Source organism: Rhizobium sp. 01N447_2 (assembly GCF_056399245.1).
In genome coordinates this window covers 1-48,696 of record NZ_JBFTQY010000048.1, presented here as the reverse complement: position 1 = coordinate 48,696, position 48,696 = coordinate 1, and the positions used below count along the sequence as shown (strand labels likewise).

At 61.0% G+C, this 48,696-nt stretch carries 42 protein-coding genes and 4 pseudogenes; 22 read left to right on the top strand and 24 right to left on the bottom strand.

The genetic code is table 11. The features are described 5' to 3' along the window. From AC1ECN_RS26305 to AC1ECN_RS26280, 6 genes are all read right to left on the bottom strand, one after another. Nucleotides 1–943 (bottom strand): DUF58 domain-containing protein (locus AC1ECN_RS26305; protein ID WP_477954551.1); only part of this gene is annotated, 943 nt, incomplete at its 3' end. Then, a complete protein-coding gene (locus tag AC1ECN_RS26300; protein ID WP_018071512.1) occupies nucleotides 944–1,900 on the bottom strand; it encodes an AAA family ATPase in 957 nt (318 codons plus the stop codon). Then, a complete protein-coding gene (locus AC1ECN_RS26295) occupies nucleotides 1,887–3,149 on the bottom strand; it encodes a hypothetical protein (protein WP_477954549.1) in 1,263 nt (420 codons plus the stop codon). The genes AC1ECN_RS26300 and AC1ECN_RS26295 overlap by 14 nt, the downstream gene beginning before the upstream one ends. Then, nucleotides 3,142–3,897, bottom strand: coding sequence for a hypothetical protein (locus tag AC1ECN_RS26290; protein WP_477954547.1), 756 nt, complete (start codon nucleotides 3,895–3,897; stop codon nucleotides 3,142–3,144). The genes AC1ECN_RS26295 and AC1ECN_RS26290 overlap by 8 nt, the downstream gene beginning before the upstream one ends. A gap of 3 nt (nucleotides 3,898–3,900) precedes the next feature. Further along, entirely contained in the window at nucleotides 3,901–4,347 is a 447-nt protein-coding gene (locus tag AC1ECN_RS26285; protein ID WP_047618252.1) for a DUF805 domain-containing protein, read from the bottom strand. A gap of 205 nt (nucleotides 4,348–4,552) precedes the next feature. After that, on the bottom strand, nucleotides 4,553–4,999 hold the full coding sequence (locus AC1ECN_RS26280; RefSeq protein ID WP_130657399.1) for a DUF805 domain-containing protein: 447 nt from the start codon (nucleotides 4,997–4,999) through the stop codon (nucleotides 4,553–4,555). A 291-nt stretch (nucleotides 5,000–5,290) separates the two neighbouring features. Between AC1ECN_RS26280 and AC1ECN_RS26275 the strand changes: the two genes are divergently transcribed. Both AC1ECN_RS26275 and AC1ECN_RS26270 read left to right on the top strand, forming a co-directional pair. Then, a complete protein-coding gene (locus AC1ECN_RS26275) occupies nucleotides 5,291–5,704 on the top strand; it encodes an MbcA/ParS/Xre antitoxin family protein (protein WP_018071517.1) in 414 nt (137 codons plus the stop codon). Next, nucleotides 5,698–6,396 carry an RES family NAD+ phosphorylase gene (locus tag AC1ECN_RS26270; RefSeq protein ID WP_477954546.1) on the top strand — a complete coding sequence of 233 codons (699 nt, stop codon included), beginning with the start codon at nucleotides 5,698–5,700 and terminating at the stop codon, nucleotides 6,394–6,396. Before AC1ECN_RS26275 ends, AC1ECN_RS26270 begins: the two co-directional genes overlap by 7 nt. A gap of 168 nt (nucleotides 6,397–6,564) precedes the next feature. On the opposite strand, the gene AC1ECN_RS26265 is transcribed toward AC1ECN_RS26270, so the two are convergent. Continuing rightward, nucleotides 6,565–7,479, bottom strand: coding sequence for an NAD(P)/FAD-dependent oxidoreductase (locus AC1ECN_RS26265; protein WP_477954544.1), 915 nt, complete (start codon nucleotides 7,477–7,479; stop codon nucleotides 6,565–6,567). Nucleotides 7,480–7,610: 131 nt separating this feature from the next. On the opposite strand from AC1ECN_RS26265, the gene AC1ECN_RS26260 reads away from it, so the two are divergent. Further along, entirely contained in the window at nucleotides 7,611–8,066 is a 456-nt protein-coding gene (locus AC1ECN_RS26260; RefSeq protein ID WP_018482609.1) for an Rrf2 family transcriptional regulator, read from the top strand. A 7-nt stretch (nucleotides 8,067–8,073) separates the two neighbouring features. On the opposite strand, the pseudogene AC1ECN_RS26255 reads toward AC1ECN_RS26260, so the two are convergent. Then, a pseudogene (locus tag AC1ECN_RS26255) lies at nucleotides 8,074–8,193 on the bottom strand (class I SAM-dependent methyltransferase); the annotation flags it as partial. Between the two features lie 350 nt (nucleotides 8,194–8,543). Between AC1ECN_RS26255 and AC1ECN_RS26250 the strand changes: the two are divergent. Continuing rightward, nucleotides 8,544–10,334 (top strand): ABC transporter ATP-binding protein, encoded by a 1,791-nt coding sequence (locus AC1ECN_RS26250; RefSeq protein WP_477954542.1) that lies wholly within the window; start codon nucleotides 8,544–8,546, stop codon nucleotides 10,332–10,334. A 98-nt stretch (nucleotides 10,335–10,432) separates the two neighbouring features. On the opposite strand, the gene AC1ECN_RS26245 is transcribed toward AC1ECN_RS26250, so the two are convergent. Continuing rightward, on the bottom strand, nucleotides 10,433–10,912 hold the full coding sequence (locus AC1ECN_RS26245; RefSeq protein ID WP_164582430.1) for a class I SAM-dependent methyltransferase: 480 nt from the start codon (nucleotides 10,910–10,912) through the stop codon (nucleotides 10,433–10,435). A 225-nt stretch (nucleotides 10,913–11,137) separates the two neighbouring features. On the opposite strand from AC1ECN_RS26245, the gene AC1ECN_RS26240 reads away from it, so the two are divergent. After that, nucleotides 11,138–12,313, top strand: coding sequence for a DUF3095 domain-containing protein (locus AC1ECN_RS26240; protein WP_024321664.1), 1,176 nt, complete (start codon nucleotides 11,138–11,140; stop codon nucleotides 12,311–12,313). 94 nt (nucleotides 12,314–12,407) lie between these two features. On the opposite strand, the pseudogene AC1ECN_RS26235 reads toward AC1ECN_RS26240, so the two are convergent. The 6 genes and pseudogenes from AC1ECN_RS26235 to AC1ECN_RS26210 form a co-directional block, all read right to left on the bottom strand. Continuing rightward, nucleotides 12,408–12,674: pseudogene (locus AC1ECN_RS26235) on the bottom strand (Tn3 family transposase); the annotation flags it as partial. Between the two features lie 168 nt (nucleotides 12,675–12,842). After that, a complete protein-coding gene (speB, locus tag AC1ECN_RS26230) occupies nucleotides 12,843–13,823 on the bottom strand; it encodes an agmatinase (protein ID WP_018071525.1) in 981 nt (326 codons plus the stop codon). Between the two features lie 19 nt (nucleotides 13,824–13,842). Then, on the bottom strand, nucleotides 13,843–14,625 hold the full coding sequence (locus AC1ECN_RS26225) for an amino acid ABC transporter ATP-binding protein (RefSeq protein WP_130673855.1): 783 nt from the start codon (nucleotides 14,623–14,625) through the stop codon (nucleotides 13,843–13,845). Between the two features lies 1 nt (nucleotide 14,626). Continuing rightward, entirely contained in the window at nucleotides 14,627–15,274 is a 648-nt protein-coding gene (locus tag AC1ECN_RS26220) for an amino acid ABC transporter permease (protein ID WP_174826353.1), read from the bottom strand. Continuing rightward, nucleotides 15,274–15,924 carry an amino acid ABC transporter permease gene (locus AC1ECN_RS26215; protein ID WP_130673856.1) on the bottom strand — a complete coding sequence of 217 codons (651 nt, stop codon included), beginning with the start codon at nucleotides 15,922–15,924 and terminating at the stop codon, nucleotides 15,274–15,276. Before AC1ECN_RS26215 ends, AC1ECN_RS26220 begins: the two co-directional genes overlap by 1 nt. A gap of 9 nt (nucleotides 15,925–15,933) precedes the next feature. Then, nucleotides 15,934–16,779, bottom strand: a complete 846-nt coding sequence (locus tag AC1ECN_RS26210) for a transporter substrate-binding domain-containing protein (RefSeq protein ID WP_075224644.1) — start codon at nucleotides 16,777–16,779, stop codon at nucleotides 15,934–15,936. Nucleotides 16,780–16,906: 127 nt separating this feature from the next. Here AC1ECN_RS26210 and AC1ECN_RS26205 point away from each other — a divergent pair, with 127 nt between their 5' ends. Next, nucleotides 16,907–17,848 carry a LysR family transcriptional regulator gene (locus tag AC1ECN_RS26205; protein ID WP_018071528.1) on the top strand — a complete coding sequence of 314 codons (942 nt, stop codon included), beginning with the start codon at nucleotides 16,907–16,909 and terminating at the stop codon, nucleotides 17,846–17,848. Nucleotides 17,849–17,920: 72 nt separating this feature from the next. Here the strand turns inward: AC1ECN_RS26205 and AC1ECN_RS26200 are convergent. The 3 genes and pseudogenes from AC1ECN_RS26200 to AC1ECN_RS26190 all read right to left on the bottom strand — a co-directional run. Then, nucleotides 17,921–18,133 (bottom strand): annotated as a pseudogene (locus AC1ECN_RS26200) (hypothetical protein); the annotation flags it as partial. A gap of 7 nt (nucleotides 18,134–18,140) precedes the next feature. Continuing rightward, nucleotides 18,141–18,802: pseudogene (locus tag AC1ECN_RS26195) on the bottom strand (GNAT family N-acetyltransferase). A gap of 213 nt (nucleotides 18,803–19,015) precedes the next feature. Beyond that, nucleotides 19,016–20,353: a nucleotide sugar dehydrogenase gene (locus AC1ECN_RS26190; protein ID WP_130673857.1), complete on the bottom strand. Its 1,338-nt coding sequence runs from the start codon at nucleotides 20,351–20,353 to the stop codon at nucleotides 19,016–19,018. A 508-nt stretch (nucleotides 20,354–20,861) separates the two neighbouring features. Here AC1ECN_RS26190 and AC1ECN_RS26185 point away from each other — a divergent pair. From AC1ECN_RS26185 to AC1ECN_RS26140, 10 genes are all read left to right on the top strand, one after another. Further along, entirely contained in the window at nucleotides 20,862–22,205 is a 1,344-nt protein-coding gene (locus tag AC1ECN_RS26185) for an adenylate/guanylate cyclase domain-containing protein (RefSeq protein WP_027690035.1), read from the top strand. 155 nt (nucleotides 22,206–22,360) lie between these two features. After that, the gene (locus AC1ECN_RS26180) at nucleotides 22,361–24,250 is read left to right on the top strand and encodes an ABC transporter ATP-binding protein (RefSeq protein WP_024321673.1); all 1,890 of its coding nucleotides are present in this window, start codon (nucleotides 22,361–22,363) and stop codon (nucleotides 24,248–24,250) included. Beyond that, a complete protein-coding gene (locus AC1ECN_RS26175) occupies nucleotides 24,250–26,157 on the top strand; it encodes an ABC transporter substrate-binding protein (protein ID WP_130673858.1) in 1,908 nt (635 codons plus the stop codon). Before AC1ECN_RS26180 ends, AC1ECN_RS26175 begins: the two co-directional genes overlap by 1 nt. Before the next feature lie 3 nt (nucleotides 26,158–26,160). Then, nucleotides 26,161–27,159: an ABC transporter permease gene (locus AC1ECN_RS26170; RefSeq protein ID WP_018071534.1), complete on the top strand. Its 999-nt coding sequence runs from the start codon at nucleotides 26,161–26,163 to the stop codon at nucleotides 27,157–27,159. Further along, nucleotides 27,159–28,331: an ABC transporter permease gene (locus tag AC1ECN_RS26165; protein ID WP_027690037.1), complete on the top strand. Its 1,173-nt coding sequence runs from the start codon at nucleotides 27,159–27,161 to the stop codon at nucleotides 28,329–28,331. Before AC1ECN_RS26170 ends, AC1ECN_RS26165 begins: the two co-directional genes overlap by 1 nt. A 96-nt stretch (nucleotides 28,332–28,427) precedes the next feature. Continuing rightward, nucleotides 28,428–29,636, top strand: a complete 1,209-nt coding sequence (locus tag AC1ECN_RS26160; RefSeq protein WP_018482599.1) for a glycosyltransferase family protein — start codon at nucleotides 28,428–28,430, stop codon at nucleotides 29,634–29,636. Nucleotides 29,637–29,645: 9 nt separating this feature from the next. Next, nucleotides 29,646–30,893, top strand: a complete 1,248-nt coding sequence (locus AC1ECN_RS26155) for a glycosyltransferase (protein ID WP_130673859.1) — start codon at nucleotides 29,646–29,648, stop codon at nucleotides 30,891–30,893. Further along, nucleotides 30,890–32,035, top strand: a complete 1,146-nt coding sequence (locus tag AC1ECN_RS26150; RefSeq protein ID WP_477954536.1) for a glycosyltransferase family protein — start codon at nucleotides 30,890–30,892, stop codon at nucleotides 32,033–32,035. The genes AC1ECN_RS26155 and AC1ECN_RS26150 overlap by 4 nt, the downstream gene beginning before the upstream one ends. 182 nt (nucleotides 32,036–32,217) lie before the next feature. Continuing rightward, the gene (locus AC1ECN_RS26145; protein WP_018071539.1) at nucleotides 32,218–34,932 is read left to right on the top strand and encodes an ABC transporter transmembrane domain-containing protein; all 2,715 of its coding nucleotides are present in this window, start codon (nucleotides 32,218–32,220) and stop codon (nucleotides 34,930–34,932) included. Between the two features lie 102 nt (nucleotides 34,933–35,034). Further along, nucleotides 35,035–35,502, top strand: coding sequence for a cyclic nucleotide-binding domain-containing protein (locus AC1ECN_RS26140; protein WP_018071540.1), 468 nt, complete (start codon nucleotides 35,035–35,037; stop codon nucleotides 35,500–35,502). Between the two features lie 30 nt (nucleotides 35,503–35,532). Here AC1ECN_RS26140 and AC1ECN_RS26135 read toward each other — a convergent pair whose 3' ends face one another. From AC1ECN_RS26135 to AC1ECN_RS26125, 3 genes are all read right to left on the bottom strand, one after another. After that, on the bottom strand, nucleotides 35,533–35,802 hold the full coding sequence (locus tag AC1ECN_RS26135; protein WP_130674120.1) for a type II toxin-antitoxin system RelE/ParE family toxin: 270 nt from the start codon (nucleotides 35,800–35,802) through the stop codon (nucleotides 35,533–35,535). After that, entirely contained in the window at nucleotides 35,799–36,257 is a 459-nt protein-coding gene (locus tag AC1ECN_RS26130) for a hypothetical protein (protein ID WP_130673861.1), read from the bottom strand. The genes AC1ECN_RS26135 and AC1ECN_RS26130 overlap by 4 nt, the downstream gene beginning before the upstream one ends. A gap of 127 nt (nucleotides 36,258–36,384) precedes the next feature. Continuing rightward, nucleotides 36,385–37,716, bottom strand: coding sequence for an MFS transporter (locus AC1ECN_RS26125; RefSeq protein ID WP_018071543.1), 1,332 nt, complete (start codon nucleotides 37,714–37,716; stop codon nucleotides 36,385–36,387). A 378-nt stretch (nucleotides 37,717–38,094) separates the two neighbouring features. Between AC1ECN_RS26125 and cyoA the strand changes: the two genes are divergently transcribed. From cyoA to AC1ECN_RS26100, 5 genes are read left to right on the top strand one after another with little or no spacing between them, the layout of a single operon-like run. Beyond that, entirely contained in the window at nucleotides 38,095–39,270 is a 1,176-nt protein-coding gene (gene cyoA / locus AC1ECN_RS26120) for a ubiquinol oxidase subunit II (RefSeq protein WP_130673862.1), read from the top strand. Between the two features lie 42 nt (nucleotides 39,271–39,312). After that, a complete protein-coding gene (gene cyoB, locus AC1ECN_RS26115) occupies nucleotides 39,313–41,316 on the top strand; it encodes a cytochrome o ubiquinol oxidase subunit I (RefSeq protein WP_477954532.1) in 2,004 nt (667 codons plus the stop codon). Nucleotides 41,317–41,321: 5 nt separating this feature from the next. Beyond that, a complete protein-coding gene (gene cyoC, locus AC1ECN_RS26110) occupies nucleotides 41,322–41,942 on the top strand; it encodes a cytochrome o ubiquinol oxidase subunit III (protein ID WP_018246251.1) in 621 nt (206 codons plus the stop codon). Further along, entirely contained in the window at nucleotides 41,939–42,340 is a 402-nt protein-coding gene (gene cyoD, locus AC1ECN_RS26105) for a cytochrome o ubiquinol oxidase subunit IV (RefSeq protein WP_018482589.1), read from the top strand. The genes cyoC and cyoD overlap by 4 nt, the downstream gene beginning before the upstream one ends. Next, nucleotides 42,337–43,188, top strand: a complete 852-nt coding sequence (locus tag AC1ECN_RS26100; protein WP_477954530.1) for an SURF1 family protein — start codon at nucleotides 42,337–42,339, stop codon at nucleotides 43,186–43,188. Before cyoD ends, AC1ECN_RS26100 begins: the two co-directional genes overlap by 4 nt. Here AC1ECN_RS26100 and AC1ECN_RS26095 read toward each other — a convergent pair. The 3 genes from AC1ECN_RS26095 to AC1ECN_RS26085 form a co-directional block, all read right to left on the bottom strand. Next, the gene (locus AC1ECN_RS26095; RefSeq protein WP_477954529.1) at nucleotides 43,169–45,097 is read right to left on the bottom strand and encodes a hybrid sensor histidine kinase/response regulator; all 1,929 of its coding nucleotides are present in this window, start codon (nucleotides 45,095–45,097) and stop codon (nucleotides 43,169–43,171) included. The two genes, AC1ECN_RS26100 and AC1ECN_RS26095, sit on opposite strands and share 20 nt — an antisense overlap. A 68-nt stretch (nucleotides 45,098–45,165) precedes the next feature. Beyond that, nucleotides 45,166–46,572 carry an FAD/NAD(P)-binding protein gene (locus AC1ECN_RS26090; protein WP_024321687.1) on the bottom strand — a complete coding sequence of 469 codons (1,407 nt, stop codon included), beginning with the start codon at nucleotides 46,570–46,572 and terminating at the stop codon, nucleotides 45,166–45,168. 351 nt (nucleotides 46,573–46,923) lie between these two features. Continuing rightward, complete coding sequence (locus AC1ECN_RS26085) at nucleotides 46,924–47,541, bottom strand: flavodoxin family protein (protein WP_130693244.1); 618 nt, start codon at nucleotides 47,539–47,541, stop codon at nucleotides 46,924–46,926. A gap of 112 nt (nucleotides 47,542–47,653) precedes the next feature. Here AC1ECN_RS26085 and AC1ECN_RS26080 point away from each other — a divergent pair. Next, on the top strand, nucleotides 47,654–48,696 hold a 1,043-nt coding region (locus tag AC1ECN_RS26080), incomplete at its 3' end, for an ABC transporter transmembrane domain-containing protein (protein ID WP_477954527.1).

The window sequence follows — 48,696 nt, the reverse complement described above, 5'->3', positions numbered from 1 at the left end:
CCTGGGTTTCGTAGCGCAGCCCGGCGCACACCGTCTGCAGCCGCGGAAAGGCCGCTCGTCCGGGCAAGGCCGGCACGAACAGACGCGGGCGGCTGTCGAAGCTGTAGAAGCCGACGAGATCGCCGGCAAGGCCTGCGCCCCAGCACATGGCGAGCGCCGCATTGATGGCGCGATCGAGCTTCGTGAAGCCGGCAAGCTGCTCGGCCATCAGCCGTCCGGAATCGACGCAGAGGATGATCTGGTGGTTTCGTTCGGCCCTCATCTCGCGCACGACGAGACTGCGCATGCGCGCCGAGCGTTTCCAATCGATGCTGCGCGGATCCATGCCGCTTACAAATTCACGCAGCTGGTGGAATTCCGATCCCTCGCCGCGCAACCGCAAATCCTTCTGGCCGGCCTCCAGCGGCAGGATCTGGGTCTTGATCGCTCCCGATAGCACCGGCGATATGTCGGGCTGGACAGCGATCTCTTGCCCGACGGGCATCTTCGCGATGATCTCGAGCAGCTTCAATCGCGATGGCCACTTCAGCCATAGCGCGTTGACCGCGTATCGTCCCCGCCGGGTCAGATGAAGGTCCAGAGAGGCCTTGACCTCTCCTTCTCCGGCACCCGATGCAGGGTTGAGCCATCGGATTTCGTCGACGACCAGCTCGGGAGCGAGATCGAGCCGGATTTCGATTTTCCGGGACAGCGCGCCCTTCTGCGACCGGATACCGACCGTAAACGCGGCGGTGTGGCCGACAAAGCCCTGCGGCGGCAGATCGAAATCGACCGTCATCCTGCCCGCCAGGTTGGAGATGACCAGATCGGCGACGGTCAGGGCTGCAAGCGCAAGCCACATGAGGAGCAAGAAGTAGCTCATGTCGCGCCACCACACGCTGGTGAAGACCGTCACCGCGGCTGATATCAGAACGAGCGCGATTAGAGTGGAGGATGGCCGCATTTAACGGGGCGCATCCACGCGGTTCATGATATTGCGCAGCACCTCGTCCGGCGTGCGCCCATCAATTTCCGCGGAGGGAGAAAGCACGATGCGATGGCGCAAGGCAGGCACCAGCAACGCCTGGACATCGTCCGGCAAGCCGTAATCCCTTCCCTCGAAAGCCGCGCGCACGCGCACTGCCGATGCAACAGCGTCGGCCGCGCGGGTGGATGCGCCATAGAGAATGTCGGGATCGGAGCGCGTGGCGCGCACCAGGTCGACGATGTAGGTCAGGATCGTGTTATCCAGACGGATCGCATCGATCAGCGCCCGCCCCTCGGCAAGTGCGGCACTTGTGACAAGCGGACGGATGCCGGCATTGCGCAGGTCTGATTTCAGTGCCTGCGTCGCGTGTTTGGAGAGGATGGCAATTTCCGTATCGCGGCTGGGAAAATCGACGACAAGCTTGAACAGGAAGCGATCGAGCTGTGCTTCGGGCAAAGGATAGGTGCCCTGCTGCTCGATCGGGTTTTGCGTGGCAAGCACGAAGAAGTCCGGCCCCAGGGAATAATCGGTTCCATCAAGCGTGACCATTCGCTCGTTCATCGCCTGCAGCAAAGCCGATTGCGTCTTCGGGGGGGCGCGATTGATCTCATCGGCCAGCAGAATGTCGGTAAAGACCGGGCCCTTGGTCAGGTGGAACTGATTGGTCTGGAAATTGAAGAGATTGACGCCCAGAACATCGCCGGGCATCAGGTCTGGCGTGAACTGGATGCGACGATATTGCAGCGCCATGGCGGCGGAGACCGACCGGGCAAGCAGGGTTTTGGCCGTGCCGGGCGGACCTTCGACCAGGCAATGCCCGCCGGCAAAGATCGAGATCAGGACGAGATCGATGATCGCATCCTGCCCCTGCACCGCTTTGCCGATTTCGCCACGAACCGCAGCGATAAGATTGCGAAATTCACCTAGATCCAAGGTCAGTGCTCCCCAGCGATTTTCTAAAAATTTCGAGATTGCGGTGCAGATCCGCCCGCGTCATCCGATGTCCACGATCGATCAGCGCCTGCGCTGACGAATGCAATGCCTTCGCCGCCGCCTGATCGCGGCGCGCCAGGCGTTGAAACAGCCGCTCTATGCCCGCCTCGTTTCCGGCTCCGGGGCCGAAGACCAGTTGCGCCTTGTCCGCAAGCAGATGGAGCACGAACTGTCCGGTCATCCGGCCATCATTGCCCGAAAGGCGCAGCAGACGCGCCGTCGCGTCGATCGCGGCGGTCTTCGACAGCTCGATGTTTCCGGATGTCTCCTTCAAGGCAGGCCCGAAGCGATAGGCGCCGCGCCAGAAACAAATCGCGGCGACGACAAACAGCACTCCCCAGATGACGGACAGCGGATAAGCGAAAAACCGCTTGAAATCGGAGGCAGAGCGCTCGTAGGTCCGGCCCTCATCCGCCGGTTTCTTGCTATCCAGGGGCAGGCCGGCCGTATCCAGATAGACCGGCCGCTTCTCGCCCGCGCCGCGCAGCAGCGTGACGAGCGACACGGCAAAGGAGGCGTTATCGGCCAGAGCCAGTCCGTGATTGTTCAACAGGTCCGGATCCGACAGCAGATAGACGTTGGGGTCGTCCGCGCCACGCAGGAGCAGCGCGCCCGACGGCGTGCCCGCGAGCTCCTCCCAACCGCTCGGGAGGCTGGACCGTTCGAAGGTTTGGGCCAGATAGAGGGCAATCTTGATTGGCTGGCCCGGTTTCAGCTTTGGCTGCGCCTCTTCAAAATCGGTGCTGCTGCGGGCGAAGCCAAAATCTGAATAACCGATCTTGTCGAGTTCGCCGCCGATATCGGAGAGATCGGCCAGTCCGGATTTGCCGGCAACACCATCCGTTGACACGCTGCCGCGCCATTTCGGCAAAACGATCAGTGTCGGCAGCGCATAGCGGTTTGACTCCCGGATCGGGCTATCCGGTCCTGCGTCATCCGCTTCCTCGTTTGCCTGAGGTGCGACAGCCTCGGCTTGGCGTATCGACAGGGGAATGATGCGCAGCGAGATTTCCGAACGCGCCCGAGCGACATGAGGGTCGGATCGTACGACAGGGATACCCTTGGCTTGCAGCCACGTTTCCAACCCCTTGTTGCCAAGCGGCGAGCGGTCGAAGTCGCTGCCGCGCGAAAGCGCAAAGACTGCCAGAAGCAACAGCCCCAGCAACAGAAGAGGCCCCGAGTTACGCATTGGCCACTCTGCCTGATGACAGCAAGCCGCGCGCCGTCGTCAGAAGGACGCCGAAATGGCTTTCCGCAAGCGTGCGGCCGCCGTAATGAACGAGCTCCACTGCCGTCAGAAAATTTTCAAGCTTATCGCGTTCGGGCATATTGCTCGGTAGACGGGCGAAAACGGCGCGTTCCGTATCCGAGCGGAAAAGCCGTGTTCCCGTCATATCTGCTGCATGAAGCAGGCAATGTCGGAGCAGGAGGACAAGCGCCTGCCTGCGATCCGCCATGGCGGCAATGCGCTGCAGAAAGTCGCTCGGCTGTTCCTCGGCCTCGGCTGCAGACGTGCGCCAGCTTTCCGGCGCCTCCCCCTGCCGCTTGATGTCGCGTGGGGCCGATGAAAGCAAGACGCCACCGTTGCCGAAGCGTATCCACAAGCCGATGACCACGATGAGACCGACAAGCACGATGGCAACCGCCAGAGGACCGTTGACGACCGGCTCCCGCGGGCTCATCAACGGCTTGCGTTGTGGCGACGATTTTGTCGTATTCGATGCCGGTTCGACCTTTGCAGAGGCGTCGCCATAGACGAGCGTGCAGCGCAATCCGTTCTGCTGGCACTGCGCGGCATATTCGGCTCCGACGGCGCTCTTTTGATGATCGCCGCCCCCAACCTGCTGACTGTCGCTGTCCTGCGCCCAAGCAGGCGAAAACTGAGCCGAGGCGGCAAGCAACAGAGCCACCAGCAGGCCGAGATTGCGGATGGTCATTCTCTAAGCAAAGACCTCTGCTCTCGCTTCGGGACGCAGCGGATCCGGCCCGAACCTGTTCGGACCATCCGTGCCCCTCATTACGGAAATAACCGTGATCGCGAGACCGGTAATGGTACCGATATAGGGAACCATGCCCAAGACGATCAGCGCGAGATACCACCAACCGGAAATGTCGCGATCGTGGAAACGGCGAACCTGAAGGGATAATATTGGTAAAAAGATTGCAAGTCCAAACAATCCGCCGATCACCATGATGGCGACCACCGCTGACGAAACTCCACCCTGTTGGTCGGAAAAGGCGCCTACCGCCAAAGCCAAAATTACAAGCGCGAGCCCTACCAAGGTATAGAACAACACGAACCACCAATATTCCGAGCGGGAAGCCCTGCCGGAGAAGGTTGCGTACTTCTGCGTTAAAACTGTCCGAACAGCTTCAGTAAATCCCATTTCAATGCCCCCATTTATGCTGATTCAAGCACGGTGATCGACGGTCTCATCATCGTCTTGCCTGAAAGTCACTTCAGAAAACTGCTACAATTCAAACGTAGAAATTGCAATAAGTCGGTTGCTTCAAACAGACGCTCGCTGATGCGGAAACTGAATCGTGGCCCAGGGACAGACCCAACAGGCCAACGTTGCGGATGGCCATGTGCTAGGCAAAGACCTCCGCTCGCGCTTGGGGACGCAGCGGATCTGGCCCGTATTTGTTCGGACCTTCCGTGCCTGGAAGCAAGCAGATCACGAGGATCGCGATACCGGCAATGACGTTGAAGTAGGGAACGAAGCCGCCGACGAACAGCGCGAGATACCACCAAGCGGAAATATTTCGATCATGGAAACGGCGAACCTGAAGGGCCACCTGTGGCAAAAACATTGCCAGCCAAGTCAATCCGCCGATGAACACGAGGAGGCCGACTGGTGGCGGAACTCCGTCCCGGAAATCGGAAAAGCTGGAGGTCACAAGACACGCGATTCCGATCGCGAACAGCACCGTGAAATAGAATAAGACAAACCACCAATATTCCGAGCGGGAGGCCCTGCCCGAGAAAGTTGCATATTTCTGTACAAGAGCCGTCCCAACAGCGTCAGTAAACCCCAACTCGATGCCCCCGTTCTGCGTGCTGCGCGTCTGCTACTGTCTCACCACGGTCGTTGAGCCATAGTAGCTGCGGCTGAAAAACAGCTACAATTCAAACGTAGAAATTGCAATAAGTCGGTTGCAACGGCACGTTATTTTAGAAGCAATGATTAACGCCTTGAGATTTTCACCTCGGTGACGAGTCGTTCGGCCACCCTTTTTGCTGTCCATGTGATGCGGTCGTTTGAAGGAGAATTTGGATTTGCCAATTGGCAATAATATGCTATCTTTCTGCCAGAAAGAGAGGATGCCATGCAGCTTCAACCTATTGCTTCGACTCCCTTTAACAGGACATCGGCTGAAATCACCGATGTGGAAGCAGGGGCGCTGGCCCGCACGACGGTAAACCTCTTCAACGCCTGGAAGCTCACGGAGGCCCAGGCTTGCACCTTGCTCGGAGGTTTGTCAGCCCGCACATGGGCACGGTGGAAAGAAGGCAACGTGGGACGTGTCGATCGGGACCTGAAAATGCGGATGGCTCACCTGATGGGTATCCACAAAGGGGTGCGGCATCTGTTTAAGGACCCATCAAGGGGATATGAGTGGATCAAAGCACCTAATACGGCCTTTGGCGGCAAGTCGGCGCTGGACGTGATGCTTCAGGGCGAGCTTTCTGATCTTGCCGTGATGCGTGAATGGCTCGATGCGGAGCGGAGCGCATGGTAAGTGGGCTTGCTGTCCGCTCCCGCGTACAGTGGCCTAAAACCTACCGCATCATTAGATCGATCTATCCGCCAATCGATTTGTTCGAGGACATCGCCGACCCCCGCGACTGGGAGGCCCTTGTGGCCGTCGAGGCGAAAACGAATCCGCGCATTCGATATGAGGTGGGCGATCTTGGAAAGGTGCCCGCGAACCGCCGCGTTTCGGGCACCGGYGCTAGTTATGTAATGGCCCCATTCGTCCATTGCTCAACGGGGCGGCCGGGACGCTTCACGGACGGAAGCTATGGTCTCTACTATGCATGCGACAGTGAAGAAGTCGCTGTCGCCGAAACAATACATCATCATCAGAAGTTCATGAGCTCAACGCCCCAGCGTCCGGGGTGGACATCGGACTTTCGCGTCCTAGTGGGCAGCGTGGACCGAGAACTGGACGACGTGAACGCGGTGCCTGGCGCCCTGCATCCGGACGATTACACCGCTTCCCAGATTGAGGGATGCGAACTTCGTGCAGCGGGCAGCGATGGTCTCTTGTGGAACAGCGTTCGAATGCCCGGTCAACGTTGTATCGGCATTTTCTGGCCGGACGCCATAACCATTCCTGTCCAAGGGCGGCATTACTGCTATCACTGGAACGGCATGCGGGTGGATTTCGTGCGGCAGTACGACACCGGGGCGGTACTGGCGGTAACTTAACCGTGGCTTGTGGCAATTGCTCCATTTGCCGCGGATTTATGTGTTTCAGCGGTAATCGGCTGATTATTTTAAAAGCCATGCTTAAAGCGCTGAGATTTTCAGTTCGACGAAGCGGTGTGGACCTGACCTGCTGGGAGGCTTTCACCCGTTTGACGTGCTATTTGCGCCTTATGCGACCGACTGCATGACAAGCGATTGATGGCAATGCACGCCGGCGAGCACGCCTGAGGCGGAAGCGAGCGTGGCATTATGCATGGCGCTTGCCGCATCGCCGGCGGCAAAGACACCCTTGATGGTGGTTTCCTTATTCTCACCGGTCCGGATGACCGGCCCGAACGGGCCGTCGTCGAAGACGCAGCCGAGCTGTTCGGCAACCGGGCTTGCCATCGACGTTTTCGGCGCGACGAAGACGGCATCGAGCGGCAAGACGCGGCCATCAGCGAGGCGAACGGCCTCAAGCTTCGGATTGTCGCCCAACAATTCGACGATAGGGCTGCGTTCGATGCGGACACCACGGGCGGTCAACTTCCCCAATTGCTCTTCCTCGGGCTCGAACAGCGCCTGGGTGAAAAAGGTCGTTGCGCCCCAGTCCGGGATCATCATGGCCGAATGGGCCGAATGGGCCGAATGCGGATGGTTTGCGAGAACGCCGAGCTTGCCGCCGCTGACCTCAAAACCGTGGCAATAGGGGCAGTGCAGCGCGGAGCGGCCCCATCGCTCCTTGAGGCCCGGGATTTCCGGCAGTGTGTCGCTGACGCCGGTTGCAAGCAGGATGCGCGCGGCTCGTTCTTCGTCGCCGTCTTCGGTGCCGACAATGAACGCGTCACCATCGCTCTGCGCCCGGACGACCTTCCCCTGTCGGATTGTGACGGTCGGATAAAGCGAGAGTTGCCGTTTTCCCTCCCGCATGATCGTCGCCGGCGTCTGGCCGTCCTGGCCGAGGAACCCGTGCGACGCTTCAGAAAAGCGATTGCGCGGCGCGCCGGCATCAACGAGCAGCACGCGCCGCCGCGCCCTGGCCAGCTGCATGGCGGCCGAAAGGCCGGCGAAGTTTCCGCCGATGACGATGGCTTCGAACGACATGGAACTCTCCTTGGGTATCGAACTCATGGCTCAACATAAGTTACATGATATGACGCCGTCAAGCATCATGTCACTTGTCTTGTTACGATCCGCTTGCGATAATGACCCGTCCGATCGACAGGAAGAGACCCATGCGCAATGACAGCCGCCTTTCACGCATGCTGCACGTGCTGATCCACATGGATAAGCACCAGCACTCGGCGACCTCCGACATGATTGCGAAAATGCTGAACACCAATCCCGTCGTCGTCCGCCGCACCATGGCCGGCCTTCGCGAACAGGGCTACGTCCGCTCCGAGAAAGGCCATGGAGGCGGCTGGACGCTGGTGCGTCCGCTGTCCGAGATCACCCTGCTCGACGTCTATCGCGCCATCGGCGAGCCGCATCTCTTCGCCATCGGCCCAGCCGACGATCAGCCGCAGTGTCTTGTGGAACAGGCGGTGAATGTCGCCCTCGGCGACGCGATGGAGGAAGCCCAGGCCCTGCTGCTGCGACGGTTGGACAGCGTGACGCTGGACAAAATCGCCGCCGACTTCGAGGCGAAACTGACCGCTCGCCCGGCCACACCCTATTCCTGCGCCTCATGAGCGGGGATTACGTCCTGCGGTAGTGGAAATAACGGCCCTCCTTGACGTCGGCAGGCGGAGGCACAAGCTCGGCGTGCTCCAGCAGCAGACCACAGACGGCGATGCCGTTACGGGCGAGCACGCCGGCCGAACCGTGACCTCGCAAGCGCACAAGGTGTGTCGTTTCCGCATCACTTTCTGTAAGGTTGCAAATATCCGCTTGGCAATGGCGAATTGCTTCGGTACAAAACGCTCACCGCTTTAGTTCAAACATAAGGGAGGCGTTGCATGCCAGCAATCATCGAAACCTTCCCGTGCGGAATGTCCCGACACTAGGTCATTTCCATTCGCGGCCCGCCTCAAGCGCGCCCGACATGCGGTTTTCCCTTAATTCATAGCCCGATTGATCTGACGGGATCATTTCGTCTCCCGCTTGGGCTGTGCCATGCAACTCTCGATTTTGAGGACCGGCCGCCGATACGGCGCCGAGCGATTAAAATGACTCGCAAGAAGCTCGATTTCCGCGCCGATGCCTATCGCCATGTGCTCGGCTTTGTTTTCCATCATTGGCGCCATCGGCCTGTATTGGTGGGCATAATTATTGTRCTGGTCATTGCCAGCACGCTGGCCGAAGTCATGGTACCGGTGTTTTCCGGCCAGATCGTCGATGCTATTGCCGGCAGCAATGCGGCTGACCGGGCGCTGCGCGCCTTCGTCATCGTCGTGGCTCTGGGCCTGACCAGCGTGGCACTGCGCTGGTTCATCTTCAACGGCATCATCCGGCTGACGCTGCGCACCATGGCGGATGTGACGAATAACGGCTTCCACAAGGTGCAGCGGTTTTCGACCGACTGGCACGCCAACAGCTTTGCCGGTTCGACGGTGCGCAAGATCACCCGCGGCATGTGGGCACTCGACCAGCTCAACGACCTGCTGCTGGTCGMGCTTTTGCCGTCCATCGTCATGCTGGTCGGCGCCAGCATCGTGCTCGGCAGCTACTGGCCGATCATGGGCCTGATCGTGGCTGCGGGGTCGCTGATCTATATCGGCGTGACCGTGGCGCTTTCCATGGGCTTCGTGTCGCCGGCGGCACGGCTTGCCAATGCCTGGGACACCAAGCTGGGTGGCGCCCTGGCGGATGCCATCAGCTGCAATTCGGTGGTCAAGGCCTTCGGCGCTGAAAGCCGCGAAGAGACGCGACTGGGCCAGGTGCTGGTCAAATGGGACAGCCGCACGCGTCGGACATGGAAGCGCGGCACATTGAGCGGCACGATCCAGGGCTTCCTGATGGCTTCGATGCAGGCAGGTATTCTGGGAACGGGCCTGGTGATGTGGCGCCAGGGGCTGGCGACGCCTGGCGACATCACCTTCGTGCTGGCCATGTTCTTCGTTCTGCAAGGCTATCTGCGCAATGTCGGCCAGGACATCCGTAATCTGCAGCGTGCCGTCAACGACATGGAAGAACTGGTGCTGCTCGACAAGATGCCGCTCGGCATCGAGGACAAGCCCAACGCCAAGCCGATCAAGATCGGCGAGGGCGAGATCGTCTTCGATCGCATCACCTTCCAGTATGGCGCGCATCCCACCCCGCTTTATGACGACTTTTCGGTCACCATCAAGCCGGGTGAGCGCGTCGGCCTGGTGGGACATTCGGGCTCTGGCAAGACGACCTTCGTCAAGCTCATCCAGCGCCTCTATGACGTCAACTCGGGGGCGATCCGCATCGACGGGCAGGATATCGCAGGGGTCAAGCAATCAAGCCTGCGCGGCCAGATCGCCATCGTGCAGCAGGAGCCCATTCTGTTCCACCGCACGCTGGCCGAAAACATCGCCTATTCCAGGCCGAACGCCTCGCGCCGCGAGATCGAGCAGGCGGCAAAACAGGCGAGTGCCCACGACTTCATCATGGACCTTCCCAAGGGCTATGAGACGATGGTGGGGGAACGCGGCGTCAAGCTGTCGGGCGGCGAGAGGCAGCGTGTCGCCATAGCCCGTGCCTTCCTGGCGGACGCGCCGGTGCTGATCCTGGACGAAGCGACATCGAGCCTCGACAGCGAGAGCGAAGTGCAGATCCAGCAGGCCATGGAACGTCTGATGAACGGCCGCACGACGCTGGTGATCGCCCACCGGCTGTCCACCGTGCGCGCGCTGGACCGGCTGCTGGTCTTCGACAAGGGAAATATCGTTGAAGAAGGCGACCACCAGGCGCTGATCCGGCTCAACAACGGTATCTATCGCCGGCTGTTCGAACGGCAGGCGCTGGAACTGACCAAGGGTCTGGTGGCGTGAAGCGAAACACGACAGCGCCGCGCTTCTTTTCGAGAGCCGCGGCGCTGTAGCACTTTGAATGGCTGCATAATTTTATGCAGTAGGGCCGATGCTATCCTCTACGTGCGCCGGTAGAGGAAATAACGGCCTTCCTTGATGCCGTCCGGCAGCGGCAGCGCCACCAGCTCGGGATGCTCCAGCGGCAGCCCGCTGACGGCGAAGCCGTTATGGGCGAGCACGCCGGCCACCAGCTGCGGCAGCCAGGTCAGCGTCACCGCATCGATCTCGTCGTGGCCGGTGCCGATATCGGCATGGGCAAGGGCCGCGCCAATGCCGACGAAGGCCTGACCGGACTCGCGGATATTGCCGGTCACCATGTCTTCTGCCTCCGGTGTCGAGGCCGAATAGGAGCGCACTTCCCAATCGAAGGCGACGATGCGCCGGCCTGGAAAATTCTCGCGCAGGTGATCATAGGTGCGGCCGTTACCGAGGCCGAACTCCAGCACCGGGCCTTCAATTTCTCCCACCAGATCGATGATCGAGTTCAGAATGTCGCGTTGAGCCGTCAACCGGCGAATGAAGCTGTCGAGGCGGCTCATCTAATCCGTATCCGTCATGAAATCGTTAGCGGTCCTGGAGCAATTCCAGCAAAAAGTGCGGCAGCGGTTTTGCGTTCGGAATTGCATAAAAACAAAAAGATAGGGCGTTTCCGTGCGTCCTGGAAACCAGGAAAGGCTCTAACACATGAAACCTTGCCAAGTCGATTGCCGTAAATGGGAATTGGCGTTGCAGTGGCAACATGGGTCTGTGCTAAGCTCGATGACATGAAAACCGTGACCGACGAAGATTTCTTTGCCGAAGTGCCGCTCTTCAGCGAATTCGAGGGCGTGACCGACGCGGCCAACTACCGGCCGTTGCCGGACGGATGGGTGCTGGCGCTCGCCGACATCGTCGGCTCGACGCAGGCGATCGGCGCCGGCCGTTACAAGGACGTCAACATGGCGGGCGCCAGCGTCATCTCAGCGGTGCTGAATGCCGTCGGCAAGGGCGACTATCCCTTCGTCTTCGGCGGCGACGGCGCGCTGATCGCGCTTCCGGGTTCGCTGGAGGCGGCGGCACGCGACGCCCTTGCCGCCGCGCAGGTCTGGGTCGAGGAAGATCTGAACCTGGTGCTGCGCGTCGCCATCGTGCCGGTCGCCGACACCCGCGCCGAGGGCCTCGACGTCCGTGTCGCGCGTTACTCCGCAAGCCCCAACGTCACCTATGCGATGTTCTGGGGCGGCGGCACCAGCTGGGCCGAAAGACAGATGAAGCTCGGCCGTTACGGCATTGCCCGCGCGCCGGCTGGAACCCGCCCGGATCTGACCGGTCTCTCCTGCCGCTGGAGCCCGATCGATGCGAGAAACGGCGAGATCGTCTCGATTATCGCCGTGCCCGGCGAAGGTCGGCCAGGCCGAGAATTTCAAGAGCTCGTCGGCGGCATCGTCGCCATCACCACCGAGCAGAACAGGGACAGCCATCCGGTACCGGCCGATGGTCCGGACCTTGCCTTCTCGCTGCATGGCATCAATCGCGAAGCCAAAGCCACCGCGCCACCCAGCCGGCGGTTTTGGCAGAAGCTCTTCATCTTCCTGCAGCTCGGCATCACGGTTGCGTGCTACAGGCTCGGCATTCCGCTCGGCCGCTTCGATGCACGCCGCTACAAGCGCGACGTCGCCGACAATTCCGATTTCCGCAAGTTCGATGACGGGCTGAAGATGACGATCGACGTCGACGCCGAACACCTGAAGCGCATCGAGACCCTGCTGCAACAGGCACAGGCCAAGGGTGTGGCTCGCTACGGCCTGCATCGACAATCCTCAGCGCTGATGACCTGCTTCGTGCCGACGCCGATCGCGCGCGATCACATCCATTTCATCGATGGCGCCGCCGGCGGTTATGCGGTGGCCGCCAGCCAGATCACCGGCAAGTCGCTTTCAACAGCACCGAGCACGATTTAACACTATGACCGGACGATCTTCGGACGTCGCAATCACTTGCACTGCGCAAGAGGGCCCCTGAACATTAAAGGGGCACAGATATACGGTAGCCGGATCAAAGACCGAACGAGATTGCGCGGAAGCCCTTTTCATCGACAGCGGGTTTGTCTTCCCAAAGGTAGTCGCCGGTCAGGCTCACGTGCTCCCATGTGAGCGGGGACAGACTGGAAAGCAGATGCTCGGGGACGGCTTCTCCAGCGTTTCGCACGGCATTGACGACGCGGCCGGTATAAATCGTATTCCAGTGAATGATGGCGGTGACGACCAGGTTGAGGGCCGATGCCCGGATCGATAGGTTCTCCTGGCTACGATCGCGGAAACGCTCTGCGAGCGTCACATTTGAATGTAATTTTTGGGTGTACCCAAAAGTGACGTTGGCAAAACGTTGTCGTAAGAATCACACGCTTCAGGCGGACTCTTACGACACGAATTTGAGCGCGATTCCAACTCGCGATATTTCAAGTGAAAAGCCAGGCTATCTGCGAAAGCATCATTCAACGCGAGAATTCCTTCCATTTGCTGAGACATTTACCGCGAATATCCGACCTATCGTATTGAGCAGAAGCTGTGCAGCCAGAATAGCTGTTGTTCCGGTGTGGTCGTAATCGGGCGCGACCTCGACAAGATCGACACCGACAATGGTGCCTCGCTTTGCAAGACCGGCAATCAGTTCCAGGACCTCATAATAGATGAAGCCTCCATGGCTGGGTGTGCCGGTGCCAGGTGCAATCGATGGATCGAAGCCGTCGATGTCGATTGAGAGGTAATAGCGTTTGCCTGCTGGAATACGCTCGAGAACCGCATCTACGCCAAGTTTGCGGATCTGGCGCACGGACAGGATGTCCGACCGCTGGGCGCGGGCGTGGTCGTAACCTTCCTTGGCGGTGGATGACACATTGCGGATRCCGAGCTGCGTCATGCCGGTCACCCAAGGCTTTTCCGAAGCACGACGCATCGGGCTGCCATGGCCGAAGCGTACGCCGTGGCGCTCATCGACGAAATCGAGATGCGCATCGAACTGCACGAGATGGACAGGTTCCTGATCGCCGAAGGCGTTGATGCAGGGGATGTTGATGGAATGATCGCCGCCGAGCACGACTGGAAGCGCACCTGCCGAAAGGATCTTGCGAACGCCGATTTCAATATTGGCATGGCTCGAAGCGGTGTCGGTGTGAATGATATCGGCATCGCCGATATCGACGATCCTTACACCTTCTAGATACGTCACGTCGTCCTCGTGATCGTAGGCACCGGCGTGGCCGAAGGCAAACAGCGTAGACGCCTCGCGTATGCTCCTTGGCCCGAAACGGGCGCCGGATCGCCACTGCGTACCGAAATCGAACGGTGCGCCGAGGATCGCGACATCGGCGTCGATCTGGTCCCAGTTCTCGACATAAGGGCTCTTGGCAAAGGTGGAAATGCCGACGAAGGGCAGGTTAAGCCGGCCTTTATCGTATCCGTGAGCAGCCATGATCGTTCCTTTCAAGCTATCAAAATGCGCGTTCGCGCCAGGTCTGGAGAAATTGAGAAAGACGTTCGCTTTTCGGGGTGGCGAAAAGCATTTGCGGCGGGCCCTCCTCGACAATGCGGCCGCTATCCATGAAGATGACGCGGCTGGCCGCATGGGCGGCAAAACCCATCTCGTGGGTGACGATGACCATGGTCATTCCCTCTGTCGCGAGTGTCTTCATGACAGAAAGCACTTCGCCCACCAGTTCCGGGTCGAGCGCCGAGGTGGGTTCGTCGAAAAGCATCGCCTTCGGCCGGACTGCCAGCGCCCGGGCAATGGCCACGCGCTGCTTTTGCCCCCCGGAAAGGCTTTCGGGACGGCGATCCGCGAAGGTGGAAAGCCCGACCTTCTCCAGCATTGCCCGCCCTGTTTCCTCTGCCTGCTTTCGAGGCACACCATGCACCAGCCGAAGTGCCAGGGTCACATTGTTAAGCACGCTCATGTGCGGCCAGAGGTGGAAGTGCTGGAACACCATGCCAAGGGGCCTGCGTGTTTCCGCCAGTTCCCTCACACCGGCCCGTTCCCGTCCGAGTGGCGTTTCCCGCCAGCCGATCAGCTTTCCAAAAACCTGCACATCGCCGCCGTCGTAAGGATCGAGAAAAGCAATAGAGCGCAACAGCGTGCTCTTGCCAGAACCAGATGGGCCGATGATGCAGGTAACATCGCCAGCATGAATATCGAGGTCGATGCCGGTCAGCACCTTCTTGTCGCCGAAATGCTTCTGAAGTCCGCGCACCGAGATTGCAGCTTTACTTGCGGTCATATCAGGAGCCTTTCACCGTAAAGCGTCGCTCTGCATAGAAACCGAGACGCGCGATAGTTTCGACGAGCGCCCAGTAGAGGAGGGCGATGGTAAGATAAGGGGTGACGACAGCGAAGGTGATGGAGCTGATCGTACCTGCGACCTTTGTCAGTTCACCAAGCGTGATGACTGAAAGCACGGCAGATTCCTTGACCAGATTGATTGTCTGCCCGACGCTGGCGGGAAGCGTGACCCGCAATGCCTGGGGCAGTTCGATATTGAGAAAGCGCTGGCCCGGTGTCAGGCCAAGCATTTCGGCGGCCTCCCGTTCACCCTTCGGTATCGCACTGAAGCCGGCACGAAAGATTTCCGCAAACGGTCCGGCTCCATAAAGCCCGAGACCGACGATGCCGGCGACATGGGGGCTCAGCAGCAAACCGAACTGCGGGCCTCCGTAATAGAGGAGGAACAACACCAGCGCGAGAGGTGCGCCACGCGAAAATTCGATGTAACCGCGGGCCGGAATCGCAATGAGCCGAAGGCGACTGCGCAATGCAAGTGCAAGAAAAATGCCGCCGACTACGGAAATGAAGATGCCCAGCAGCGAAACACCAATCGTAGTGGCAAGACCCGCCGCGTATAATGGAATATCGTTGACAAAATCCGACATTATTGTTTCGCCTCCCGTGATAGGTGGCGCTCCAACAAAAGGCCAATACACGCAAGAACTGCGCCGATGATCACGTAAAGTAACAAAGCCGAGGTATAGGCTTCCAGTGGACGAAATGTCGATGCGGCGACCTGCTGCGCCCGACGGGTGATGTCGGTGACGGCGATCACCGATACCAGCGAGGAGTTTTTCACCAGAGCCTGCATTTCCCCGATCAGGGCCGGCAGCATCAGACGTATCGCTTGGGGCGCTTCGATCCTGAAAAACGTCTGGCTTGCGGACAGACCGAGCATGCTGGCAGCCTCGATCTCACCCTTTGGGACTGCCAGCAGTCCGGCGCGGTAGATCTCGGACTGGAAGGCTGCGGTGTTCAATGCGAGCGCCAGTGTTGCGGCTAGCGTTGGTTGCAACTCCAGCCCGAAAAATGGCAGCAGATAGAAGACGATCAACAATTGGACGAGGATGGGCGTCCCCCGCCAAAAGGAGAGATAAAGTCCCGCCAGACGGGTTGTAACCCTGCCGCCGCGTGAAGCTGCGGCAAGGAGAATGGCCAGCGGCGCACCGAGAAGCAGCGCTGAAAAGCTGACTATGACTGTGGTGGCGAAGCCATCGAAAAGAGCTGGCCAGACACCTGAGAGTCCTCTGTCCATGACTGGATCTTACTCGCTAACTGCCAGCTTTTCCGGCAGTTCCATCGTCGCGCCGAACCACTTCTTCTGTAGCTCGCCCAGTTTGCCGGATGTGTTCAGCTTGACCAGTTCGGCGTCCATCAGCGCATTCAGCGAGGCGCTTTGGGCATCGTTACGGCCAGCCCATGAGAAATAGGTTTTTGCACCAAAGGTCGGCAGCACCACCTCGAATACATCGGGACGCTGACGTGCTGCTTCGAGCAGGTTTGGCAGCGAGTTGATGACAGCTTTGATGCGACCGGTCCCAAGGTCTGCATAGGCTTCGGAAAAGTCGGTGTAGGTGGAAATCGTGGCGTCGCCTTTGCCACCTGCCTTCAGTTCGCCCGCGAATTTTTCAAGCGCGGCAAGCTGGGCCGAACCTGCCTGTGAACCGACCGGTTTGCCGGCAATGTCTTCCGGCTTGGCAATGTCGGTATCACCCTTGCGCTTCAGCACAGCCATTGTGGCATCGGCGATCGGTGCGGACAGATGATAAGCCTTCATGCGTTCCGGCGTGACCGTGACGGAGGTCACGACATAATCGAACCGACTGGCGGCTAGACCCGGGAGGATGCCCTGCCAAGGCAGGTCGAGCCGCTTCAGTTCGACACCGGGCAGAGCCTTCATGATCTCTGCCATGATATCCGCGGAATAGCCGACAATCTTGCTGTCCTCGACAAATTCGAACGGCGCGAAGCGCGCTTCGGTAGCGACAGTGAAGACCTTATCCGTTTTGATTTTTTCGAGTAGCTCGGCGGCCGAAGCGACGGGTGCGGCCAACGCGATGGCAAATGCGGCGCAGATCAGAAGGCTTTTCGAATTCCGAATGACTTTCATAGTCCTGTTCCCCTGTTTTTCCGGGACCGTTTCGTGGTCTCCGAAGACAAGGAAGCATGGACAATGCTACAGAAAAATAGGAAATATGTGGAGTTTACATCAAGATTATTAATGTAAGGATGCGCGGATGCTGCTCGCCCAATCCGACCTCAGGTCATTGACCGTGTTTCGGGCGGTCGTTGACCATAAGAGTTTTCTCGGTGCACAGATCGCGCTGGGCCTTAGTCAGTCGGCGGTCAGTTTCCACATCAAGGCGCTGGAAGATCGTCTGGGTTTCAAGCTCTGCCAGCGTGGCCGCTCGGGTTTTGAACTGACGGACCGTGGTGCTATCGTGCATGAGCGTTCAAAAGGGCTTTTTCTGGCACTCAATGCCTTCGAGAGCGACATCGGTGCACTCAAAAACCGCATTACCGGCACTCTAAGGCTCGGCCTCGTTGATAATACCATTACCGACAGCGACCTACCTATCCACCGGGTGATCGCCCGTATCAGCGAACGGGCGCCCGAAGCGCGCGTTGAACTGGCAATAGACACTCCGGACGCGCTTCTTTCGGAAATTGCCAATGGCGGTCTGGACATAGCATTGCTACCGGAAACGCAACCCTATCAGGGTCTGAAGCTCTCGCGGTTCCGGGAAGAAATCCATTCGCTTTACTGTGCCCAAGGGCACCCCCTCTTCCGGCAGGCGGAAGCCGAATTGACGATCGAACACGTCGAGACTTTCGATTTCGTTGTGCGGCCATACGCCAACATGCGTGAATTGCAGTTTTTCCCAAAAGCACGTGCGCGGGCCATTGCCTCCAACATGGAGGCGCAAGCAATGTTCGTGATGTCTGGACACTATCTTGGATACTTGCCGGACCACTATGCCCGCGGCTGGGTGCAGAAAGGGCGTTTCAGGCAGCTTATGCCGGAGGAAACCCGTATTCATTCCACCTTCGTCATCGCGACGCGGTCTACCGAGAAACCGTCGACCATCCTTGACTTCTTCATCCGTGAACTGGCGGGCATTGCTTCGGAGGCGGTACACATGGGACATTCTTTCGCCCCAGGAAATGCGACAAGCTAGCACCGTCGTCTAATAGCGAGATTTGCAAGCGCCTTTTGGGTGCAGGAGGTTGTTTGCCGGGAGCATGGTCGTCTACGCGGTCGACATAGGTCGCCGCATTATGGTGCTTCGCGGGTCAGTCCTTCCAATGTGTGTCTCGCACGCTCCGAGCAAACTCGTGGTGCCGGTAGGCGCGTCGGCCGCATAGGTGAATGTGCCGAATTTCTGCACGTCTTCAGCGGCCCGCATCAGCCCGCCACATGCGGCGCGCGCCATTGAGCCGCCCACGCTGATGCGGCGAACTCCGTGACACTCACAGATCGAACGCCAGCTTGTTCAATTGCTGTCCAGAGCTGTCGAAGTTGTCAGATTGCAACCAGCGCTCATAACCGGCGCGAAGACGCGGCCATTCCCTGTCGGTGATGGAATACCATGCGGTATCGCGATTGAGGCCCTTGACGACCATGTGCTGTCGGAAAATGCCCTCGAAGCAGAATCCGAAGCGCTCGGCTGCTCGCTTGGAAGGAACGTTGCCGTTGTCTGACTTCCACTCGAAGCGGCGGTATCCAAGGCAGAACACATAGTCAGCGAAAAGAAACAGTGCTTCCGTTGCGGTCCGCGTCCGTGTGATCGCCGGTCCCCACAGGATATTGCCGACCTCGATTACGCCGTGGACCGTATCCACGCGCATTAAAGCCTGGCGGCCTTCAGCACGGCCGGTCGCCTTGTCGATGACCGCAAAGAATAGAGGGTCCGCGCTGGCTTCCGCCCTCTCGGCCCAGACCCGCAGATCGCTGAAATCGGAAGGGGCATCGTCAAAAAGATACTTGAATCGATCTTGGCGCCGGGTGCAGCCGCCGCCTCGAACAAAGTCTGTGCATGCCGATCCGCGCTCAGTGGCTCTAGCCGCGCGTAAGACCCTTCCAGTATTTTTCGCTCCGCTTTGGGAGCACCTTTCCAATTGCTGAGTTCCATGAAGACACCATCCAGAATCTGACGGAACAATGCCGTCGTTGAGTATGTAGCCCTGTAATTGCATATATATGGCTGGTTGTTCCCATCCATTTTGACAGCTGCGAGCAGGCCAATTGGATGGGAATCGATTGCGAGCTTAGTGGGGTGGATAAACCCCTCAGGCCGGAACAGCGAGGCGCTGCCGAATAGCAGACTTATGCAGTGACGTTTCTGTCACGCCTTGATGACGTGTTCGGCCGCAAGCCCGAGCCGGTTGAAGACATTGCGCGTGTCGATAATCAGCGCCGCACTTTTCGACAGCGCCGCATAATCCACCCTGTCGTGATCGGTCGCCACCAGCACCGCATCGTAGCCGGCAATGGTATCAGGCGTCAGCGGCACCGATTTGCGGCCCTTCAGCGCCTGGTATTCGCGCGTCGGCGGGATCTCGGCGACGAAGGGATCATGGTAATCTGCGTGTCCGCCACGCTCCTCGATGATCTCGATCAGCCGCAGCGACGGGCTTTCGCGAATATCGGCGACGTTCTTCTTGTAGGCGAGCCCGAGCACAAGCACCCTGCTGCGGCTCAGCGCCTTGCCGGCGCGGATATCGAGCGCTTCGGCGAGCTTGCCGACGACATAACGCGGCATGGCCGAATTGATCTCGCCGGCAAGCTCGATGAAGCGGGTCGGCAGCTCGTATTCGCGCGATTTCCAGGTGAGGTAGAAGGGATCGATCGGGATGCAATGGCCGCCGAGGCCGGGGCCGGGATAGAAGGGCATGTAGCCGAAGGGCTTGGTCTTGGCCGCGTCGATCACTTCCCAGACGTCGATGCCCATCGCCGCATAGACGGTCTTCAGCTCGTTGACGAGGGCGATGTTGACCGAGCGGAAGATGTTTTCGGTAAGCTTCACGGCTTCAGCCGTCGCATTCGAAGAGACCGGAACGACAGATGATACCGCCGCACCATAGAAGGCCTTCATCAGCGCCAGCGCCTCAGACCCGTCGCCGGCGACGACCTTCGGGATGGTGGCGGTATGATAGTGCTGGTTGCCGGGATCCTCGCGCTCCGGCGAAAAGCCGACGAAGAAGTCCGAGCCGGATTTCAGCCCGGTGCCTTCGAGAATGACCTTCACCACGTCATCGGTCGTGCCGGGATAGGTGGTCGATTCCAGCACGACGAGCTGACCGGGGCGCAAATGCGCGGCGATCGAGCGCGACGTCGCCTCGACGAAGGAAAGATCGGGATCGCGATGCTTGGTGAGCGGCGTCGGCACGCAGATGATGATGACGTCACACTCGTCGAGACCGGCGAAATCGGTCGTCGCCTTGAAGCGGCCCGTATCGATCTCGGCAGACAGCGCCTCGTCGCTCACCGCGTCGATATAGGAGCGGCGGGCATCGAGAGCCACCATCTTGCCCGGATCGATGTCGAAGCCGGTGACCGCAAAGCCGCTGCGCGCCACCGCCATCGCCAGCGGCAGGCCGACATAGCCGAGGCCGATGATGCCGGCACGGGCCGCGCGGGTTTCGATCTTCTGCAAAAGCGTATCGAAGGTGGAGGTGGCCAAGGCGGGATCTTTCAAACGGGGAAGAGAAGGCTGATCTAATGCATGATCCAGCCAAATTAAACCCGGGCGCCGATCTTCCTCGTCTTTCCGGCGGCACGGCCGTCCGGTTGGCGCCAATGGCTGCCCTCAGCCTAACCCTCTCGCCGATCTCCTGGGCCGGGATGTCGCGTGGCATTGACGTCCAAATCCCTTAACCGGGTGTGGCGGAAATGACTCAGGCCGCGCCCTTTGATGCAACTTGAGCGCACAAAAAATTGAAGCTCCCATTGTTTCGCATTTGCAGCATCCCTATTTTGACTTTTGATAATGAACCACCGCGAAAGGACAACCCGTCCGATCCCCCGACATGGGGAGCTGAGGGGCGCCGCTGCCGGGCTTTCGGCAGATCCGTTGACACAATAATACCGCTCGTACATCCTGTTTTCCTTGTGACCTGCGCATGAAAATGTGCCGGCCGAGGGACTTTTGGCTCTTGGGGATGGCGTGCCTTATGAGGATCATACCGAGAATGAGCACGATCGAATCCAGCGTGTCCTCCATCCTGTTGGACCGGGTCGCTGAATGGCTGACGAACTCTTCGCTGGCCGGAGACGAGCTTGAAAACATCGTGCGCGGTTTCTGCGAAAGGCTGACTGCTGCGGGCCTGCCACTTGCGCGCGTGCATCTTTCCTTCTCGATGCTGCACCCGCTCTACGATGCGCTGAGCTTCACCTGGCGGCGCGCCAGCGGCGTCACCATCGAGGGCTTCCGCATGCCTGCCGGGCAAAAGCCGGACCGCTTCCTGCAGAGCCCTTATTATTACCTGCTCGACAACAATCTGCAGCATATCCGCCGCCGGCTGTTACAGGATGGGCCGAACGAATTTCCGATTTTCGAGGACCTGCGCAAGGACAGCATCACCGACTATCTCGCCTTCGTGCAGCCCTTCGGCGACGGCTCGGTGCAGGGCATGATGGGTTCCTGGTCGACGGACCATAATACCGGCTTTTCCGACGACATGATCGATGCGCTGCTGAGGATGCAGAACCATCTGGCGGTCGCTGCCAAGATGGCGGTGCTCGGCAAGCTCGCCAACAACATGCTGACCACCTATCTCGGCGGCGACGCCGGCAAGCGGGTGCTGAACGGCCAGATCCGCCGTGGCGACGGTGAGACGATCCGGGCGGCGCTGGTCATGGGCGACATGCGCGAATCCACCATGTATGCCGAAAAGGAAGGCCGGCAGGCCTATATCGACACGCTGAACCAGTTCTTCGACGCGATCGCCGCCCCCTTCAACCGCAATGGCGGCGAGATCCTGAGTTTCCTCGGCGATGGTTTCCTCGCCGTCTATCCGTGCGGACGCCACAAGGACCCATCGAAAATTGCCTGCGAGGCGGCACTTTCGGCCGTGCATCAGGCGCAGGCGCGGGTCGCCGAGCTCAACAGGGACCGCGAGCAGAAGGGCCTGACCAGGGTCGGCTACGGCATCGGCCTGCATGTCGGCAACGTCATGTTCGGCAATGTCGGTCTCAAGGACCGCCTGACCTTCTCCGCCTTCGGCTCGGCGGTCAACGAGGTCCAACGTCTGCAGATCCTGACCAAGAAATACGGCCGCGAGGTCGTCGCCAGCCAGGCCTTCGCCGGTTATTGCGGCGGCGAATGGACGACGCTCGGCGAGGAGAAGCTGCGCGGCATCCGCCAGAAGGTGACGGTGCTGCAGCCGCGTGCGCCGGCACCCGCAATCAACGTCGACGAAAGCTTCCGCGAAGCCGTGCAGAACGGACTTTCAGAAGCCGAGCAGGTCATTCTCCTGCATCGCGACGCCAAGAAACAGGTGGAGCGCACCAGCATGGAGAAATTCATCCAGTAAGAGCTTAGAACCCCTGCCATAATCTGCGTGTCTCGCCCGAGGGAACTTCGGCGGGAGACGGCGGTTTTTCTATGATTGTCATCAGCTAGACACCCCGTTTGCGGTACGATAGTGTGCCTTAACGGGAACATAGAAGACTGGGGAATTTCATTGGTATGGCGTCTGCAGCCGATCTGTTGCGTATTGAAAATCTCGACGTCTCCTTCTCGGTTTTCGGTGACCGGTTACGCGTCGTAAAGGAAGCCAATCTTCGTATCCTTCCGGGCAAAGTCACCGCCCTCGTCGGTGAATCCGGCTCCGGAAAATCGGTGATCAGCCAGTCGGTCATGGGCATCCTGCCCAATCCGGCCAAGGCGTCTGGCCGTATTCTCTTTACCGATCCGCTCGACGGCAGCACGACCGATATCCTGTCCTTTCCGCGCGACAGCGAGGAAATGCGCGACCTGCGCGGCCGGCGCATGGCGACGATCTTCCAGGAGCCGATGACCTCGCTCTCGCCGCTGCACACGATCGGCAATCAGATCAGCGAAGTGCTGCTGATCCATACCGAGGCCGACAAGCAGGAAGCCCGTGAAAGGACCGAGGAGATGCTCGGCCTGGTCGGCTTCTCCAATCCACATCGCACCTACGACATGTATCCGTTCGAACTGTCGGGCGGCATGCGCCAGCGCGCGATGATCGCCATGGCGCTGATCTGCAAGCCGGCGCTGTTGATCGCCGACGAGCCGACGACGGCGCTCGACGTGACGATCCAGGCGCAGATCCTGGAACTGCTGCGCGAGCTGCAGGCCAAGCTCGGCATGGCGATGCTGCTCATCACCCACGATCTCGGCATCGTCGCCAATATGGCCGACGAGGTGGTCGTCATCTATCACGGCGAGATCATGGAAGCAGGACCCGTCGAGGCGATCTTCCGCAATCCGCAGCATCCCTATCTCAAGGGCCTGATGGCCGCCGTTCCGCATTTCGACATGAAACCCGGCGAGCGGCTGAAAGCGCTGCGCGATGTGACGGTCAATCTCGAAGCCCTCGTCGGCAAGAAGAAGCCGCTCCAGGCAGAGACGCCGGGCATCCTGCTTTCCGTCGCCAATCTCTCGAAGACCTACAAGACGCGCAAGCGCAGTTTCTTCGGCAAGCACGAAGCCACCGTCCTGCGCGCCGTCGACGACGTCAGCTTCGACATTTTCCGCGGCGAATGTCTTGGCCTGGTCGGGGAATCCGGCTGCGGCAAGACGACGCTCAGCAAGATCCTGATGCGCGCCATCACGCCGGACAGTGGCGCGGTGGTGTTCAACGACGGCAAGGAGGTCGTCGACGTCCTCTCCGTCAAAGGCGCCGAACTGCAGGACATGCGAACCAAGATCCAGATGGTGTTCCAGGATCCGGTTTCCTCGCTCTCGCCGCGCATGACGGTGCGCAACATCCTGAGTGAACCGCTCGAGATCCACGACCGCGGCGACAGTGACGAGCGCAAGCGCAAGGTCGAGGGATTGATGGCGGCAATCGGCCTCGACAAGCGTTATCTCAGCCGTTACCCGCACAGTTTTTCGGGCGGCCAGCGCCAGCGCATCGGCATTGCGCGGGCGCTCGCGCTCGGGCCGAAGCTCGTCATTCTCGACGAGCCGGTCTCGGCGCTGGACGTCTCCGTGCAGGCACAGATCCTCAACCTGTTGAAGGACCTGCAGAAGGAGCTGGGGCTTACCTATCTCTTCATTTCGCACAATCTCGCCGTCGTCGATTACATGGCTGACCGCATCGCGGTGATGTGCAAGGGCCGCATCGTCGAAATCGCGCCGCGCGAGATCATCCTGCGCGATCCGGTGCATCCCTATACGAAATCGCTGCTTGCCGCCGTCCCCTTCCCCGATCTCGACCGACCGCTCGATTTCAAGGCGCTGAGAGAAAACGGCGCCGCCGACAAGCAGAACTGGGGCGTGACCTTCACCGCCGAGCATGACGACGCTTCCGAACTTGCCTATGCCGACCTCGGCGACGGCCATCTGGTGCGCGCCCGCAAGGGCGCCGATGCCAAGGAGTTGCGTTGATGGTGACGCGTCGCACGTTTCTCGGCGGCCTCGTCGGCGCGGCAATCGCGCCCGCGGTGGTGAGGGCGCAACAAGCCGCCGAGCCGGAATTCCTGAAGGAACAGCTGACATCAGGTAGCCTGCCGCCGATGGCCGAGCGCATTCCTGTCCGCCCGCGCATCGTCAACCTGAAGGAGATGGGGCTCGAACCCGGTGCCTATGGCGGCACGGTGCGCACCATCATCGGCGGCCAGCGCGACATCCGCTTCATGACGATCTACGGCTATGCCCGCCTGGTCGGCTACAACAAGCACCTGCAGTTCCAGCCGGATATCCTGGCCGGTTTCCAGTCCGAGGACGACACGGTCTTCACCTTCACGCTGCGCGAGGGCCATAAATGGTCCGACGGCCAGCCGTTCACGGCCGACGATTTCCGCTATTGGTGGGAAGACGTCATCTTAAACGACAAGCTGACACCCGGCGGCGGCGCGCTGGAGCTTCGTCCGCACGGCAGCCTGCCGCGCTTCGAGATGCTCGATCCGCTAACCGTGCGCTACACCTGGGAAAAACCCAACCCGATGTTCCTGCCGACATTGGCAGGCCCCCAGCCGCTCGTCATCTTCGGCCCTGGTCATTATCTCAAGCAGTTCCACAAGAAATTCCAGCCCGACCAGGCGAAGATGGACGAGCTGATGAAGACCTACCGCGTCAAGAAATGGCAGGATCTGCACATCAAGATGGCGCGTTCCTATCGTCCGGAAAATCCGAACCTGCCGACGCTCGATCCCTGGCGCAATACGACGCCTCTGCCGTCCGAGCAGTTCGTCTTCGAGCGCAACCCGTTCTTCCACCGCGTCGACGAGACCGGCAGGCAGCTTCCCTATCTCGACCGTTTCATCCTCAACGTCTCCTCCTCGTCGATCATCGCCGCCAAGGCGGGTGCAGGCGAAGCCGACCTGCAGGCGACCGGCATCGATTTCAACGACTACACCTTCCTGAAGGAGGCCGAGAAACGCTTCCCGGTGAAGGTCAATCTCTGGAAGCTCGCGCGCGGCTCGCGCATCACGCTGCTGCCGAACCTCAACTGCGCCGACGAGGTCTGGCGCGGCCTCTTCCGCGACGTGCGCCTGCGCCGGGCGCTGTCGCTGGCGATCGACCGGCACGAGGTCAACATGGTGGCCTTCTACGGCCTCGGTACGCCAAGCGCCGATACGGTCCTGCCCGACAGCCCGCTCTTCAAGCAGGAATATGCCGACGCCTTCGTGAAGTTCGATCCCGACGAGGCCAACCGCCTGCTCGACGAGCTCGGCTTGACCAAACGTGACGACGACGGCATCCGGCTGCTGCCCGACGGGCGGCGCGCCGAGATCACCGTCGAGACCGCCGGCGAGAGTAATCTCGACACCGACGTGCTGGAGCTGGTGCACGACCACTGGGCCAATATCGGCCTTGCGCTCTATACCCGCACCTCGCAGCGCGACGTCTTCCGCAACCGGGCCATGAGCGGTTCGATCATGATGTCGATCTGGTACGGCCTCGACAATGGCGTGCCGACGGCCGACATGTCGCCCGCAGGCCTTGCGCCGACACTCGACGATCAGCTGCAATGGCCGCTCTGGGGTATGCACTACCTCTCCGCCGGCCAGGAGGGCGTCGCACCCGACCTGCCGGAGGCCGCCGAACTGGTCGACCTGCTCAGCCAATGGGGCTCGACGGCCAAATTCGAGGAGCGCCAGGTGATCTGGCACAAGATGCTGTCGCTCTATACGCAGCAGGTGTTCTCGATCGGTCTCATCAACAGCACGCTGCAGCCGATCCTTCGCGCCGCCAAGCTGCAAAACCTGCCGGAGAAAGCCCTCTACGGCTTCGATCCCACCTCCTATCTCGGCGTCTATATGCCGGATGCATTCTGGTACAAGGAGGCCTGAGGCGTGTTCAGATACATTCTCTGGCGCATCGCCGCCATGGTGCCGACGCTCTTCGTCATTTCAGCGCTGGTCTTCACCATCATCGAGCTGCCACCGGGCGACTTCTTCGAGAGCCAGATCGCCGAGCTGCGCGCCTCCGGCGAGACCGCCAACCTCCAGGAAATCGAGGAGATGCGCCAGCAATACGGCTTCGACAAGCCGGAGATCGTGCGCTATTTCTACTGGGTCGGCGGCATGCTGCACGGCGATTTCGGCTATTCCTTCGAATACCAGCTGCCGGTCTCCGACGTGGTCGGCGATCGTCTGTGGCTGACGATGCTCGTCTCCTTCACGACGATCCTGCTCACCTGGCTGATCGCTTTTCCGATCGGCATCTATTCGGCCACGCACCAGTACAGCTGGGGTGATTACGGGCTGACCTTCCTCGGCCTGATGGGCATCGCCATTCCGAACTTCATGCTGGCGCTGATCCTGATGTATTTCGCCAATATCTGGTTCGGCATCTCGATCGGCCATCTGATGGACCAGCAATATATCTCGGCGCCGATGAGCTGGGCGAAGGCGCAGTCGATCCTCGCCCATCTCTGGATCCCCGTCATCATCGTCGGCACGGCCGGCACGGCCGGCATGATCCGACGGCTGCGCGCCAACCTGCTCGACGAGATGCAGAAGCAGTATGTCGTCACCGCCCGCGCCAAGGGCCTGCCGCCGCTCAAAGCGCTGGTCAAATACCCGCTGCGCATGGCGCTCAACTTCTTCGTCGCCGATATCGGCTCGATCCTGCCGTCGATCATCTCGGGCGCCGAGATCGTCGCGATCGTGCTGTCGCTCGAGACGACGGGGCCGATGCTCATCAAGGCGCTGCAGAGCCAGGACATGTATCTCGCCGGCTCCTTCCTGATGTTCCTGGCCTTCCTCAACGTCATCGGCGTGCTGATCTCCGACATCGCGCTCGGCTTCCTCGATCCCCGCATCCGTCTGCAAGGCAGGAGCACCAAATAATGTCGCCCCTTCCCGCACCCGGCGCGCCGCTTCCACATTACGTCTCGACCGCGCCTTTCGATCCGCGTGCGACCGAAAGCATGACGGCGGCGCAATCGCGCATCCATCTCGCCTCGCAGAAGCAGCTGATGTGGTGGAAGTTCAAGCAGCACAAGCTGGCCTTGATCTCCGGCATCTTTCTCGCCGCCGTCTACCTGATGATCCTGATCGTCGAGTTCCTGGCGCCCTACGGCCTGCACACCCGCAATGTCGATTTCATCCACGCGCCGCCACAAACCATCCACTTTTTCGACAAGGGCAGCTTCGTCGGTCCCTACGTCTACGGCCGCAGCATGACGCTCGATATCGACACGCTGCACCGCGTCTATACCGACAAGACGAACGACGTGCAGCCGATCCGTTTCTTCTGCCGCGGCGATGCCTATAAATTCTGGGGCGTTGTCGCCTCGAACTATCACCTCGTCTGCCCGGCGATCGGCGGCCAGATGTTCCTGCTCGGCACCGACCGGCTCGGTCGCGACGTGCTGTCGCGCATTCTCTACGGCGCGCGGATATCGCTGACGATCGGTCTGATCGGCATTTCGATCAGCTTCGTGCTCGGCATCGTCATCGGCGGCCTTGCCGGTTATCGCGGCGGCATTTTCGATCTCATCGTCCAGCGCCTGATCGAAGTGCTACAATCGCTGCCGAGCCTGCCGCTGTGGATGGCGCTGGCCGCCATCATGCCGGTGACGTGGAGCCCGATCGTCATCTATTTCGGCATCACCGTCATCCTCGGCATCATCGACTGGACGGGGCTGGCGCGTGCCGTGCGCTCCAAGCTCCTGGCGCTGCGCGAGGAGGATTATGTCCAGGCCGCACAGCTGATGGGTGCCAGCACGCCGCGCATCATCGGCCGGCATCTGGTGCCGGGCTTCATGTCGCATCTCATTGCTTCGGCGACGATTTCAATCCCCGGCATGATCCTTGGAGAGACCGCGCTCTCCTTCCTCGGCCTCGGCCTTCGTCCGCCGATCACCAGCTGGGGCATTCTGCTGACCGAGGCAAAAAGCGTCAGCGTCATCGCCTTCTATCCGTGGCTGCTCTATCCGATCATTCCTGTTGTTCTTGTCATTTTGGCGTTCAACTTTCTGGGAGACGGCTTGCGTGATGCGGCAGATCCCTACAAATAGCAGGAAACGCGGCGGCCCATTGCGGCCCCGCTCCCACCCCTTGGCCTCCGGACGGTGGGGGTACTAAGTATGTTGCTCACCCCAGAAGGGATGCCCATGTCCAGACGTCTCGAAGATGCGCGCATCCTCATGTACAGCCACGACACTTTCGGTCTCGGCCATCTGCGCCGCTGTCGCGCCATCGCCCATGCGCTGGTCGAGGATTATCGCGGCCTCAACATTCTGATCATTTCGGGTGCCACGATCGCCGGCGCCTTCGACTACCGCGCCCGCGTCGACTTCGTGAAGATCCCGAGCGTCATCAAGCTCCGCAACGGCGAATATACGTCGCTTGCCAGCCATATCGACCTGCACGAGACGCTGAAGATGCGCGAATCGAGCATTCGCCACACGGCCGAGACCTTCCAGCCCGATATCTTCATCGTCGACAAGGAACCGATGGGGCTGAAGGGCGAAGTCGAGGATACGCTCGCCTATCTCAAGGCCCGCGGCACCGTTCTGGTGCTGGGGCTTCGCGAGATCATGGATGCGCCGCATCTGCTCGAGGCCGAGTGGAAGAAGAACAGCATCATGCAGAAGATCGACCAATATTACGATAGCGTCTGGGTCTACGGCCCGCCGGATTTCTACGATCCGCTGATCGGCCTCGACGTGCCGGCCAGCCTGCGCCGGAAGATGGATTTCGTCGGCTTCCTGCAGCGCAGCGTCTCCAGGGGCAAGACCTCGATCAACGCCCGCAAGGACAATTACATCCTCGTCACGACAGGCGGCGGCGGCGACGGCTCCGATCTCGTCCACGACGTCATGAATGCCTACGAAGCCGACCCGACGCTGACGCAGAAGGCGCTCGTGGTGCTCGGGCCCTATATGCCGGCCGCCGAGCGCGCCAAGCTGGTGCAGAAGGGAGAAGCCATTCCCTATATCGAGGTGATCGAGTTCGACAATCACATGGAAGAGCTGATCGACAGCGCCACCGGCGTCGTTGCCATGGGCGGCTACAACACCTATTGCGAGATCCTCTCCTTCGACAAACCGGCGCTCATCGTGCCGCGTGTCAAGCCACGCGAGGAACAGCTGCTGCGCGCGAAGCGGGCAAGCGAACTCGGCCTCGTCGACATGCTGCTGCCGGAACAGTCGGTCGACCCGACAATCATGGCCGAAGCGCTGAAGCGTCTGCCTTCCCGCCAGCCACCGTCAAAGAGCGGCGGAAATATGCGTCTCGAAGGGCTGGACCATATCTCGCAGACCGTCGGCCGGTGGATCGACGGCCGCGGCAGCCACCTTTCCCTCGTCGGCGCGGAATAGGGCAAAGCCTTGCCGCCACGCCGCAAGATCCTCGTCGTGCTGAAAGGCTATCCCCGCCTTTCGGAAACCTTCATCGCCCAGGAGCTGCTCGGCCTCGAAAAGGCCGGCTTCGACCTGACGCTGATTTCGATGCGCCGGCCGACCGACAAGAAGCGCCATCCCGTGCATGACGAGATCCGGGCGCGGGTCGTCTATCTGCCGGAATATCTGCACGAGGAGCCGATCCGCGTGCTGAAGGGCCTCATCGCCGGCTTCTCCAGACCCGGCTTCAAGGCGCTGATGAAACGCTTCCTCGCCGACCTCAAGCGCGACATCTCCCGCAACCGCTTCCGCCGTCTCGGCCAGGCGCTGGTGCTGGGGCGCGAATGGCCGGACGAGGGCGAATGGCTGCATGCCCATTTCATCCACACGCCGGCCTCGGTGACGGAATATGCGAGCATCCTGACCGGCACGCCCTGGACCTGTTCGGCGCACGCCAAGGACATCTGGACGTCGCCCGACTGGGAGCTGCAGGAAAAACTCGGCAGCGCCCGCTGGGCGGTCACCTGCACCAGGACGGGCTACGAACACATGCGGGCGTTGACCGACCGAAAGGATGCGGTGCACCTGAGTTATCACGGTCTCGATCTCGCCCGTTTCGGCCATTTTGCCGGCGAGCGTTCGAACCGAACCGGCAGCGACCCCGGCGATCCGGCCTTCATCCTCAGCGTTGGCCGCGCCGTCGAGAAGAAGGGTTACGACGTGCTGCTGCGCGCGCTGGCGCTGCTGCCTGCCGACCTCCACTGGCGCATGGACCATATCGGCGGCGGCGAGGAGCTTGCGAAGCTGAAGGCGCTGGCCAGCGAACTCGGTATCTCCGGCCGCATCGTCTGGAAGGGTGCCATGGCGCAGAAAGACGTGCTCGATCATTACCGCCGCGCCGACCTCTTCGCGCTTGCCTGCCGGATCGCCGCCAACGGCGACCGCGACGGCCTGCCGAACGTGCTGGTCGAAGCCTCAAGCCAGCGGCTCGTCTGCGTCTCGACCGAAGTATCCGGCGTGCCGGAGCTCCTGAAGAACGGTGAAAACGGCCTCGTCGTGCCGCCGGAGGATCCGGCGCTGCTGGCCAGGGCGCTGGAGGCGGCGATCCGCGACCCGGCACTGCGCAAGCGCCTCGGCGACGCCGCCGAAAGCCAGGTACGCGAACATTTCGACTATCACTCCAGCATCCGACAGCTCACCGGCCTGTTCGAGGCCGAATGGCAGAAGGCGTCATGACGACACCGCGTATTTTCTTCTATGTCCAGCATCTGCTCGGCATCGGCCACATAGCCCGCGCCAGCCGCATCGCCAATGCATTGGTGAAAGACGGTTTTGACGTGACTGTCGTGACCGGCGGCCTGCCGGTGCCGGGCTTTCCGGGCGAAGGCATAAAGACCGTGGCCTTGCCAGCAGTCGTCGCCAGCAATGCCGGTTTCTCCGGCCTCGCCGATGCCGATGGCCGGCCAGCGGGCGAGGATTTCCTCCATGCCCGCCGCCAGCTGCTGCTCGATGCCTTTCATGCCGCAAGGCCCGATGTCGTCATCATCGAGGCCTTCCCCTTCGGCCGGCGACAGATGCGCTTCGAACTCCTGCCCCTGCTCGAGGCGATCGAAAAGGCCGAACCGCGACCGAAACTCCTGAGCTCGGTGCGCGACATCCTGCAGGAAAACCGCAAGGCCGGCCGCGACGCGGAGACTGTCACCCTCGTCAAGGACCATTTCGACGCCGTGCTCGTCCACGGCGATCCCGATTTCGTCAGGCTCGAGGACACCTTCCCGCTGACATCAGAGATCGCCGACAGGCTGCTTTATACCGGCCTCGTCGCAGCCCCGCCGGCGCCGGAACCGACCGAGACATTCGACATCATCGCATCGGCGGGCGGCGGTGCGGTCGGCGCTGCGCTGATCGGCGCGGCCAAAGAGGCGGCAGCGCTGCTGCCCGCCGATCTTCGCTGGCTGCTGGTCGCCGGCCCGAACCTGCCGGAGGCAGATTTCGCCGCGCTGTCTGAGGACGCGGCCCCGAATGTGACGCTGGTGCGTTTCCGCAAGGATTTTCCCTCGCTGCTGCGTGGCGCCAAGGTCTCGATCTCGCAAGCAGGCTACAACACGGTCGGCGATCTCCTGCGCACCGCGTGCCGGGCGATCCTCGTCCCCTTCGTCGCCGGCGGCGAGACCGAGCAGACGGTGCGCGCCGAACGGCTGCAGGCGCTCGGCCTTGCCGATATTCTGCCGGAATACGGACTGACGCCGGGCCATGTGAAAGAGGCCGTCGAAAAGGCGCTCACCGTACAGCCAAGGGGATCGGTCCTGCTCGACCTCGACGKGGCGGAGAAAACCGCCCTCATCATTCGCTCCATGATTGCCGAATCCCTCGCCTAATCCAAAATTCCTGTGGTATAAGCAATGTTCCGGCGAGAATCGGCACCTTTGCAGCCGGTCGCTTCGCCTTGTTTTCATTGCGATATCGGCGGTCCGGCTGCATGATCCTAATCTCAGAATTCCTCCCCGTCCCGGCGCCCGGCTCGCGCCCCCGGAATTTCCCAGCAAGCTGACGGTTAGCCATGGAAAAAAGCCTCGCCCGCTACATCTGGAAGAACACGCGGCTGCAGCAGCTGTGGATTCTGGCTGTCGTCGCCGCCTCTATGGTGCCCTATTTCCTGTCCTTCGACCTGCCGAAGCAGATCGTCAACGGACCGATCCAGGGAGACGGCTTCGAAGGTCCGGGCGCAAGGCAGACCTTCATGCATATTGCCTACGACATTCCGCTGATCGGACATGTCGAATTCTTTCAAGGGTTGCAGCTCAACCGCTTCCAGATGTTGATGGCCCTCAGCCTGGTGTTTCTGGCACTGGTGGTGCTGAACGGCCTCTTCAAGTTCTATATCAACACCTATAAGGGCCGGCTCGGGGAACGCATGCTGCGCCGGATCCGCTTCGAGCTCATCGACCGCGTGCTGCGGTTTCCGCCCATCCATTTCAAGCGGGTAAAATCGGCCGAAATCGCCACCATGATCAAGGACGAGGTGGAGCCGATGGGCGGCTTCACCGGTGATGCCTTCGTCTCTCCTGCCCTTCTCGGCGGCCAGGCGATCACGGCGCTCGCCTTCATCATCGTGCAGAATTTCTGGCTCGGCATGATCGCCGCCGGCATCGTCGGCGTGCAGGCAATCGTCATTCCCCGCATGCGCAAGCGCCTGCTGGATCTCGGCCGCCAGCGGCAGCTGACGGCGCGCGAGCTCTCCGGCCGCGTCGGCGAAATCGTCGACGGCATCGGCACGATCCACGGCAACGATACATCGAACCTCGAACGCGCCGACATCGCCTCGCGGCTCGGCCGGATCTTCTCGATCCGCTACGACCTTTACCAGTGGAAGTTCCTGGTGAAGTTCATCAACAACTTCCTCGCCCAGGTCACGCCGTTCCTGTTTTACGCAATCGGCGGCTACCTGGCGCTGCAGGGCCGGCTCGACATCGGCCAGCTCGTCGCCGTCATATCAGCCTACAAGGATCTGCCCGGTCCGCTGAAGGAACTGATCGACTGGGACCAGATGCGCCAGGACGTGCAGGTGAAGTACCAGCAGGTCTATGAGCAGTTCAATGTCGAGCCGCTGATCGACAGCCGCATCCAGGAACTGGCAACCGCCCCGGTCGGCGCGCTGACGGGCGCGTTCGTCGTCACCAACCTGTCGCTCTCCGACGACAGCGGCGCCCGCCTCGTCGACCACGTCTCCGTCGAGATCAAGCCGAACGAGACGGTGGCGATCGTCGGCCCGAACGGCAGCGGCGCGGAAGCTTTCGCCGAAGCGCTCGGCCGCATGGTCTGGCCGGACTCCGGCCGCATCACCATCGACGGCCGCGATCTCCTCGACATGCCGGAATCGATCACCGGCCGGCGGATCTCCTATGCCTCGTCCGACACCTTCTTCTTCCACGGCACGCTTGCCAGCAATCTGCTCTACGGCCTGAAACATGCGCCGATGACCGATCCGGTTTACGACGAGCGGGAAGCGCTGGAGTATAAATGGCATTCCGCCGAGGCGGAGAAAGCCGGCAATCCGACGCTCGACTTGAACAGCGACTGGGTGGACTACAAGGCCGCCGGCGCCAGCGGGCCCGAGGACATTCTGAAAGCGATCCGCCCGGTGCTCGACGCCGTCCTGATCTCGCAGGACATCCTCGATCTGGCGCTGCGCTCGACCGTCAACACCGACGTGCATGTGGCGCTCGGCGACCATGTCGTCGCGCTACGCGCCTCGCTGCGCGACCGGCTGCGCGACGAGGGGCTCGACACGATCGTCGTGCCTTTCGATTTCGACGCCTATAACGCCCAGGCGACGGTCGGCGAGAACCTGCTCTTCGGCACGATGAAGCGGCCTTTGATGACCAATCGCAGGCTTGCCGCGCATCCCTATTTCCAGCAGCTCTTCCGTGAGACCGGCCTCAGCACCGATCTCTACGACATGGGCCTCGAGATCGCCGAGAACGCCGTGGAACTCTTCCACGACCTGCCGCCGGACCATCCTTTCTTCCAGCAGCTGACCTTCATGACGGCCGACGACATCCCGACCTACCAGGCGCTGCTGCAGAAGCTGCAAAGCCGCCGCTTCGAGGACGCCACGCCAGAGGAACGTTCGGCCATCATCCGACTGAGCTTTGCCTATATCGAGCCGCGCCATCGCTTCGGCTTGCTGACAAACGAGCTCATGGACAAGATCGTCAGTGCCCGCAAGCAGTTCCACGAGCATATTCCGGCCGATCTCGCCGAGCTGATCGAGCGTTACGACGCCGAGCGTTTCACCCCGTCGGCAAGCCTGATGGACAATGTGCTCTTCGGCCGTATCGCCTATCAGCAGGCCGACGCCTCCGACCGCATCCGCGGCATCATGGGCGAACTCTTCGATGCGCTCGACCTTTATGACGACGTGCTGTCGATCGGCCTCGAATTCGACGTCGGCTCCGGCGGCAAGCGGCTGACCATGGTGCAGCGGCAGAAGCTGAACCTGGCCCGCGCGCTGTTGAAGCGCTCGGACTATTTCATCTTCAACCGGCCGCTGTCGGCGCTCGATCAGCGCGTTCAGGATCAGATCACCCGCAACATCATCGAAGGCCTGCATGAAGAGGGCCATCGGCCGGCGATCATCTGGGTGCTCTCCAATGCCCGGCTGGCCGAAATGTTCGACCGGATCCTGCTCTTTGACCGCGGGGGATTGGCGGAAGCCGGAAACTATCCGGAACTTTCCGAGAARAACGGGATGTTCAAGGAACTGTTATCGTAATATTCTATAGGGGCGGCGATGGTGGGTGTTCCCGATGGGGAACACCTCGGAGTTTGAAGATGCCTGGTCCTGCGGACCCTGCGTCAGGGGATTGAAACGCTCATGCTGTTGAGAGACGAAGTCGAAATGCTGCGAAGGGTGCCGATCTTTTCAAGAATCGCGCCAGCAAAGCTCAAGCTTTTGGCGTTTACCTCAGATCGCATGACCTACAAAGCCGGGCAAAATCTCTTCCTTCAGGGCGATGTCGGTGATGCCGCCTACGTCATCCTCTCGGGTACCGCCGATATCGTCGTCTCCTCGCCGGCTGGCGAGATCAAGGTCGCCGACGTCGAACCCAATTCCATCGTCGGCGAAATCGCCATCCTCTGCGATGTCTCGCGCACGGCAACGGTACGCGCCACCTCGCCGCTTGAGGTGCTGCGCATCAGCAAGGAGCACTTCCTGAAGCTGCTCAGCGATTTCCCTGAAATGGCCGTGGAAATCATGCGGGTGCTGGCCGACCGCCTCAACCACACCACGGCGGAGCTGACCGCTGCGCGGGCGGCGAAGCAGCCGCAGATGGCGCAGTAGGATTTCGCTTCAGGATTTCGGCGGCCATTTCTATGCGCCGCGGACGAGACGCAAAATTTCCACCTGTTTGATTTTTTGGCGAACCCGATAGATCACGATAAAAGATGTGCGTGAAATGATCAGTTCGCGCGTTCCATCAATTCGTCCGGGCCGGTCGATCTCCGGCTGATCGATGAGCAAATCGGTCTGACGCTCGATCTCATCAAGCTGGCTTATTGCGGCGCCGACGTTCTGGTCGGTGATAAACTGAATTGCTTTCTTGCGATCTGATTCAGCTTTCGCACGCCAGACGAGCTTTATTTGGCCTCGCCCTTAAGCCGCGCCAGGAGCTCTGCCCGTTGACGCGCCATCTCCTCCTCAACGACCTCGTGAGGAATCCAGACGGTATTGGGATCATCGGCCTCCCGGATCGCTTCCTCGACCTGTTCGCGGAACCACGTGTCGTATTCCGCCGCCTCATGGGTACGACGCAGAGCTGCGGCCCGATCCGGCCGCGATGCCGTCCCCGGAGCATAATCGACTGCATCGACATCGAACTTAGAGATGCCGACGTCCTTGAGATAAGACACCAAGGTATCCATGCGCTTGAAGACGCGCACCTGCCGGCTGCGTTGGGCGGCGAGCGGGCGCTCGGCCTTGCCGTAGCGGATGAGAATCGACCAGCCACCGGGCCTGCCGACGACATGAACCGCCTCGACCGCTCCTGCTTCGACAAGGCGGGAAAGGGTCGAATGATCGATGGTTTCCGCGGTCATGGCATATCCTCGTTCAGGCCGACAAGGATTTAATTATAGATTGCCATGCATTCAATAATTGGAATTGCGCGGCCCGAAAACGACAGCCTGCATGGTTTCCCATGCAGGCCCGTGCGTTCAAGTCCGTCTATTCCCGCTGTTCCAGCGCCCTGCTGAAGGCGAGGGCCGCAAGCGTGCAGATGGCGCCGGACAGCAGGTAGTAGCCGACGAAGGTCAGGCCGAAGCGGCTGGAAAGGCTGAGCGCCACCAGCGGCGCAAAACCCGCGCCGATCAGCCAGGCGAGGTCCGAAGTGAAGGCGGCACCCGTATAGCGGTAACCGCGACCGAAGCGCGACGAGATCGAGCCCGTCGCCTGGCCGAAGGAAAGGCCGAGCACGCCGAAGCCGATGATGACGAAAGCGTCATGGCCGCTGTTGCCAGATGCGATCAGGCTCGGCCCGATAAAGCTGAAGACAGCGATGATGACGGCGCAGATGGCAAGCTGGGCGCGCCGGCCGATACGGTCGGCAATCAAGCCCGACGCGATGATGGTGAGGATGCCGACCGCGGCGCCGATCACCTGCACCACCATGAAGGCGCCGATCGGCTGGTTGCCGTAAAGGCTCATCCAGCCGAGCGGGAAAATGGTGACGAGGTGGAACATGGCAAAACTTGCCAGCGGCACGAAGGCGCCGATCAGGATGTCACGGCCATGAACGCGCAGCACGTCTAGGATGGGGGCGGCTTCCAGCTCGTGCTGTTCCAGCAGCGTGCCGAATTCCTTGGTCATGACCAGGCGCAAACGCGCAAACAGCGCCACGACATTGATCGCGAAGGCGACGAAGAAGGGATAACGCCAGCCCCAGGAGAGGAAATCCTCACTGGAAAGATTGGCGACGAAATAGCCGAACAGGGTACTCGCCAGCGCAAAGCCGATCGGCGCGCCGAGCTGCGGGATCATCGCATACCAGCCGCGGTGCTTGGCCGGCGCATTGAGCGCAAGCAGCGAGGCAAGGCCGTCCCAGGCGCCGCCGAGCGCAAAGCCCTGGCCGAGACGGAAGAGCGCCAGCAACGCGATCGACCAGACGCCGATCTCGTCGTAACCCGGAAGGAAGGCGATCGAGGCCGTGGAGCCACCGAGCAGGAAGAGCGCAATCGTCAGCTTGGTGCCGCGGCCATACAGCCGGTCGATCGTCATGAAGACGACGGAGCCGACCGGGCGGGCCAGGAAGGCCAGCGAGAAGATCGCGAAGGAATAGAGCGTTCCCGTCAGCCTGTCCGGCGCGAAGGGGAAGATCAGCTGTGGAAAGACCAGGACCGAGGCGAGGCCGTAGACGAAGAAATCGAAGAATTCCGACATGCGGCCGATCACCACGCCGATGGCGATGCTGCCCGGCGAAACCGGCTTGTCGTCGTGAATGCGCCGCGCGTCGCGTTCCAGCGACGACGATGACGGTCCGTAATGCGATGTTGTAGCCATGAAACGCCTCCCTCGTTGAAGCGCTTTCGGCAAGGCGCCTCAGCCTGATCTTGATCAAACCTGCAGGCTTATCAAGTCCGTAAGACGTAAATAGTTCATCATGGCGGCTCAAAATGAGGCGTGGGCGGAAAAAACAGCGTGATCCGGAGCGCGATTTTCCGATGGGATGCTGGCCTGCTCGGTTCTGGCGGATATATTGATTGGAAACATGCGCCGGCGGAAGAATCCTTCTTGATTTCATCAGGATTTCAAAGCTGTAGTGCAACATGATTCTTGCCGCAGTGCGGCATGATTGCTGCACTGCGACCAAACACCTCATGTCGCTATCGGGTCCAGTGCGTTAGTCGCGAACAAACGAAACAACAAGAGCTTAGAGACGTGCCAAAACTCGCGAAGTTTTCCCGCCTTCTATCCGTCTTGCCGCTGCTTTTCCTGGCAGGATGCAACATGGTGGTCATGGCGCCCTCCGGCGACATCGCCATGCAACAGCGCGATCTCATCGTCATCTCGACGGTGCTGATGCTGTTGATCATCATACCGGTGATCTTCCTGACGCTGTTCTTCGCCTGGCGCTATCGCCGCTCCAATACGGCGGCAACCTACGCGCCGGAATGGCACCATTCGACCCGTCTCGAAATCGTGATCTGGGCAGCACCACTGGCAATCATCATCGCGCTTGGCGCGGTGACCTGGATTTCCACCCATAAGCTCGATCCCTACCGCCCGCTCGATCGCCTCGATGCGCAGCGCGCCATTCCGGCCGATACCAAGCCGCTGAACGTCGAGGTCGTGGCGCTCGACTGGAAATGGTTGTTCTTCTATCCCGAGCTCGGCATTGCCACCGTCAACGAACTCGCTGCCCCTGTGGACAGGCCGATCAATTTCAAGATCACCGCCTCCTCGGTGATGAACTCCTTCTACATCCCTGCCCTTGCCGGCCAGATCTATGCCATGCCGGGCATGGAAACGAAGCTGCACGCCGTCATCAACCGGGAAGGCGAATATGAGGGCTTCTCCGCCAATTACAGCGGCGCAGGCTTCTCCCACATGCGCTTCAAGTTCCACGGCCTTACCCAAGACGGGTTTGACGCCTGGGTGGCGCAGGTCAAGCAGCAGGGCACGATGCTCAACCGCGACGCCTATCTGAAGCTCGAGAAGCCGAGCGAGAAGGAACCGGTGCGTTATTATGCCGGCGCCGATGCCGACCTTTACAACGCCATCCTCAACATGTGCGCCACGCCAGGCAAGATGTGTATGAACGAGATGATGCACATCGACATGATGGGCGGCGGCGGCAAGGAAAGTGCGGAGAACCGCGAGAAGCTGCAATATGACGACCGTCATGCCGACGAAGGCATCGTGGCGCCCGCCGCCACCGTGCCGGCGACGGGGGCACCGGCGCGAAGCGAGCCCGCCGAGCGGACCGACGGCAACAGCATGCAGCACGACATGCCCGGCATGCCCGGAATGGACATGCAGCATGAGGGTCATTCCATGCCCGGCATGAGCAATGGCGCCGATCCGGCGCCGGCGCAGCTCAACAACAACAATTAACCTGGCGCTTTGCGTCGCAAGACATAATGAACGGGTTGTTCCATGTTTTCCAATCCTGACCTCCTGAAGTTCGTCTTCGGCCGGTTGACCCTCGATGCCATCCCCTATCACGAGCCGATCCTGGTCGTGACCTTCATCGGCGTCGTCATCGGCGCCATCGCGGTGCTCGGCATCATCACCTATTTCAAGTTCTGGGGTCCGCTCTGGCGGGACTGGATCTGCAGCGTCGATCACAAGAAGATCGGCATCATGTATGTGATCCTCGCCGTCATCATGCTGTTGCGCGGCTTCTCCGACGCGATCCTGATGCGCGTCCAGCAGGCGATCGCCTTCAACGGTTCGGAGGGCTATCTGCCGCCGCACCATTACGACCAGGTCTTCACCGCCCACGGCGTCATCATGATCTTCTTCGTGGCGATGCCTTTCGTCACCGGTCTGATGAACTTCGTGGTGCCGCTGCAGATCGGCGCCCGCGACGTCTCCTTCCCCTTCCTCAACAACTTCTCGTTCTGGATGACCACCGCCGGCGCGATCATCATCATGCTGTCGCTGTTCATCGGCGAATTCGCCCAGACCGGCTGGCTCGCCTACCCGCCGCTGTCGGGCGCAGCCTACAGTCCGGGCGTCGGCGTCGATTATTATATCTGGGGCCTGCAGGTGGCCGGTGTGGGAACGACGCTTTCGGGCATCAACCTGATCGCCACCATCGTCAAGATGCGTGCTCCGGGCATGACCTTCATGAAGATGCCGGTCTTCACCTGGACGGCACTCTGCACCAACGTGCTGATCGTTGCCTCCTTCCCGATCCTGACGGCAACGCTCGCGCTGCTGTCGCTCGACCGCTACGCCGGCACGAACTTCTTCACCAACGACCTCGGCGGCAATCCGATGATGTACATCAACCTCATCTGGATCTGGGGTCATCCGGAGGTCTACATCCTCGTGCTGCCGGCCTTCGGCATCTTCTCGGAAGTCGTCGCCACCTTCTCCGGCAAGCGCCTCTTCGGCTACGCCTCGATGGTCTACGCGACCTGCGTGATCATGATCCTGTCCTACATCGTCTGGCTGCACCACTTCTTCACGATGGGCTCGGGCGCCAGCGTCAACTCCTTCTTCGGCATCACCACGATGATCATTTCGATCCCGACGGGGGCGAAGATGTTCAACTGGCTCTTCACCATGTATCGCGGCCGCATCCGCTATGAGGTGCCGATGCTGTGGACGGTCGGCTTCATGGTGACCTTCGTCATCGGCGGCATGACGGGTGTCATGCTGGCCGTGCCGCCGGCCGACTTCGTGCTGCACAATTCGCTGTTCCTGATCGCACACTTCCACAACGTCATCATCGGCGGCGTTCTCTTCGGCATGTTCGCCGGCGTGAACTACTGGTTCCCGAAGGCCTTCGGCTTCAAGCTCGATCCCTTCTGGGGCAAGATGAGCTTCTGGTTCTGGCAGATCGGCTTCTGGTTCGCCTTCATRCCACTCTATGTGCTTGGCCTGATGGGCGTCACCCGCCGCATGAGCCAGTTCGAGGACCCGTCGATACAGATCTGGTTCATCATCGCCGCTTTCGGCGTCGGCCTGATCGCGCTTGGCATTGCCGCCTTCCTGATCCAGATCGTCGTCAGCTTCATGAAGCGCGAGGAATTGCGCGACGACAGCGGCGATCCCTGGGACGGCCGCACGCTGGAATGGTCGACCTCTTCGCCGCCGCCGGAATACAACTTCGCCCTGACGCCCGTCGTGCACGATCATGACGGCTGGTACGACATGAAGAGCCGTGGTTATGCGCGTCCGCTGGAAGGCTTCCGGCCGATCCACATGCCGAAGAACACCGGCACCGGCGCGATCCTGTCTGCTATCAGCGTTGCACTCGCCTTCGGCCTGATCTGGTACATGTGGTGGCTGGTGGTCGTCTCCTTCGTCGCCATGCTCGCTGTGGCGATCGGCCATACCTTCAACTACAGACGCGACTTCTACATCCCCGCCGAAGAGGTGACCGAAACGGAAGGCAAGCGAACTGCGCTGCTTGCCGAGCAGGTGTGATGACCATGAGCGATCAGACTATCGACACGGCCGAAAAGCCTGAATTCTACCTGACGGAAGACCATCATCCGGAAAACAGCACCAATCTCGGCTTCTGGCTCTACCTGATGAGCGACTGCCTGATCTTTGCGGTGCTGTTTGCAACACACGGTGTGCTCGGCCGCAACTATGCCGCCGGCCCGTCGCCGGCCGATCTCTTCGATCTGCCGATCGTTGCCCTCAACACCTCGATGCTGCTGTTCTCCTCGATCACCTACGGCTTCGCGATGCTGCAGATGGAGCGGAACGCAAAGGCGGAAACGCTGTTCTGGCTTGCTGTGACCGGCCTGTTCGGCGCGGCTTTCATCGGGCTGGAACTCTACGAGTTCATCCACCTGATCCATGAGGGCGCCGGGCCGACGCGCAGCGCCTTCCTCTCCTCCTTCTTCACCCTGGTCGGCACCCACGGGCTGCACGTCACCTTCGGCATCATCTGGCTGATCACGCTGATGGTACAGGTGTCGATGCACGGCCTGATCGAGGCCAACCGCCGCCGCCTGATGTGCCTATCGATGTTCTGGCACTTCCTTGACGTCGTCTGGATCGGCGTCTTTTCCTTCGTCTACCTGTTGGGAGTTCTCGGATGAGTTCGCAAGCACCTGCACATGAGGATGCCCACGAGGCTCATCACGGCCACAGCCACGGCCATCAGGCCGGCCATGGAACGTTCCGCAGCTACATGACGGGCTTTGCGCTCTCCGTCATCCTCACCGCCATTCCCTTCTGGCTGGTCATGTCAGGCGTCTTCGAAAGCCCGGCGGTGACGGCGGTGCTGGTGATGGGCCTCGGCGCGATCCAGATCGTCGTCCACATGGTCTTCTTCCTGCATATGAATACCAGGAGCGAGGGCGGCTGGACGATCATGGCACTGATCTTCACCCTCATCATCGTCGCCATCGCGCTCTCCGGGTCGCTCTGGGTCATGCATCATCTCAACACCAACATGATGCCGATGAGCCCCGAGATGATGAAGAACATGCCGTGATTGGAACGAAGGGGCGGCGGCAGCGCCGCCCATATCGGTTCAGCCCAACAGCGGGTCAGGCCAACAGCGGGTCAGGCATGAGCAAGGCTTACTCGGAACAATCGCAAAGGCGGCACTATCAGGTCAAACGCGCGATCTTCGCCGCCTGCCTGATACTGCTTGCCGCAGCACTCGCAGCCCTCGGCACCTGGCAGGTTGAGCGCCTGGACTGGAAACGCGATCTCATCGCCCGCGTCGACCAGCGTGTGCATGCGCCACCCGTGCCGGCTCCGGCACGCGCCGACTGGGCCAAGGTCAACGCCACCGATGACGAATATCGGCGGGTGACCGCAGTGGGGACGCTGGCGAACGACAAGGAAACGCTGGTCTATGCCGCAACCGCGCTCGGTCCGGGTTACTGGGTGATGGCGCCGCTGACGCTTGCCGACGGTACATCAATCCTCATCAATCGCGGCTTCGTGCCGACCGAGAGGCGCGACCCGGCCTCGCGCCGCGAGGGCGAACTGTCTGGCCCCGTCGAGATCACCGGGCTGCTGCGGATGACGGAGCCGAAGGGATCGCTGCTGCAATCCAATGACGTCGCGGCCGACCGCTGGTATTCGCGCGATGTCGCAGCGATCGCTGAAAAACGCGGCGTCGGTTCAATTGCGCCCTATTTCATCGACGCCGATGYCACCGCCAATCGGGGCGGCCTGCCTGTCGGCGGCCTCACGATCATCGACTTCCCCAACAACCATCTCGTCTACGCGATCACCTGGTACGGGCTGGCGGTGATGGTGCTGGCATTGCTGGTGTTCATTCTTCGCGGCGAGAGGGAGCGGATCGCCCCTATGAAGCAATCCGGCTGATCGCCTCGGCGAGCTGCGCCTGCGAGAAGGGTTTGCCGAGGCGAGGCAGGTCGACGATGCCGGCTCCTTCAGGGATCTCGGCGTAGCCGGTTGCGAGGATGATCGGCATGTCGGGCCATTCGCTGCGGATCGCCTCGGCGAGCTGCGCGCCCGTCATGCGCGGCATGGCATGGTCGCAAATCACCAGGTCGACCGGCTGCTTGCGCAGGATGTCGAGCGCCTCGGGACCCCCCATCGCCTCGAATACGGTATGGCCGAGATCTTCGAGCATCAGCGTCGTATTCATCAGGACCAGACCGTCGTCATCAACGGCGACGATGCGCAGCCGGCGCGACGCATTTTCCTCCTGTTGCGGACGGTCGGCAGCGGCCTCGGTCCCCTGTTCGACCGTTGCAACCGGGAACCATAATTCGGCCGTCGTACCTTCGCCGAGGCKGCTCTTCATCACGAGGCGGCCGCCGGACTGGGACGCAAGGCCCTGCACCATGGAAAGACCGAGGCCGGTGCCCTTGCCGACACCCTTAGTGGTGAAGAATGGGGTGATTGCCTGTTCCAGCGTCTTTGCATCCATGCCCTCGCCTTGGTCGATCACCGCGATACGGACATAGCGGCCGGGCGACAGCGGACCCTCGCCTGACGGCAGCGATTCCTCGGAGGCGCGAAGCACGATCCGGCCGCCGGACGGCATGGCATCGCGGGCGTTGACGACGAGGTTCAAGATCGCCATCTCCAGCTGGTTCGGATCGGTCAGGATCGTTGGCAGCCTGACGGGGAAGGAGGTCTCGATCACGGTGAGCGGGCCGAGCGAACGGCTCAGCATATCCATCATGCCGCGCACCAGGCCGGAGACGTCGATCGGCTCCATGTGCAGTTCCTGCCGGCGGGAAAAGGCAAGCATGCGCTGCGTCAGCGCAGCACCCCGCTGAGCGCCCTGCATGGCATTGTCCACCAGCGATGTCAGAGAGAGATCCCGCGGCATGCGTTTCTTCAGGATTTCGAGACTGCCGAGGACAGCCATCAGCAGATTGTTGAAATCATGGGCAATACCGCCGGTCAATTGACCGATTGCCTCCATCTTCTGCGACTGGAAAAGCTCTTCTCGAGCCTGTTCCAGTGCCCGCTGGGTCTCCATCTTCTCGGTGATATCGCGGGTGATCTTCGCAAAACCGAGCACATCGCCTTCGTCGTCGCGGATGACGTCGATGACGACGCTGGCCCAAAAACGGCTGCCGTCCTTGCGGACGCGCCAGCCTTCCCGCTCGAACCGACCCTCGGCGCGGGCAAGCCGGAGCGCGGTCTCCGGCACGCCGGCTTCGCGGTCCTCGGGGGTATAGAAAGTCGAGAAATGCCGACCAATGATTTCTTGCGGTCGATAGCCCTTGATACGCTCGGCGCCGAAATTCCAACTGCTGACATTGCCGTCGGGATCGAGCATGTAGATCGCATAGTCCGAGACGCCCTGGACCAGCCGGCGGAACTGTTCCTCGCTCTGGCGGATCGCCTTTTCGGCCGCCCGGCGTTCGGTCAGGTCGCGGGTGATCTTGGCATAGCCGATGAGTTCGCCGGAAGGACGGCGGATCGGATCGATGATCACATGCGCCCAGAAGCAGGTTCCATCCTTGCGCTGGCGCCAGCCTTCCCCCTCGAACCGGCCGTGCTTCTCAGCCGTGGCGAGCGCACGCGCCGGAACTCCTGCGGCGCGGTCCTCTTCCAAATAGAAACGGGAAAAATGCTGGCCGAGAATTTCGGAAGGCCTGTAACCTTTGAAGCGCTGAGCGCCGGTATTCCAGCTGGTGATGATACCTTCCGGGCTCAGCATATAGATGGCGTAGTCGGTGATGGCATCGACCAGAAGGCGAAAGCGTCCCTCTTCGTCAAGAGGCCTGTCATGTCGATTCAATACTTCCATCGGCCCCTCGGAGTCACCAGCGCTTTATAACGCAGCAGGGGGTGGATAGTTCCGAAGCAGTCCGAATTTCAGACGGCCTTGACCTGCGGGTAGAACCGCTCGCCGACACGCTCGGCAGCGGCATAGGCCTGCGAGACGATCTCCGGCACAAGATCGATATCGGGCAGGCTGCCGAGGCCGAGGGGACCGACGGCAAAGAGCCCTGCGACCGTCGAACCGTCCTCGAGGAAGGGCTCGCCGCGCGCATTGACCGCCAGGCCGAGCGAGAGCTCGTCCTGCATGGCAAGGCCGGCGGAAAGCAGGCTTTGCATCAGCGGCGCTGAAAGATCCGGCGCCTGACAGCGGCAATCGATGATGCGCTCGGCATGGATGACCTCCTCGGCCGCGGAACCGGCCGGCGTGAAGAACAGGCCGCTCAGGCCCCGGCGGCCGGCCCGGCCACGGCGCAGCACCGTGCGGCCTTCGGCGAGCTCACGTTTCAGCCGCAGGTGCATGGCTTCCGGCAGGCGGTTGCGATGGCTGTCGTAGATGGCCCTGAGGTGCCGGTTGAACTGATGCTTGTCGCGGGCCGGCAGCGAGCGCCAGAGCGAGCGGGCATGTTTTCTGAGGCCGTTCATTACCGATTGCCAGCTTCGCCCCGCCTCCTCCGCCTCGCGACAGGCTTCACGGATGAAGCGCACGATCTCCGGCAGGCTCTGCGGCAGCGCTTCGGCCGGGAAGACCGGATCGGCGGAATTCGGCGTATGGCTCTGGGGCAGGAAGCCGCGCCGGGAAATAATCGTCACCTGGCCGGCGTAACCGGAATCGCGCAGCTGCAGCAGCTGGTCGACGACGCGGATGCCGCTGCCAAGAAGTACTGCATGCGGCCGCGCGACGAGGCGCTGGGCCCTGATCGGCGAAGCGTCCTCACCGCCCGCATCCGGCACAGTCAGGCCGTAGCCGGTGGCGAGGATCACGGTATCGAACAGCGGATTGGCGGGATTGGCGCTTTCGAGCAGGAAGCGGTTGCCGTGGCTCCTGCGGATCGCCACGACCGGATCGTTGCAGACCTGGACGGTGATGTCCCTGCGCGCGGCCAGCGCTTCCGAAAAGCGCTGATAGACATAATCGCTGAAGATCTCCTTCGGCACGAAGATCTGCCGGAATCCCGGAATGGCGGCCGGCACGGCGGCGCGGAAGGCGGCGTTGCTGCAGAGCCAGTCGTTGAAATCGTCATTGTCGCCGACCGAGACCGAAAGATCCCGCACACGGGTGTTGAGGATCGTCGAGGAGCGGACTGAGGCCAGCGCCTGCCCACCGCTGACCGACGAATTCGGATCGAACAGCTGCAGGTGGAAGGGCGCGCGCACCGTCTTCATCAGCGCGATGGCCGTCATCATGCCGGAAAAGCCCCGCCCGACGATCGCAATGCGCGGTACGGCTGATATCTGCGCCGCCGCATTGGCTCTCGCGGAAAAAAGTCCCTGAACCGTCATCGCAACTCCTTTGCGGCTTCATCCGCACCCTGGGTCGATCGAGGTTTCAACGCATAAAACAGCGGTTCACGCGTTGATGAGGTTCATGCGGCCATTCACAACATCTGCCGCGGCACCGGGGTCCGAACCAGCAGCCCCGCAAGAGAACGAGGGGAGCAATCACGCCCGTCCATAGTCTATCAAACTAGTAGTGTATGAAAGCGCTAAATGGCGCAGGTGGCAAGAGCTTTGTTGCCCCATCAATTCAAGCTATTGAAATATAACATATTTTTGAAGTATCCCGTGGAAGTATGGCCGAGTTTTGCACCCGAACTGCGAATTGATCGCTGAAAACGTCGGTTAACAGCGACCCTAGCTACCCTCTCCCGGATATTGTTTTGCCTTCAGCAGGCTCGCCAGATGCGCCGTGTTGCGCGCCAGCATGTCAACGGCTTTCGTCACGACCTTCGGCACCTTGTCGAGATCGACGAAATTGGTGGAACCCATTGCCTCGCCGACCCAGTAGGCGACCGCATTCGCCGGAATGGTGAAGCCGACGTCGTTCAGCGCCTGGAAGAGCTCGGCCGACACATGATGGGCGCCGTCCTCATTGCCGACGACGGCAACAGCCGCGACCTTGCCATAGGAGACCATACGGCCCTCTTCGTCGGTCTCCTCGAGGAAGGCGTCCATGCGCTCCAGCGCCCGCTTGCAGACGCTGGATGGCTGGCCGAGCCAGATCGGCGTCGCCATCAGCAGGATATCGGCATCCAGCACCTTGGCGCGAATATCCGGCCAGTCATCGCCGGCACCTTCGTCTGAGGTGACGCCCGGCTTGACGTTGAAATCGGCAAGGCGAAGCACTTCGGTCACAACGCCATGCGCAGACATCGCCTTGTCGATCAGACCGATCATCCGGTCGGTCGAGGACGCATCCTTGGCGTCGCTGGTCTTCAGCGTGGCGTTGAGGGCGAGAGCTTTGAGCGGCATGGGTCTCTCCGGCGGTTGGCATTCGCCTGCTGCAACCCGGTCGCGCACAGATTGTTCCAGCCCGGATGCGAGGAGACCTCACGTAAAAATAACCAACTGGTGAATTCTTTACTTGAACCCCCAAATGGAATCGGCAAAAGTGAAGGTGCTATCAATCCCTTCATGGATTTGCCGTCTTTTCGGGCCAGCGTCCGACCACACATCTATTGGAAAAAATACCGTGAGCAGCGATGCGTTAATACGCGCGACGAAGCCTTCGGCTTCGATGGCGCTTGCAACTGCGGCAGGCTGGGGCCGAGGCCTCTTCACATTGGTGCGCATCACCATGATGGCCTTCCGCCACCCCTGGCAATCCGGCTTTGCGATCGGCGCCACGCTTGTTGCCTCCACCTTCCAGCTGATGATCCCGCGCCTTCTCGGCCGGGCCGTCGACCACACGCAGATGGCGATGAGCGGCGGCGCGGCGGGCCAGGCGGCACAGGACGCGCTTTTGACGACGGCGCTATTGCTGCTCGGCGCCAGTGTGCTGCGCGGCCTCTTCACCATGGTGCAGAACTATTACAGCGAAGCCGTCGGCCATCACATCGGCTACGAGCTGCGGCTGGCCTGCTACGAGAAAATCCAGCGTCTCTCTTTCAGCTTTCACGACACCGTGCATTCCGGCGACCTGATCACCGTCGGCCTGCTCGATCTCGAAGGCGTGCGCATGTATTTCTCGACAGCGCTCGTCCGGATGATCCTGCTGTCGATCCTGATCGGCATCGGCGCCTATATGCTGCTGTCGACCGATGTCCTGCTCGGCCTTCTGGCGCTGAGCTTCGTGCCCTTCGTTGGCTGGTGCTCCTCGGTGACGCAGCTCAGGCTACGTGCCACCTGGCTCGACCTGCAGGAGCGGCTTTCGGTGCTGACCCGCATCATGGAGGAGAATCTCGGCGGCATCCGCGTCGTGCGCGCTTTTGCCGCCCACGAACACGAGATTTCGAAATTCGAGGCCGCGTCGAAGAGCGCATTGGCGCTTGCACATCAGCGCGTCGGCATCCGCGTCACCAATACCAGCGCCATGACCTTCTCCTTCTTCGCGGCGATGGGCCTGGTGCTCTGGATCGGCGGCGGCAAGGTGATGTCGGGCGAGATCACCGTCGGCACGCTGGCTTC

Coding starts and splice junctions, on each gene's coding strand:
- AC1ECN_RS26210 (WP_075224644.1), bottom strand. CDS start 16,779: ATGAAAGTCATTCGGAATTCGAAAAGCCTTCTGATCTGCGCCGCATTT.
- AC1ECN_RS26130 (WP_130673861.1), bottom strand. CDS start 36,257: ATGACCGCGGAAACCATCGATCATTCGACCCTTTCCCGCCTTGTCGAA.
- AC1ECN_RS26160 (WP_018482599.1), top strand. CDS start 28,428: ATGTCCAGACGTCTCGAAGATGCGCGCATCCTCATGTACAGCCACGAC.
- AC1ECN_RS26225 (WP_130673855.1), bottom strand. CDS start 14,625: ATGACCGCAAGTAAAGCTGCAATCTCGGTGCGCGGACTTCAGAAGCAT.
- AC1ECN_RS26125 (WP_018071543.1), bottom strand. CDS start 37,716: ATGGCTACAACATCGCATTACGGACCGTCATCGTCGTCGCTGGAACGC.
- cyoD (WP_018482589.1), top strand. CDS start 41,939: ATGAGTTCGCAAGCACCTGCACATGAGGATGCCCACGAGGCTCATCAC.
- AC1ECN_RS26245 (WP_164582430.1), bottom strand. CDS start 10,912: ATGAGCCGCCTCGACAGCTTCATTCGCCGGTTGACGGCTCAACGCGAC.
- AC1ECN_RS26205 (WP_018071528.1), top strand. CDS start 16,907: ATGCTGCTCGCCCAATCCGACCTCAGGTCATTGACCGTGTTTCGGGCG.
- AC1ECN_RS26085 (WP_130693244.1), bottom strand. CDS start 47,541: ATGCCGCTCAAAGCTCTCGCCCTCAACGCCACGCTGAAGACCAGCGAC.
- AC1ECN_RS26185 (WP_027690035.1), top strand. CDS start 20,862: ATGAGCACGATCGAATCCAGCGTGTCCTCCATCCTGTTGGACCGGGTC.
- AC1ECN_RS26260 (WP_018482609.1), top strand. CDS start 7,611: ATGCGCAATGACAGCCGCCTTTCACGCATGCTGCACGTGCTGATCCAC.
- AC1ECN_RS26090 (WP_024321687.1), bottom strand. CDS start 46,572: ATGACGGTTCAGGGACTTTTTTCCGCGAGAGCCAATGCGGCGGCGCAG.
- AC1ECN_RS26240 (WP_024321664.1), top strand. CDS start 11,138: ATGAAAACCGTGACCGACGAAGATTTCTTTGCCGAAGTGCCGCTCTTC.
- cyoC (WP_018246251.1), top strand. CDS start 41,322: ATGAGCGATCAGACTATCGACACGGCCGAAAAGCCTGAATTCTACCTG.
- AC1ECN_RS26180 (WP_024321673.1), top strand. CDS start 22,361: ATGGCGTCTGCAGCCGATCTGTTGCGTATTGAAAATCTCGACGTCTCC.
- AC1ECN_RS26175 (WP_130673858.1), top strand. CDS start 24,250: ATGGTGACGCGTCGCACGTTTCTCGGCGGCCTCGTCGGCGCGGCAATC.
- AC1ECN_RS26165 (WP_027690037.1), top strand. CDS start 27,159: ATGTCGCCCCTTCCCGCACCCGGCGCGCCGCTTCCACATTACGTCTCG.
- AC1ECN_RS26285 (WP_047618252.1), bottom strand. CDS start 4,347: ATGGGATTTACTGAAGCTGTTCGGACAGTTTTAACGCAGAAGTACGCA.
- AC1ECN_RS26220 (WP_174826353.1), bottom strand. CDS start 15,274: ATGTCGGATTTTGTCAACGATATTCCATTATACGCGGCGGGTCTTGCC.
- AC1ECN_RS26275 (WP_018071517.1), top strand. CDS start 5,291: ATGCAGCTTCAACCTATTGCTTCGACTCCCTTTAACAGGACATCGGCT.
- AC1ECN_RS26265 (WP_477954544.1), bottom strand. CDS start 7,479: ATGTCGTTCGAAGCCATCGTCATCGGCGGAAACTTCGCCGGCCTTTCG.
- AC1ECN_RS26295 (WP_477954549.1), bottom strand. CDS start 3,149: ATGCGTAACTCGGGGCCTCTTCTGTTGCTGGGGCTGTTGCTTCTGGCA.
- AC1ECN_RS26140 (WP_018071540.1), top strand. CDS start 35,035: ATGCTGTTGAGAGACGAAGTCGAAATGCTGCGAAGGGTGCCGATCTTT.
- AC1ECN_RS26215 (WP_130673856.1), bottom strand. CDS start 15,924: ATGGACAGAGGACTCTCAGGTGTCTGGCCAGCTCTTTTCGATGGCTTC.
- AC1ECN_RS26290 (WP_477954547.1), bottom strand. CDS start 3,897: ATGACCATCCGCAATCTCGGCCTGCTGGTGGCTCTGTTGCTTGCCGCC.